The sequence below is a fragment of the Dyadobacter psychrotolerans genome, assembly GCF_004349265.1.
GTDB classification, from domain to species: domain Bacteria; phylum Bacteroidota; class Bacteroidia; order Cytophagales; family Spirosomataceae; genus Dyadobacter; species Dyadobacter psychrotolerans.
The window spans coordinates 230,687-274,699 of record NZ_SMFL01000011.1 but is presented as its reverse complement, the minus strand read 5'-3'; the positions used below and the strand labels follow the sequence as shown (position 1 = coordinate 274,699).

Sequence of the window (44,013 nt, the reverse complement as noted above, 5' to 3'; positions counted from 1 at the left end):
TTGAAGGTAGGTTGCATACGCGTTACGCACCCGTACGACGGTGACATTGCTGCCCCCTCGCCTTGCATGTATTAAGCCTGCCGCTAGCGTTCATCCTGAGCCAGGATCAAACTCTCCATTGTAAATTTTGTTGTGACCTCTATTCCGAAAAATAGGATCGAATCTTCTTAAACAAATATCTTCTTGCTCTCTTCATCATGTCAAAGAACTCTGCTCTGGTCTTCCAGAACTCGTTGCGCTGATCGTTTTCAGCGCCGTACTACCCGATTGGGAGTGCAAAAGTGCAGCATTTATTTTTAGATTGCAAATGTTCAAGGAAAGTATTTTGAAAGTTTTTTTGAAATATTTTCTAACAAGCTCAAAGTGAGTAAAATATACCCCAAAATTCTTTTGAAGTTTTTTTGAAAGTAATAGAAGGTCTTTCTGAAACTAGAGAAAAAAGTAATTAATCGGCTTTATAAGCCCCTGAATACTTCTTCCGGTCGCTACATCAAACTAAACACCAGCCAGCAGATCAGAATCAAGTGTACAACCGCAAAGCCTTTGGCAAGCAGCCCCCACGTACCCGACAATATTTGTCGGTTCCTGAAAAAACAAAGACCTGCAGCAGCGCTCATCACAATGTCTAGTAAGGTAAGCAAAAGTGCATCTGCCACAAATCCGGGATATCTGTACAGATAAGCTTGCTTCGCCTGATCCAAACTTAATGAAGTATCACTGCAAATAACCCACCATAAGACCAGATTATAGAAAACCATGATCGTTAGAACCAAACCGAAGAGAAATAAGGGAAGTATCCTTTTCATATATATATATGTTAGGTGGGAAGTAAGTAAGCGTTTTCTACTACCTGTTTATATATATCCATGATATAAACGAGCCTTGGGTGTAGCAGTGATTCGCCGAGATTAAAATACGGTTAAAAATATTTCACGTATAGCGATCCAAATCTCTCTCATTGTCGTAAGTCACCATGTCATTCTATACTCATCTAATTATTCTGACTTATGAGAATTTTCAACCTTCGCACGATCCGAACGAAATCTGTTTGGGCCCTTGTTCTAGTTTCGCTTGGCTTTCAGGCTTGCCAGGATCACCGTATGCCTCCTCCGCAGATTGAGCTTCCGGATCAGATTTTCTACGCATTGACGGATAACAATGTAATTTATGAACTAAATGTCAGGAACTCAGCATCACCCGTTCGAACTATTACAGTTAGCGAGGGTTTGGATACAGGAGATAAACTGATAGGGATTGATTTCAGACCAGCAACCGGACAGCTTTATGCAGTTGGTAAAAACAGCCGCCTTTATAACATCAATTTAAACAATGCAAACAAACCAGGTCTTGCAACGCTTATCGGCGGAGCGGCATTTGGTCCTGCTATTATGGCAACAGCTGTTGGCTTTGATTTTAATCCAACCGTCGACCGTATCCGTTTTGTTACAAATACAGGCCAGAACCTACGTCTTCATCCGGAAACAGGCGCACTCGCTGCAACAGATGGCAGTTTAAATGGCGTGCCTAGTCCAAGTGTAGGTGCAGTAGCTTACACAAACAGCTTTTCGGGCACAACAACAACAGCCCTTTTTGACATTGATCCTATTGCTGATAAACTTTACTTCCAAAAAGATCCAAACGGAGGTGTTCTTGAGGCCGTTGGCCCACTTGGTCTTGACATTACAGAAGTAGGTGGTTTTGACATTGCTCCTTTTAAAACTGCTGCCGGAAAAGATTATGCAATAGCATCAGTTCTTTTCAATGGAGCGTGGGAACTTGATTACGTAGATATTATGACGGGTAAGCTACAAAAATTAGGGACCCTGCCTGCCGGTAACATTATTGGCATTGCAATACCTTCGCCAGTTGCTTATGCTTTAAGCGCAACAGATAAATTATTAATTTTCAATCCGTTAAGTACGAATATATCCGTTATTGAAAGGACAATCTCCGGCCTACCTATGGGCGTAACTTTAGAAGGCATAGATTTCCGTCCTGCTGATGCCACTATTTACGGGCTTGGCAGTGATAGTAAATTGTACACTATAAACACACTTACAGGAGCTGTTACTTTTAAATCTACACTATCAGTACCTCTGAGCGGCGGGGTGGATGCAAGTTACGGAGTTGATTTTAACCCGTTTGCTAATCTTCTTCGCGTTGTAAGTAACACAGGACAAAATCTAAGGATTAATGTGGATACCGGAGTAACCATGGTTGATACACCCCTAACTTTCTCCGGAACTTCAAAAGGTGTAAACGGTGCTGCTTATACAAACAGCAATGTTGGCTTAACTGTTGCAGGACAGACGATGCTGTTTGATATAGACAGTCAATCAAACAAACTATACAAGCAGGATCCAATGCCAAATACAGGTGTACTGGCAGAAGTTGGTAACCTTGGTGTAACTATTGATAAAGCTAATGGTTTTGACATTGGTGGTATTTCAGGATTAGGTTATAGTTTGCTTACCGTTGGCGGCACAAGCGGACTTTACGGAATTAACCTGACGAACGGAGCTGCAACAAAAATCTCAAACTTTCCAGCAGGAGTTAAAGGATTTGCACTTGGCTTCAACCTATAAGAAAAACTAAACACACCTATATATAGAAGCAGCCCCAAACCCGGGGCTGCTTTTTGTTTTTTGTTCAAAATTCTGTGTGCCCGAATAATAAACGATATCGTGTAAGTTCGCCTTGATAATCAATTATAATGATGGGATTCCATTGGTTTTCACCTGAACAAATGGATCGTTCTTCGGTAAAAGCTTTATATAAGAGCTATCCAGTGTACAATCCAGGCTTCCAATACCTTCAATATCGTCAAATGTGATATTCGCATTTGCAAGCTTCTGAAGAATTGACTCATCAATATTTTTAAACTGATCGCTCCAGCCGCTGCCAGGATCACCACACAGGGTTAGCAGTTTACCCGATGGGTAATAGTTCAGTATAAACCGTCCATTTTTTTTTGAGACTACCTCATAATATTCTTTATTTGAAGCTACCTTTCCGTATGTATAATATTGATAAAGATCAAGCAACGCCTTTTCTCTCTGCTCTGTTCTGCTTCCATCATTTACGTACAATGTATTTACAACCGGGTCCACATCATCCGAACATGATTGAAGACCAAAACTTATAAAAAACAATAAGATGAGTGGTTTTTTCATAATGAATCAATTTGGGTGAATTAATTTTGACAAAAATGTGCTTATAGACTATGGTTCAATATGCACTAGATGCTCGTTTGGACTATACATATTATTATACAGGTTGTTCCATGTATTATCATTGTCACCGCCATGCCAATTTAAAATGTCAACCATTTCATGTCGTCCGCTGGAATTAGCTCTGCTCATCATGGTATTAATTATTTCCTGCTCATCCGGCATCTTTCTTAGGAAGCCGATCCCCCACTTGGTGTTTATTTCCATCCATTGCCTGGCTGACATGTTGTTGTGTAGGTCCATTGCAGCTTTTCTATTTTTAATTTGGTTTCCGTTATCGTCCATCTCATGCTTAGATGTACCATCCTGAACAAAGTCAATTGCCTGATTTTCATTCGTCGGTACTCCTTTTAGAATATAGCGAATTGCTAACGCATTCCATACTGAATGTTTAAATGCATTACCTTTTCGATCATCGTCCTCAGAATAATACGCATTGAGCGTTAAACTATCGGCGTAATTGGCAGCAGCACGATAACGTTCAGCGTAGGCAGGATTCGAGATCAAATGATTTCTCTCAGGAACGGTTAAACTGGATGGAGAAATTCCTGCTACTCTGCCATTTCCCTTATCGTTCTGTTCGAAATATATGACATCATCAACAACATCTTTTTTGCACAATGTATTGTAATATTCAAATATCAGCTCGACCTTAGACAAAGCTTGTTCTTTCGTAGTGATACCTGGAAAATCTTTAAATATTCGATTGAGATCGTTCTCTGAAATATCCTGATCATAATTTACTTTCGGATAATTTTTAAGATTCGCTTCCAATATATTTGATAACTCATTTCCATCTATAACTTTTTCGTCTCCGCTAATCCTTCCAGTCTTGCTCCCTGACATTTTTGCATAATATAAATCAAAGTCCTCAGCCGATTGACTAAATAAACCCTTAGGGAAATTTGTCGGTACAACGACTTTTTCTCCTTTAAACTCAAATATTTCGGCTTCCATCCGAACAGATTGTTCTGGTATCTCCGTGTCACAAGCGATAAAGTTCAACGCAAAAAGCAATAACAAATGCGATTTTCTTAAAGTAAAGTTCACAAATTTGTACTGTTTGAATTGTGAAGAATGATTTAAACAACTTATCGAACGTCTCGCTTACCAGGCTTCCAAACTTGTGGCGGAGCGTTCTTTTGCAAATGTAAAGCAACAGATTACATTAAAATCAGATTAAGATCAGAAAATAGTCCTACTCGGATCTAAAATATTTCTACGTCAATTACAATCTCCTCAGATTACTTTTTAGCGCGTAAACGGCTGAGAGTTGTAGGATCAATATTCAGAAAGGATGCCTGGATATTGACGGATAACCGGCCTTTTAATCCAGGATAGGTATTTTCAAACATTTCAAAGCGGGCTGCCGCATCACGAAGATTACACATTTGCACACGCAAGTCAGCCATAGCTAAGGGATCTTCAAAAAGTGCCTGCGCAACAGTGGGATGTGATGTCCTGATCGCCAGATAATGATCGTACGAAAGGCTGTATAACTTGCATGGTTCAAGAGCTTCAATGTAATACTGCGAAGGGACCTGATGCAGATGGCTGCGAATGTCTGTAAGAATCCCTCCTTCCGGAACGATCCAGTTTGTTATCTCACGTATCAGTTTTTCTTTAGTACCGGCAGTCCTTGTGCGTTTATTTTCTTCTACCTGATAAAAAGCACGGAGAGAACCACTGCCGATCAGCCAGGCGGGCGGGAACATCACTCCAGGAACCAACAGCATGATGCCCCTGGGTACAGTGGCAGGAATAAAATAATGAAGAATAGATTTTAATTGATCTCCAGGTAACCGGGTGAGCTGCGTTAGGGTGTGTAGTAAACCTTCCATTTAGTGTGAAATAAAATGTAAATACATTCATTTTTCACAAAGTTGAGTTGCGTATACCTTTTTGAACAGGCTGTGCAATAACATAAAAAATTTGATCAGATACAATTAATTGTATACGGGTAAAGTATTTTCAGATTGACATTGACTACATCTCGCCCGGAAGCAACACAAAAAGGCCCTCACTTTCCAGCTAGGGCCTCTCGTTATATAATATTAACATTCATTCTCAGCTTCCGCAGGCTTCGCAGCTTTCCGGATCATCCAGAGAACATTGCATATCTGACAGATTATCACGCGGTGCTGCCGGCTTGGTATGCTCCTCAGCATACTGAACATAGTTTAACTCTTTCTCAGCAACAACTGCAGTTGCTGGTTCAAGCTGTGGTTCTGCCTGTTTGCTAAGCGTAAACTGTACAGGATCAGAAGCCGCACGGGTACGCAGGTAATACATACCGGTTTTCAGTCCTTTTTTCCAGGCATAAAAATGCATCGATGTAAGCTTACCGAAATTTGCTTCTTCCATAAAGATATTCAGCGACTGAGACTGGCAAATAAATGCACCACGGTCGGCAGACATATCCAGCAGACTGCGTTGTTTAATTTCCCAGGCTGTTTTATACAAATCTTTAATATGCTGTGGAATACCCGGAATTGGCTGAATCGATCCGCTGGCACGTACCAGGTTATTTTTCATTTCTTCATTCCACAAACCAAGTTTCACAAGGTCTTTAAGAAGGAATTTATTTACAACCACAAATTCTCCTGAAAGAACGCGTCTTACATATATATTGGAAGTAAACGGTTCAAAACATTCGTTGTTTCCAAGAATCTGGCTTGTAGATGCGGTTGGCATCGGAGCAAGCAACAATGAATTGCGTACACCATTTTGAACAACCTCTTTTCTCAATTTCTCCCAGTCCCAGCGATTGCTTTCCGGCTTCACGTTCCACATATCAAACTGGAAAATTCCCTGTGAAATCGGGCTGCCTGCCCAGGTTTCGTAAGGGCCGTTTTTAATTGCCAGTTCCATCGACGATTCCATTGCACCGTAATAGATCGTTTCGAAAATATCTTTATTCAGCTGGCGTGCCTCATCGGAATCAAATGGCATCCGAAGCATACAGAATGCATCGGCCAATCCCTGCACACCAATTCCGATCGGACGGTGACGTTTATTGCTTTTTTCAGCTTCGGGAACCGGATAGTAATTCAGGTCGATAATCTTGTTGAGGTTACGCGTAATCACTTTCGTAATCTCATACAACTTCTGGTGGTCAAAACGCATGAAACCGTCTTTACCCATTTCAACAAATTTAGGCAATGCAATTGATGCAAGGTTACAAACTGCTACCTCATCAGGAGCCGTGTACTCAATAATTTCTGTACAAAGGTTTGAAGACTTTATTGTACCTAAATTTTTCTGGTTAGACTTACTGTTCGCGTGATCCTTGTACAACATATAAGGTGTACCGGTTTCAATCTGCGACTCCATAATTGCAAACCAAAGATCCTGCGCCTTGATTGTTTTACGCGCTTTTCCTTCCAGTTCATACCTTTCGTACAGCTTTTCAAAGTCTGCACTGTGTGTATCGGAAAGTCCGGGGCACTCGTGCGGATCAAAAAGTGACCAGGTATCATTGGCCTCAACGCGTTTCATGAAAAGATCCGGAATCCATAATGCATAGAACAAGTCACGAGCACGCTGCTCTTCTTTACCATGATTCTTTTTCAAATCAAGGAAATCAAAGATATCTGCATGCCAGGGTTCCATATATATGGCAAACGAACCTTTCCGTTTTCCGCCTCCCTGGTCCACGTATCTTGCTGTATCATTAAAAACACGAAGCATCGGTACAATTCCGTTTGACTGTCCGTTGGTTCCTTTAATATAAGATCCTGTTGCACGTACATCATGGATACTCAAACCAATTCCACCAGCAGATTGAGATATCATTGCGCAGCTTTTAAGCGTATCATAAATACCGCTGATGCTGTCTTCTTTCATTGTCAAAAGGAAGCATGACGACATCTGAGGTTTAGGTGTACCTGCGTTAAACAATGTCGGCGTTGCGTGGGTAAACCATTTCTCCGAAAGCAAATGGTAAGTTTCAACCGCTGCCTGCACATCGTCATGGTGAATTCCTACGGCAACACGCATGAGCATATGCTGCGGACGTTCAACGATTTTACCTTCAACCTTGAGAAGATAAGATTTCTCTAATGTTTTGTAACCGAAATAATCATAAGCGTAATCGCGGTCATATATAATAGTGGAGTCAAAAAGGGATGCATTCTGGCGGATTACGTCATAAACCTCTTTCGAAATTAAAGACGCATTTTCACCTGTTTTAGAATCTACGTAGGTATAAAGACGTTTCATCGTTGCCGAAAACGACTTCAATGTGTTTTTATGGAGATTTGAGATCGCCACACGCGCAGCCAAAATCGCATAGTCAGGATGCTTGGTGGTCATCGACGCTGCTGTTTCTGCTGCCAGGTTATCCAGTTCCGCAGTGGTTACACCGTCATAAATACCGGATACAACTTTCTTTGCTACTTCAACAGGCTGGACATAATTTGAATCAAGACCATAGCTCAGTTTCTCTATGCGGGCAGTCACCTTATCGAATTTCACGGATTCGCGGCGGCCGTCACGCTTTATGACGTACATAGACATATAATGTGATGTTTTTTTATGAAGTTAGTGATGTTAACAGGGGGAATCTTGATGAAGACTTATCCTTTAATTTTTGTTGAAGTAACGCTAAAAAAACCAAAAATACAACCAGCATTCTAGTCTGTTTTTTTAACTTATTCATATAATACAAATTAACAAATTGTTAAAATTCTAATTACAAGGATGTTACTGTAAGCCATTCCTAAACAGAGTCATCTGAAGAAAATTTAAAAAATTATTTAACGGCTAAATAATCAGGTAAATTTATTTTTTTGTAAACTTTTTTACTTATATAAAATCCTTCCGAACTGAATTACAGATTATTAACCAATTTTATTTGTAAACTTTTTAAAACCGACCATCGACGACAGTTTTTCAAAAATAATATTCAGCTTCAAAAGTATGTTATGCAACCGATGTGCTTTTGGGGCTTAATGCCGTATATTCAGGCTCCTATTCACTACCAGCAATCATGACTTTAACAAAGAACCTGACCACAAGGAGAACTTTCCTTAAAACGACCGCCGGAACAGTTGCCGGACTCACCGCCTTCTCATCTGCGATGGCAGGAAAACTGATCAGCCTGGAAAGCCCGCCGGTTTCCAAAATTTCCCTTGGTGTGTTTGCTTCTTACGACCACGCGCAATACCTGCGGGGATTGGGATGCTCCTACATCGAAGAGTCGGTTGGAGGCTTTCTTATTCCAAAAGAAGGCGACACACGTTTCGGGCAGAACCTTGATTCACTTCATAGTCTTAAGTTTCCGATCTGGTCATATGTCATTTTACTTCCGGGTGAACTGAAAACCCTGGGTCCTGATGCAAATCATGATGCCATTCTTAAGCGTACAGAGCTTGCATTAAAAAGAGCAAAAGAATGCGGATCACAATATATCGTTTTCGGAAGCGGTGGATCAAGAATCATTCCTGCCGGCTATGACCGGGAAAAGGCGAAACAGCAGCACATAGATGTAACCAGGAAAATGGCGCCACTCGCGGAAAAATATGATATAACTATCGCCGTTGAGCCACTTAACCGGGGAGAAACCAATTTTATAAATAGTTTGGCTGAAGGCGTTGAGATTGTTGAAGCGGTAAAAAGTACACATGTGAGATTGCTATGCGATATCTATCACATGCTTAAAGAAGACGAATCTCCGGATGAAATTGTCAAATATGGCAAACACATTGTTCATTGCCATATTGCAGAAAAACAGGACAGAACGCCTCCGGGAGTAAAAGGAGACGATTTCCGCCCTTATCTGCGTGCTTTAAAAAAGATCGGATACAACGGCGGCCTTTCTATTGAATGTTTTAAATATACCGACTTTGACAGCGAAATCAAAACCGGCATTGAAGTCCTTAAAAAGCAGATACTTGAAGCTTAAAAATATCCATAGATTAAAATATAAAAATATAACTACCTGATAGTTGCGTCACTAAATTAAAATAATTACTTTTGCAATCCTTTTTGAAGATTGTATCGAAACACATAATACCATATACCAATGAAAAAAGATACTCATCCCAACTATAGAGACGTTGTTTTCTGGGATCTATCAAGCGATTTTAAATTTATTACGCGCTCAACTATAGAAACTAGCGAAAACATTACCTGGGAAGATGGAAAGTCTTATCCTGTGTATAAAGTAGAGGTTTCTTCTATGTCACACCCTTTTTATACAGGTAAAAATGTACTTGTAGATACAGCAGGACGTGTTGACAAGTTCAGAAAACGTTACGGATCAAAAGAAGCATAATTGGATTTAAGGTTAATATCAGCAATTCGTTTTTGATAACCTTACCTACAACTTATAAATCTTGAAAAGAAGCAGTCTCTAAGCGAAAGCTTAAAAGAGACTGCTTCTTTTTTGTGCCCTACCAAAAAATGGCCGAACTTTGAACGCACATACTACAATCCACTTATGCCAAGTATTATTCTGTTCGACGACCCGATTCTTCGGACACAGCTTTTACCTTTTACCTATACCAGGCCGGTTGCATCCATCCGCTGCGGAATCGATACCATTGCTGAAAAGTGGAATACCCGGTTTAAAACAACATCGTCTTTTCTGACCCGGCCCTATTTACAGAAATCCTTTCCGCTGCTGACAACAGACAATAACATTTTTATCAACGGCGCTTTGTGTCCTGATAAATTGTTGCTGGAAACGATAACCAATCTTCCAGGCGAAACTATTCTGTATTCCCCGCAAGAAGAAATTCTGGCCGTTAAAACCTCATCTGGAGATTGGTCAGCGGAAAGAGAAACAAATTTTTATCGTGTTGATTACAGTGAAGCGTTTGTTATGATCCGCCATGTCTGGGATATCTTTACAAATAATGGCGCTCAGATCAAATCCGATTTTGATCTTTTGGCTGCTTCCCGTAAATCAGAACTACTTCAGGATCCGTACACACGCTGTTATAATCCGGAAAATATATTTATTGAACCCGGAGCAAATATTAAAGCAGCAATCCTGAATGCAGAAAACGGCCCGATTTATATCGGCAAAAACACAACCATTCAGGAAGGAGCAGCCATACAGGGGCCCTTTGCCATGGGAGAAGGTTCAGTGATTGCTCAAAATGCGAAGATTAGAATGAATACTTCCATTGGGCCATTTTGTAAAATCGGGGGTGAAGTGGGCGGTTCTGTTATATTTGGATATAGTAATAAAGGGCACGACGGTTATCTGGGCAATTCGGTTCTTGGCGAATGGTGTAATCTGGGTGCCAACACGAACAATTCCAACTTAAAAAATGATCACACCAATGTAAAACTGCATAGCTACGTCTCCGATAAACTTGAAGATACCGGTTTACAGTTTTGCGGCCTGTTCATGGGTGATTATTCTAAAGCAGGAATATCCACCATGTTTAATACAGGAACCGTCGTCGGGGTGAATGTGAATGTTTTTGGTGCCGGATTTCAAAACAAACATGTGCCGTCTTTTTCATGGGGCGGAAAAGCAGAGGGAATTACAGAATACAGATTTGAGAAAGGATTGGAAGTAGCAAAAGACACGGTCAGCCGGCGGGGAATTTTGTTTGATGACAATCGTGTTTCTGTTTTAAAGCAAGTATTTGAACAAACAAAACCGCAAAGGGAGGCTGATTCAAAAATTAAAAGCTAAAATATGATAGCTTAAGAGCAGAATTGTTAAACGATAACCGTTTCACGGGGCCATCACAAGTAAATTTTAAATAATAAAAGTGCTTTTCAAAGATATTCCGGGACTGGAAAATATAAAATCGACATTGAGGCGCTCGGTACAAACCAGTCACCTCGCTCATGCACAGCTGTTTGATGGTGCTCTGGGTGGAGCAGGACTGGCGCTGGCATTGGCTTTCGCTACTTATATAAACTGCGAAAACCGGACCGAAGAAGATGCATGCGGGGTTTGTGCTTCATGCACTAAAATGAACAAACTGATTCATCCGGACTTTCACTTCATCTTTCCGATAGCAACATCAAAAAAAATTGATGGCAAAACGAGCGAAGCTTTTTTGACATACTGGCGCTCTTTTTTGTTAGAGAATCCATACCGGGTTTTGCCTGAGTGGCTGGACTATATTAATGCAGAAAATAAACAAGGCAACATTTCGGTAGAAGAAGCGCGCGGAATCCTGCGTAAACTTTCTGTTAAATCTTATGAAGGTGAATATAAAATTCTCCTGATCTGGAAGCCTGATATCATGAATGCTTCCTCTTCCAATGCCTTACTTAAAATCCTGGAAGAGCCTCCTTATAAAACGCTGTTCCTGCTTGTCAGCGATCAGTCGGACCGCCTTCTTACTACTATCATTTCCCGGACGCAGCGCGTTGCCGTACCTGCTTTTTCTGATGCTGATGTTCGTGAATTTTTAAAAAAGCAGTCTGTAAGCGAAAATATAGCCAATCAGATCACCTATCTATGCGACGGTAATTTGTCCGAAGCACTGCATCTTGTAAAAGAAACAGAAGATAACCGCTCCGAATGGTTCATTGAATGGATGCGTGCCTGTTACAAATATGACGTAACTTTTCTGGTCAGGCTTGCGGATAGTTTTGATGTAATGAACAAAGAGAAACAAAAAGGCCTGCTGGATTATGCGCTCAGATTGTTTCGGGACATGCTCGTTTGGAGTCATGGTGCGGGAGAGCTATTGCGGGTTCCGCAGGAAGAACTTACTTTCGTACAGAACTTTTCCAAGGCAGTAAATATGGAATCGCTCGAAAATATGGTCCAGGAAGTGAATACGGCTTTTTACCATATTGAAAGAAATGTAAGGGCAAAGATGGTTTTTCTGGATCTTTCACTTACTGTAGCACATTTCTTTCAACGCAGATAAGCGATACATTCTGCTGACCGTTTGGAGTTTGATCATTCCTATAAAAACATCTGAACCACAGTAAGAATCCCGTTATGGAAATCATTGGCGCAACTGACATCGTGGATTTACCTGAACTGGGCTGGTACAAAGTTCCTGTTCGGGTCGATTCGGGCGCTACCACTTCTTCTATTCATTGTTCAAAAGTTCAGTTAATTGAAGAAAACGGAGAGTCAATCTTATGCTTCTATCTGGATGCAAAACGGGGAGCGCCTCAGCAATCTTTTTTGGTAAAAGAATTTAAGGAAACTGTAATCCGGAATTCTTCTGGTAAAGAGGAAAAACGTTATGTGATCAAAACCTCAATTAAACTTTTTGGCCGGAAAATCCGGACTGAATTCACACTGGCCAATCGCCGGAAGATGAGTTACCCCATACTTCTTGGCCGTAAATTGCTTAAAAACCGATTTGTCATCGACGTTTCTAAAAAAGATTTGTCCGCTGACCAAAACAAAAGCAATACGAGCCATGAAACAATCAGGCGAAAATCGAAACATGATTTCGACGCTCCGCCACTCTCTTAAATTATCCGGAATATATGAAAATCGCCGTATTATCTACCAATCCTGAACTTTACTCAACAAGACGACTGGTAGAGGCAATAAAGCAAAAGGGCCATCAGGCCGTAGTGATCGACCATGTCAAATGTTTTGTCATGATTGAGGGAGGAAAACCTTCAATCGTTTATAAAGGCAAAACCATTACCGGCATTGACGCTGTCATTCCCAGGATCGGTACCTCAGTAAATGCTTTTGGCTGTGCAGTTGTGCGGCAATTTGAATTGATGAAAGTATTTACAACCGTCAAATCCCAGGCAATATTACGTTCACGGGATAAACTCAGAAGTATGCAGGTCCTGGCAAAATCAGGTGTTGGCATTCCGAAAACGGTTTTTGCCAAAAATCCTGCACAGGTTACCGAGCTGATCCATCATGTAGGAGGCCCGCCAGTTATTATCAAACTTCTTGAAGGAACACAGGGCGTGGGCGTTGTATTGGCCGAAACTATTAAAGCCGCCAAATCCACCATCGAGGCATTTTATGGCCTTCGGGCTAATTTTTTAATACAGGAATATATTGCAGAATCAAAAGGTGCGGACATTCGTGCTTTTGTCATCGGCAATAAAGTAGTTGCCGCTATGAAACGCCAGGGAGCCGACGGAGACTTCCGGTCCAATCTGCACCGGGGAGGTGAAGGATTCCGGATCGAGCTTTCACCGGAAGAAGAGCACACAGCCATCGCGGCCGCAAAAGCATTAGGTGTTAAAATTGCCGGTGTGGATTTGCTCCAATCGGCAAGAGGTCCTTTGGTTATGGAAGTAAATTCGTCGCCTGGTTTAAGAGGGATTGAGGAAATCAGCGGAATTGACGTAGCATCTCTGATTGTCGCTTACATTGAGGATAAAATTGTGACGGATGAGGGTGATACGGTTGGCGTTTAAAGTTGCTTAGGATATTAAACATTCGTAACCAACTTGGTAACAATTTTTATCTTTGTGCTGTTATGAGAATAATTGCAACCCGGAATTTGAGAGCCTACGGAGAAATTTACCCTCTGGCAAAACAATCTCTGCTGGCATGGAATCAGGAAGTTGAAAGAGCGAACTGGAATTCTCCCAATGAATTGAAAATTCACTATCGTAATGCCTCAATTCTGAATAACAAAAGAGTAGTTTTTAATATACATGGTAATTCATACAGGCTTATTGTAGATATTGAATTTCGGCTAAAAATTGTTTTTATTATCTGGTTTGGTACACACAAAGAGTACGACCAGATTGACGCTAAAAAGATTGAATATGGTAGCTCCAATAAAAAATGATGGTCAATATGAATATGCATTACAGCGGATTTATTTGTTAATGCAGGAAGAGGTTATTCCCGACTCAGCCTTATCTGATGAGCTTGAACTCTTATCAATTGTGGCTAAGGATTATGAAAGCGTCCACTATCCTACTCCAAAGCCAACTCCGTTAGAAGCTATCAGATTCAGGCTGGATCAATTGGGAATGACGGAAAAAGAGCTCTCAGAAATCCTTGGGAACCGCTCACGTAAGTCCGAAATTTTATCCGGAAAAAGAAAACTAAGTCTGGGAATGATAAGAAAACTGAATGAAAAATTACAAATTCCGGCAGAGGTGCTGATACAAGCCTATTGAATTTAACCTCTTAGTGAAAAACTATTAAACTCTTTCTCAGGAGTAACAAAAATCATGCAAATAAAAATAGGAACACGCGGCAGTAAACTTGCTCTCTGGCAGGCATATTATATTGAAGATCTTTTGCAGCAGGGCGGAATTGAAACTGAAATTGTCATTATTGAAACAAAGGGCGACAAAATACTGGACCGCTCCCTGTCAAAAATTGGAAGCAAAGGTGTTTTCACCCAGGAACTTGAAGATCAGCTTAGAAACGGATCCATTGATATTGCAGTTCATAGTGCAAAAGATCTGCAGTCGGATCTGGATGCAGATTTCGAAATTTCAGCTTTTACGGAAAGGGAACGCGCAAATGATGTGCTGGTAAGCCATAATTCAGGTTTGTCGCTAAAAAGCGGAGAATCGTTTGTTGTGGGTACTTCTTCAACGCGCCGGATTGCCATATTAAAACATTTTTATCCGCATATCAAAACGGTTGATATGCGCGGAAATTTGCAGACCCGGCTAAGGAAACTGGAAGAAGGTCATTGTGATGCTCTGCTTCTGGCTTATGCCGGAGTTCACCGTATGGAGTACGATGATAAAATAGCGGAGTATCTGCTTTTAGAGGAATTCACACCGGCTGTTGGTCAGGGAAGTGTTGCTGTGGAAAACGCTGTTTCCTTATCTGAAGGCAAAAAGGCGATTCTCAAAAACCTGCTAAGCCATATTCCGACAGAGACCTGTTTACGTGCGGAAAGGGCGTTTTTGAACCGGTTACACGGAGGATGCAGCATTCCTGTATTCGGCTTGGCCACTTTAAATGAGGATGAAATTACAATTACCGGCGGTATTATCAGTCTGGATGGAAAAGAAATGATCCGCAGGAATATAAGCGGCATAGCCACATCAGCCGAAGAACTTGGTTACGCGCTGGCAGATGAACTCATTGAAGCAGGAGCTGACAGAATTCTAAGCGAGATCAGAAGCGCACAGGTTCAGTTCTGAATTTTATCTTAATAAAAGCCCATAAAAAAACCTCTCCGATGTGAAGAGGTTTTTTTATGGGCTTAGGAAAATCAGTTATTCGGAATGTTCGGTTTCACCGGAGCTGTTGTCGAATCTGGTTTCACCGGTGTTACAGGAAGAACAGGTCTTGCTGTTGAATCAACCGGCACTGACGTCGAATCCGGTTTGACTGGCGAAACAGGAAGTACTGGTCTGGCAGTAGAGTCAACAGGCGTTGCAGTTGAGTCTGTTTTTACCGGCACAGAGGGTATCAATGTTTTAGAAGTTGAGTCAACAGTAGTCGGTGTAACAGGCATTGCAGTACGTGCTGGTCTGGCTGCGCTATCCGGTCTCATCATTCCTGCACCTTGTCCGGCAGGTCTTCCGGTTGCTCCGGCAGGTCTTGCAGATGGAACTGATACTGCAGGCGTTGCCTGTTGTGCTCCGCCGCCACCGTTACCTGCATCCATTCCGCCGCCGCCATCGCTTTTCATATCGTCATTGTTCACCGATTTTTTTCTTCTTGTTTTCGTTTCAACGAAGGTCATTTTACCTAAACGGTAAGAGAAGTTAATTCTGAATCCTCGGTTATACAGGAAGTTGGTATTGTTCTGAGTGAATTGAGGCGTTTCCAGGCTTGTTTTCATTTTGAAAGAAGGAGCCAGGAAGTTTTCCATTCCAAATCCTATACTTCCTCTTTTGTTTGTAAAATCCTTTTTCACACCAAGGTCGTACATTCTGAAACCAGCCTGCGTTCCCTGAAGCTGAACTTCACGCCCTCTTAGGAAACCACCTGCCTGCAATCCCCATCCTTTTTTCAGGGTAAGGCCCGTTCTGAAACGACCGCTGACAACGATACCGTCGTTACTTGAATTGGTACCTTTGTTAACAAGATTTGCATAATAGGCATCAAAACCTCCACCAACCTGCCATCTTTTAAACAGAGTCAGGTTACCGAAAATGTTTGCACCATAGTTTTGTTTCTCTCCGATATTACCATAAGTTGTACTGATAACCCCGTCCGCGCTTGTGCTACGGATACTTTCAATCGAATTGTTAGTAAAACGGGCAAAAGTAGAAACATTAACGTAAAGCGAGTTCTTGAAGAAACTGGTCCCCAATTCAACCTGGTCGGTTAACTCAGGATCCAGTTCAGGATTACCAAAGCTAATGTTTGTAGGGTTAGAAGAGTTTACGTTCGGATTCAGGAACTGAATACCGGGACGCTGCAAACGACGATTGTAACCAAGTTTAATCGTTTGGCCTTTTCCAAAAGTTTGTGAAAGGTTAAGACTCGGAACCAAATTGCCATAGGCAGGAAGATTCAGGTTTGACCTCTGCTCACCCTGCACAGCATCTATACTGGTATACTCGTATCTTGATCCAACCTTAACAGTAAACTTGCTTTTTGTTGTGAATGTGTAGGAGAAATAACCCGCAGCAACATTCTGATCGTAATCCAAAGCGCTGTTTGGACGTGAAGCAATCAAACCACCGTACTGAATATTACTTACCACCTGACGGAAAATTCCTTTACCACCCACCTCAAGCATTTGATTATCGCTGATCGGCGTTTGGTAATCCATCTGGATCGTGCTTTCCTGGTTATGGCTGCTATTGTCGTTCGACTCTGTTCCTACCAGTTCTTTGATTTGTGCAGTTGTCAAATTAAACACATCTGCATCATAATCATTGGTTCTGTTATTACGGCTATACTGTGCCGATACACTCAGTTCCTGTTGTGGTTTAGCCAACGTTCTGATATAGTCAACATTTAAATCCCAGGTTCCTGAAAGGTCCTTTGAATTAACATCCCTGAAGCTGTTTCTGACCGTACCGTTACTCTGTGTATTGAAAGTACTAAGCTGCTGGGAATTTCTTGCGTTTCTCATTCCGTAACGGGCATTGGCAGAAAGAGAAGTTTTTGAATCGATTTCGTAATCCCATCCGAAGTTATAAGAACCAAAAGAGCTTTTGTTATCCGACTCGCTCATCTGGCGAATAGAGAATTTGTCGATTTTACCAACCTGAAGGTTTTCAGATTTACCAGGCATGTTGTAGTTGAAACGGCCAAAACCACCCAAGCTGAATCCCATTTTACCTTGTCTGTAATTTCCTCTCAATCCAAGATTGGAACCACGGTTACCAATACCTGTGTCTACATTCAATGTTCCACCCTGTATTGTGCTCTTTTTAGTAATGATGTTAATGATACCTGCCGATCCCTCTGCATCATATTTTGCCGAAGGCGAAGTAATAACCTCAACAGATTTAATCATATCTGCCGGAATTTGCCTTAATGCATCAGCAACGCTGGTAGCAATAATTGTCGAAGGCTTGTTATTGATAAGCACCCGCACGTTAGAGCTACCTCTAAGTGACACATTACCATCCAGATCCACAGTAAGCATTGGTACTTTTTTCATTACATCCGAAGCATCACCACCTTTACTGGTAATGTCTTTCTCTGCATTGTAAACCAGCCTGTCCACTTTCTCTTCGATCATCTGGGCCATGCCTACAACTTCAACTTCGTTAAGTTGCACAACATCTCCGGAAAGCATAACGGAGCCTAAATCCAGTTCCGTTTTTTTGTCGATCTTGATATTATTGATCGTTTTGGTTTTATAACCAATAAAGGAAATAAGAATTTTAAAGTTACCTGATGCTACTTTGGTAAGTGTAAACTCACCTTTTTCATCAGTTGTAGTTCCGTCTATCGGGTTATTGGTTTTTATATCAACCAGAGAAAGTGCTGCGAATTCAACAGGCTTTTTTGATACGGAATCAATCAAAATACCTTTTATTCTGCCGTTTCCTTTTGGTGCATCTTCTGCTGTTCCTGGTATAACCGTCTGACGCTGTCTGTCACGTCCGAAATCGCCGCCGCCACCTCCGCGGTTTCCGCCACCACCTCCGCCGCCGCCAAACTGTGCGTATGAAGTAGAAACCAGTGCTAACATAAATAGCAGGGTTGTAAATAGTTTCATCATTTTCATGGAATTCATCAAAAAATAGTAAAATACAATTTCAAAATAAATACCTATTCAGCACTTCTCTAAACCGATTAGATGGAAAGGTAGGATGCACCGATCAAAAGGGCATTTCATCCGATGAACGGTTGGAAGTGATTCCCTGCTCTGGTCACTTTATATAAAGATTGTGAAACCGACGTTTTGATGGATTACTCATTGTGTCCGTCATTTTACTTCATAGATCATAAATGCTATACTGTCGACGTTTAAAGGATATTGATCGATTTGACCAAACACTTTGAATTTTAACCCGTAAGATTGTAATTGCAAATCATGTTATTTTTGCTGTAAACACTATTTGGATGGATTCCCGTAAGGTTAGAAAGTACCCGCCATTATTTCTTCATTTATTAGGCTGGAGTTTTTTGGGCCTGTTTTTGATGTGGCAGCCACTAAGCTGGCAGATCCAGCTGCCAGCCACCTTCTGGATTAAGCAGGCGGTTCTTTACTTTATGCTGGTCTGCATATTTTATGTGAATGTATATTTTTGGTTTCCAAGGTATCTTGCCAGAAACAAGTATCTCAAATTTATACTGTTCAACATTGCTTCGGTTATTATGCTGGCTGTTATTATTGAGCAGGTCCAAACGGCCATAAACCACAGGGACTATATGGACAAGGCATGGAAAGCTGCACATGATGACATGACCCGTCCAAAAAAGAAAAAAGATAAACTCGACTATTTTGCCTTATTGACTGCTCTGATTGTGATTGGTATCAGCACCAGTGTGGCTGCCGTTCAAAATGTACAGCGAGATAAACAATACCGTCAGGATCTGGAACAGGAAAAAATCAATTCAGAACTATCATTTCTTAAAGCCCAGATCAATCCGCATTTCTTTTTTAATACACTCAATAATATTTATGCGCTGACGGTCATCGATGTCGAAGCAGCGCAGCAGGCATTGCATAAACTTTCCCGTTTAATGCGTTACGTATTGTATGAAACTCAGCACGGAACAGTACTCCTGAGCCAGGAAATTGCGTTTGCACAGGATTACATTCAGCTCATGCAGCTTCGCCTTACCGACAAAGTTACAGTTCACCTCTCACCGCCGGATCCTCTTCATGATGTGCCGATTGCACCCATGTTATTTTTGCCTTTTATTGAAAATGCGTTCAAGCATGGGGTAAGCGCCGTTGAAAAAAGCAGAATTGATATACAGATCCGCCAGGAGCAGCACAAGATTTTTGTGGAAGTAAAAAACACGTTATTCACAGATAAGAGAACGGTACTGGATGAAAGTAACGGCATTGGTATCAGCAACACGCAGCGCCGCCTGGATTTGCTTTACCCGGGAAAATATTCTCTTGAGATGAATGAGAATAAAGAGGAAAAAGAATTTGAAGTACACCTGGAATTAGAGACTGCATGAGTCAATTAACCTGCATTGCCGTAGACGACGAACCGTTAGCATTAGGACTTGTTGCCTCGTTTATTGATAAAACCCCGTTTTTGAAATTAGTTGGTCGTTTTTCCAGCGCAGTGGAAGCCCTGGAAGTTGTTCATCAGCAGGAAATTGACGTTATTTTTCTGGACATACAAATGCCGGACCTAACCGGTATTGAGCTTGCAAGAGTTATTGAAGCATCCGGCACTCGCGGCCCACGTATCATTTTCACTACTGCCTTTAATCAATATGCGTTGGATGGCTTTCGGGTGGATGCGCTGGATTATCTTCTGAAACCTTTTAATTATGAAGAATTTCTCCGGGCTGCTTCTAAAGCAAAAGCATATGTCGAGCTTGTTCAGAAAGCTGCTGCAGGAGCCGTTGCCGAAGTTAAAGACGAATATCTATTTTTAAAGGTAGAGTACCAGCTTGTACGTATAGCTTACGAAGACATTCTGTATATGGAGGGACTGAAAGATTATGTCAAAGTACACTTAAAGTCAGATTCCAAACCAATACTTTCTCTTACCAGTTTAAAAGCGCTGGAAGAGAAACTGCCACCTTCCCGCTTTATGCGCATACATCGTTCCTTTATTGTCAACCTCGACAAAATTGCTGCTGTAACCCGGAATTCTATTCAAATCGGTGCCACGACAATTCCTGTCAGTGATCAATACAAAGAAATCTTCAATCAGTTTTTAAGTAAGTGGATGTAACAATTTGAGCTAGGTTTGCAAAAGGGATTTGCTATTTTAGCAAAAAGTGTTTGAATTTATGAGGACCAAAACTGCCCTTTTTCTCTCCTTACTCGTTAATCTTATTTTTGCAGCCATCTTTATTGTTGTCGGATTCATTTACCGTGACAAACTTTTCCAGGGATTTGTAACTGCGAAAGGAGATCCAAAGATCGTCATGTTTGGAAACTCCATAACCGCACAGGGTAAATGGGTGGAGCTGCTTGGCCGAACGGATGTATTAACAAGAACCCTTCCAGGTCAGTACATATCATTTTCTTCAGGCTATTAAGCCAATGGTTATTGACTTACATCCTGAGATCTGTTTCGTTATGGGTGGCATCAATGACATCACAGTCGGGGTTTCGCCCGAAAAAATAGAAGCCAATTATAAAGCAATTCTCGAAACGCTGGATAAAAATAAAATTACACCCGTCGTAACATCAACTTTATATGAACAAAACGATACGGTCAGTCAAAAACAGGTGACCCGGCTCAACGGCTTTCTTGCATATTACTGCCAGGTTAATAAAATCGAGTTCATTGACCTGAACAAATTTTTAGCCGATTCAACCGGTTTAAAAGCCGAATATGCGGTTGATAAGACGCATCTGAATGAAAAAGCCTATAAGATATGGGCAAAGGAGATCGCGGAAGTGCTGGAGAGGAAAAAACTTTAACTCAATACTTAAGCAAAAAGGCTGCCTTCTTTATGGAAAGCAGCCCTTTTCAGTTTACTATAAATCCTAAACGTTTACCTGGTTCATCACCTCAGTTTGTTTACGGATTGATTCCATATGAACAAGTTTAAACAACTCGTCAACCAGGTTTGGATACAGATTAAGGCTTTTGCCCCATCCTGCGCGCGTTTCCAAAACTTCACGGAAACGGTCAACCTGATAAGCTGCAACGTTGTTATCACGTTTGTATTCAGCAAGTCTTTCAACCAACGACATACGTGCTGCAAGATTTTCAAGCAATTCACGATCCAGATGATCTATTTTACCACGCACAACTTCCAGCTGAGACTGGTAATCGCTGCCGTAAGATTCTTTACGAACGTGAAGGTCATGCAGCATCTGTCCCAAAGCCGCAGGAGTTAGCTGCTGAGAAGCATCCGACCATGCTTTGTCCGGCTCACGGTGTGACTCGATGATCAAACCATCATAGTTCAAATCAAGCGCACGCTGAGCTAATTCGTACAAATAAGCACGTTTTCCAGCCATGTGGCTTGGGTCACCGATGATCGGAAGTTCAGGCAATAATGTTTTCAATTCAATCGCAATGTTCCACATCGGAGAATTGCGGAATTTTGTTTCCTGTGCATTAGAAAACCCACGGTGAATTGCACCCAGTTTTTTAACACCAGCCTGGTTCAAACGCTCAAGCGCGCCGATCCATAGCTGTAAATCAGGATTCACCGGATTTTTAACCAAAACAGGTACATCGACACCTTTCAGCGCATCTGCAAGTTCCTGAACGTTAAAAGGATTAACGGTTGTACGTGCACCAATCCAAAGAATGTCTACATCGTATTTCAACGCCAGTTCGATATGTTGCGGATTTGCAACTTCCACGGCAACCGGCATTCCTGTTTCTTTTCTCACTGCCTGCAGCCATGGCAAAGCAGCTTCACCCATACCTTCAAAACTACCGGGACGTGTTCTTGGTTTCCAAATTCCCGCACGGATTACGTGCGCAAATCCTTCCTCTTTGATCTGGGTTGCGGTTTCTAACATTTGTTCCTCGGTCTCTGCGCTGCAAGGCCCGGCGATAATCAAAGGTTTCCCTTCGGTATTGATCCAACTGCTTAGCGGAAGGATATCTAAAGAAGCATTCATATTCAAAAACTGTCCTTGGTAAAAAATAGATAATGGTAATATTTCGAATTTGTGTTATGCGTATTTCAGGGATTGACGTACATTTGATGTTAAAAAGTCAATTTACTTCTCAATACATATTACTTTTATTTCAATGATTGTATTCGGATTGTCGGATTTGCATTCATGAAAAACTCTCACAAAAATGGCATACCCTTTACCAAAAGACAAAATACCTGTATTTTTTGAAGATACCTTAGTCGCATTCGCATCGAAATCAGATGCTCAGCTTCGCAAAACTTACTGGTTATTCAGCCTCATGAATCAGGCTCGAGTGGTAAATTTAGGCACTTTTTTTATAAAGCTTGCACTAAAGCTTCACTTACCTATAAAAAATCTTATTCGTATTACGATTTTTGAACAATTCTGTGGGGGTGAGACGATTAGGGATTGTGACTCAACCATTACTTCCCTGGGTAATTCAGGCATTGGTACCATCCTTGACTATTCGGTAGAAGGCGAAGATAACGAAAGCAGTTTTGATACAACTACTAATGAAATCCTGAATACGATCAACAAGGCAGCTCAGTCGGGCAATATTCCCTTTTCTGTATTTAAAGTTACCGGCATAGCCTCTTCTGAACTTCTCGAGAAGGTGCAGCGCAAAGATGAACTGTCAGAAAATGAGAAAGAGGCCTATGCGAAAGTGAAAGAAAGGGTAGAACGTTTGTGCAGCCATGCTTTCAAAATGAACGTCAGGATTTTTGTTGATGCAGAAGAAAGCTGGGTACAGGGCGTCATTGACGACCTGGCTTATGAAATGATGGAAAAATTTAATAAAGAAAAGGCCATTGTTTATAACACCTATCAGCTTTACAGACACGAAACACTTGATGCGCTGAAGGGGGCTTATCTGAAAGCCCGTCAAAGAGGTTATATACTGGGTGGAAAGCTCGTACGTGGTGCTTATATGGAAAAGGAAAGGCTTCGTGCACGTGAAAATGAATATTTCAACCCTATTCATGTAAGCAAGGATGCAACCGACAATGACTATAATTCAGCCATTGACTTTTGTATCGAAAATCTGAATCACATTTCAGTTTGCCTGGGTACCCACAATGAATACAGCTGCCAGTACTGCGCTTTAAAAATGAACAAACTCGGTATCGACAAAAAGGATAGCCGTATCTGGTTTGCGCAGCTCTTAGGTATGAGTGATAACATTTCCTTCAATCTTGCAAAGAGCGGGTATAATGTTGCCAAATATGTCCCTTACGGGCCAATTAGCGCTGTGATGCCATATCTGATCAGAAGAGCTGAAGAAAATACCTCTATTGCCGGACAAAGCAGCCGTGAATTTCTTCTTGTACGAAGTGAATTGAAGCGGCGGGGAATCAGTTCTTTATAACTATCTTATTAATTTAGCGTTCTAATTGCTAAATATTTATCCATTCGGAATGAATCAATCAAAAAACCCAGTACCATATCTGCTTTTTAGTTTTCTGCTGATCGCTGTCGATCAGGTATCTAAGCTTTTGGTACACAAATATATGGAACCCGGCTTTTCCGGCCAGATTGCACTCATCGGAAACTGGTTTAAATTACACTATGTACTCAATCCGGGAATGGCTTTCGGCATGCAGCTGGGCCATGAATACGGAAAATTGTTCCTGACGCTTTTCAGACTTGTGGCCATGTTTGCTATTGGCTGGTATCTTGTTCACCTGGCAAGAGCCGGTGCTGCCAAGGGCCTTCTTTGGGCGCTTTCTATGATCCTGGCTGGTGCAGTTGGAAATGTGATCGACAGTACATTCTACGGAGTGTTTCTGGATAATGCTCCCTATGGATCTCCAACGCCATGGTTTCACGGCCAGGTTATCGATATGATCTTTGTGGATTTCTGGGAAGGTTTTATACCCGATTGGGTTCCCGTTTGGGGCGGACAATACTATTCCACTCCGATTTTCAACATTGCAGACTCTTGCATCTTCCTTGGCGTTTGCAGCATTTTAATCTTTCAGGGTAGCTTCCATCCACATGACCGCGAAGAAGAACCTATCCCTGAACAACATCAGTATGATTCAGAAGACGAGCCGACTCAGGAACTTTATACCGCACCTGCTGATACAACAGAAGTAACCGATACTCCATCCCCGACGGTTGAGCCGGAAGAGGATGAAAACAAAAAAGAGAACATCTAGTTCTCTTTTTTGTTTTTTATATTTTTCAATTCCTAGTTCTCATCTTTGGAAAAAGGCATAAAGTCTTTGAAGGCTTTTTTGATAGAAGCGTCAGTTGCTTCCCGTTTATTTTCCCAGTTGGCATCCAGTTCAAGAGCTACCAGCCCGCTCAGGTTCATCAATGATTTGAACTCGTCAAGTTTCCGTATGAATTCCGGCATTCTTCTGGCCGATTTCTGCGCATACTCTCTAGCAAATACATCCCCTTTATTTTGAAGCTCGTTTTTCTTTTGCAGTACATAATTAAAACGTTCAAGCAGACCATTTGTAGATTTGCCAATCACCTCAGTTGCTTCAAGAGTCCCAACTGTTGCGACGGTTGTACCACCAATCGTCGTAATATAACCTCTTGTTTTGGGATCACTTTGCGTAAATTGTGGTGCTAACCCTGTTGTTGCTCCCAAAGAAGCATTTAAAAGAGAACGACCGCGTTTACCTTTTTTTGCTTTGGCATAAGCTCGTTTAAGGTATGATTCCTTTTCCTGCATCTGTTCCAGTAAACCCCAGGCATTAACAAGAGCCCCTTTATATAGACCGTAAACATAAGCATCCCGCTGGGATTCATCCACGGTATTTTTAATTACGAACCTGATCGTCTTCTCCCTTTTGTTCTGTGCTTTATCCATTACATAAAAGGTAATATTAAAAGCCAGGGTATCAAAGGGATCTTTCACAAAGTCATAACCTGGTTCCCAGATAAACTCATAACTCGTCGGGGCATTTTTTACCAAAGCTTCTTTCGGAACATTTTTGTTCTCCGAGATGAAGTTAAAGGTTGAAATGTCATCCTCACCATTTGGATCCGATAGGGCAAACCGAAGATTGATACGATTATTTTCAGGGCTTTTGACAACTGTCTTTTGAGGAACAATTGTAAAATCAGGAGCCAGGTCCATCTGCGTAATTTCGAGTCTAAGCTTTCCCTTTGTGCGTGCTTTGGATGGCTGGTCTTCCACATAGAATTCCATATATCGCGGTTCCTTTTTCAGAATAGTGAACTGCTGGATCGACGGCTCCCATATAACTTCCCCTCCCGCAGTCAGTTTCATAGCCTCAGGCATACCTCCATCCAAAATAGGAATAAACACCACCGGGTCTCCATCCGGATCCCGAACAGAATTCATGTCTATCTGATAAGTGTTTTGCGTTTTGTACTGTACGTAAAATGGTTTCAGATCATCCACAACCGGCGGACGGTTGATGTGCATTACCTTAAAAACAACTTCTCTTGAAGCATTCTCTCCCGACGCGGTCTGCGCTTCGAAGACAACAGGGAAATATTTGGTGGTATTAATACGGTCTGCTACGTCATATCCGGGAGTCCACACAAAGTGACCAAGGGAATCAAACTTCATATCTTTGGCAAGACCGCTGACTATATTATATCTGACAGAATCCCCTTTACCGCCTTTCGTCTGAAGATGAAAGTTGATTTCTTTCCCTTCATCCAGCACATTCCAGTCCGCTTCTTTAGGAAATAAAATCTGTAACGGAGCAGGGCCGGAGGATCTGGTATTATCCTGTCCATAAACTTTTGAAATTGATAAAACGACTGTCAGGACCAACAATATTTTGTAAATATTTTTTAAAATCATAACGCCGGAAATATAATTAATTCTAAGGGGTAAATAACACATTGATCTTAACGCAAAATTAATAAAAACCGTATAGTTCCGGCCCTGAATACCTGCGATTTGAGAAACAGAACAGTTTTTTAATCATCAGAAAAGGAGGTTCTGTATTTTAAAATAACCGTCAGAATGCAAAATTCATTCTGTAAATATATCCTATTAAATCAGCACAGCCTCAAATTTAACATAAAAAACCGGAGAGAAGTCTGATAAGGACTTCCCTCCGGCCGTAAACCTATTGACTTAAAATTACTTTTTCTTAGGCGTAGCAGCTGGAGTTGTTGCAGCTGGTTTAGCAGGCGTAGTTGCTGGCGTCGTTGCTGGTTTAGCAGCAGGAGCTGCTTCAATTTTGTCAGGATCAACACCTAGTTTACGAAGAATAAGGTTTGTTACAGCCATATCTTCCGAACCTGCATAAAGGATAATCGGTGTTGTATTTGCACCCGCATCCATGTTCAGGATATAAAGAAATCCGTTTTCTTTACCAACTTCCTGGATAGCCGTATTTACTTTCGCAAGAATAGGCTCAAGCAGTTGCTGCTGTTTGTTTTGCAAAGAAGTTTGAGCACTGGTTTGCATTTCCTGAATACGAGTCTGCAATCCCTGCAATTCTTTTTCTTTATCTGCACGGATGACCTCGGTCATGTTCGCGCCGTTTTTCTGGTAAGCTTCGTATTTTTCCTGTGCATCTTTGTAAAGTTCACCCAAAGACTTGTCTAACTGGGCTTTTTGAACTTCAAGCTCATTCTGCATTTTTTTGCTTTCAGGCAGTTTTCCAATGACATAGTCAACATTGGTATAACCGATTTTTGTCAGGCTTGCTGCAGGAGTTGTTTGAGCGAACAGAGGGGCACTGATAATGGTCATTAAGACCATAAACACTATCAATTTTTGTTTCATTGCTTTTTTACTTATTTAAGTTTACTGGTTGTACTTTTTTGTTTTGGTGAGGTCACTGGCGGTGTTGTAGGATTTGTATCCACAACACCTATCTTTTCTTTTGGTAAAGCATTTTTGGCAGGTTTTAAGTCTATGCCTAATTCTTCAATTACATAATCAGAGTAATCATGTTTTGGATTGGTATAGATCAAACCCGATTCACTTGATTTATCAAACAGCATGTCAAGCCTTCGCTGGGCGCAAACTTTGGTTACTGCTCTCTGAACCTTTTCCATCACTGGTTTCATCAATTCCTTTTTCTTTTGAAAAAGCAACCCTTCCATGCCAAATATCTTGCTGTTGTACTCCCTCGCCTCAAGCTCTTTCTCTTTTATTTCGTTTTGTCTTTTTCTCTTAAGCTCTTCCGTAAGCAACACTTCTTCGGCCATATAGGTCCTTTGCATGCGGTCAATCTCTCCGTATTTATCCTGAATTTCTTTGGCCCATTTTTCGGAAAACTTCTTCATTTCCGTTTGTGCTAACTGATAATCAGGCATTTTACTGGTTATATATTCCATATCGGTGTAGCCAAACTTTTGAGCCCAGCCGGACGATATTGAAGCAGAAGACAAAACTAGTAAAATTAAAAACTTCTTCATGGGATAGGGGTAATAATTTGCAACCCTTTTAACGATAATCACCCAATTATATTATCTGATCTGTTGTCCGATCGTAAAGTGAAACTGCGCTCCACTGGTTTTACCCTGAATTTTATCAAATCCATATCCCCAGTCGATACCCAGCAAACCAAAGGCAGGCATGAAAATACGTGCACCTACCCCGGCCGACCTTTTCAAATCAAACGGATTAAACTCTTTGTAAGTCCCCCAGTTATTACCTCCTTCGGCAAACCCAAGCACAAAAATCGTTGCTTGCGGATTCAATGAAACAGGATAGCGAAGTTCCATCACATATTTATTGTAAACAATACCACCGCCGGAAGCAGGAAATCCGTTTTGTGCCAATGGACCAACTTTTTGATCTTCATAACCACGAAGACCGATAATATCCTGATCTGCGAGTGAGAACGATCCCTGACCCGCAAGTCCGGATCCACCCACGATAAACCGGCCAAACGGACTATAGCCTAAACTTTTGTTATACGAACCAAGATAACCCATGTGCGTCCTTGCGCTTAAAACAAGTTTTCCGGTAATGGTCGCATAATAACTCATGTCAAACATCCATTTGTGATATTCAACCCAACGATACGTATCCGTTTTGTCAGTAAACTCCTTTTTTCTCAAAGAAGAATATGGCGGGGTGAAAGTAGCACTTAAAGAGATGTTGCTACCGAACCTTGGAAACTGGTTATCACTAAGCGTATTTCTCGAAATGGTTGTATTGAAAGAAAGGTTATTTGAATTTCCGGTACTGTAACCAATCCGGAAAATATCAAGGCTATCCAATCTGTAACGCTGGTACGACAAAGCGTGCGTCATAACAAGATATCTGTCCGGTTCCTTCAAACGACGTCCAAGCGATACGGTAATCCCGTTGTTGAAGTAACCTCCGCGGTAATTGATTCCCGATGCACCTGAACCTGAGCCAATTCCATAAATAGAGCTGTAATCAGTCATCCGGTAAACGGTACGCTGCAAAGAAACCCCGAAATTGATTGGCTTTTTACCCCCAAGCCAAGGTTCGCTGAACGACATGGAATAGGTTTGATACTGCTTTCCGTTTGCCTGAAATCTTAAAGACAATTTCTGTCCGTCACCGGAAGGAAGCGGTCTCCATGTTTCGCGGTTTGGTATATTTTTGAGCGAGAAGTTATTAAACACAAGACCGAGTGTTCCAACGAAACCAATGTATCCGCCCCATCCACCGGATAGCTCGATCTGATCAGATGGTTTTTCCTCAACGGTATATTCGATATCAACGGTACCGTCCGATGCATTTGGAATTGGATTGATCTGAATTTTTTCAGGGTCAAAGTATCCCATTTGCGATAACTGGCGCTGGGTATTGATAATCTCTGTTTTACTAAATTTCTGTCCCGGCAGCGTGAAAAGCTCGCGAAGTACCACGCGGTCACTTGTTTTGCTGTTACCATTCAGAAGTATCCGGTTGATGGTTGCCTGCTTTCCTTCAAACATACGCAGTTCAATATCGATAGAATCGCCTTCAACAGCCTTTTCGGTTGGATCGATACGGAAATACAGATAACCGTCATCCATATATTTTGAACTTACATCCTGACCTGGTATTCCGTTAATCTTCTTTTCAAGCTCGTCCGGATTGTACACGTCTCCTTTTTTAACACCTAGGATGTTGCCCAACACCGCCGACGAATGCAGGTAATTTCCCGACCAGGTAATGTCCCGGTAATAATACTTTACACCTTCATCCACCTTCATGTGAATACTGATCGTTTCCCCATTGTTTTGAATGGAGTCATATTCAATAGTCGCGTCACGGTAACCGTTTTTACGATAATATGCAATCAGCTTTTCCTTATCCTCATCGTACTTTTTAGGAATATACTTCGACGGGTTGAAAAGTCGTCCCAGCATTTTTTGCTTCGTACCTTTCATTTTCTTTTTAAGTGTACGATCACTAACCGCCGTGTTGCCTTCTATATCAATGTTGTCGATCTTTACCTTTTTACCTTTTGTAATAGTAAAGTTAAGCGTAGCCTGCCCACGGGTAGAATCCGGAATTTGCAATACCTTAACCTTAGTATTGTAAAAACCTTTATCCATGTAATATTTTTTGATCACCAACTGGGTGTTCTTAATCACCGTAGGCGTAATTACCCGGCCTTTGATTAGTTTTACTTTGTCATTAAGTGTTTCCCTTTCACCTTTACGAATACCGGAAAATGACACTTTGTAAAGTCTTGGACGCTCCTTGATATTAATGTTCAGCCAAACTTTATCTCCCTCAACTTTGGTCGCTATAATTTCAACGTCATCCAGCGTTCCAAAGTCCATCATTCTTCTCACCGCAGACGGACCGGCCGTTCCGGGAATCGTTATGGCATCTCCGGCTTTTAAGCCAGAAATAGAAATCATGGAATTAGGATCGAGAAATTGTGTTCCCGACACTGTTACTTCTGCAATTGTATATTTTTTAGGATCTGCGGGATCGAAAACTATTCCGGTAGAAGCAGGCTTGGGTGTTGCACCGCCCAGACCAACACGCTGTGCGCCTGCCTGGAAAACCCAGCAAAGAAGCATAACTGTTAAAATACCATTACGATGTGCTAATGATCTAATCAAATTTTTCACGAGGTTCATATTGTTCTACTTAGCACTATTCGCTTTTACTTGTTCACCTGTTTTACCAAAACGACGTTCTGTATTTTGGTAAGCCATTATTGCCTGATAGAGATGTTCTTTTCTGAAGTCAGGCCAAAATAGATTTTCATAAAAATATAATTCAGCATAGGCCATCTGCCATAACAGGAAATTACTGATTCGATGATCGCCTCCTGTTCTTAACATCAGGTCAACTTCCGGTCTGCTGCCCGTTGCCAGATTGGCTGCAAGTGCGTCCTCACTGATTTCCTGTGGATTCAGAACCCCGTTTTGAACATCTTCTGCAAGCTTTTTCACGGCCTGTACGATGTCCCACTTTCCGCTGTAACCCAAAGCCAAAATTAAATTGAGCCCCGTATTATCCTTGGTTGCTTCAATTGCTTCAGTTAATGTTCTCTGGCAACTACCTGGCAAGCTTTTTGTGTTACCAATTGTATCCAGCCGGACATTGTTTTTCATCATAGTCGGCAATTCGTTACTGATAGACTGAACCAACAGCTCCATCAATGCACGCACTTCATATTCCGGGCGGGCCCAGTTTTCTGTGGAGAATGCATAGAGGGTGAGGTAAGATATGCCTAATTCAGCACAACCTTCCGTAACTTCCCTTACAGCTTTAATCGCATTTCGATGTCCGAAAATACGCGCCGCTCCCTGGTTTTGAGCCCATCTCCCGTTACCGTCCATGATAACGGCTATGTGCTTCGGCAGATTGCCTGCATCAATGAGTTCCTTCATTGTTTTTGAACTCTTTAACCTTTTTTAACAAAACAAATGAACCCTGCATGCATATAAAACAAAATTTCGCCGAAATATTTTCTTTTCGGGCCTCCAGGGCATCCGCTTTGTCATAAACAGATACGCAGATATGGATGCTTTTGTGTCGGTAATTGATTTCTTCCAGCTACAAAAATACCAATATCTGCGTCAAACATTCTGATAAACAGCGCATTAACTCCCGAAATTTATATGCATATTTTTAATAGGGGCGCAATTTAGGAATAAGTATGGCGTCTTCAAAATCTATATTTACAACGCAGCAGAATATCGCAATCTGTTTAATTATCAAGAAGATGGCGTATAACTTCACCGTAAGTACTTCCGCTGGAAAGCTGGGAAGCTTTTCTGTCGCGCATCAGGATTGTGAACTTGCCGTTGAAATGCTTCTGTATCTCCTTTATGTGGTGTGAGTTGACAATTCCGGCACGGCTGATCCGAAGATAGTGATTGGGCAATTTTTCTTCGAGAGAAGTCAGCGTGTAGTTCAAAAGATATTTTTGTCCGTCGAGTGTATTCAGGAAAACGTATTTTTCATCGGCCTCAAAATGGGTGATATCTGTCAGCGGAATTAGTAAAATACGGTCCCCTGATTTTACGGACAGGGAGAAAATCTCTTTCTTCGGTTTCATCTCCTCCAGCAGTTTAAGTAAATTATCTGAGTATGGATTACTTCCGTTAGAACTAGACACGGTTGTAATATTCCGAAGTTTCTCTATCGTCTTGAGCAGACGTTCATTTTCAACGGGTTTTAATAAATAATCAACAGAATTTTCTTCAAAGGCACGAATTGCATACTGGTCATAAGCGGTGGAAAATACCACCAGTGGCATCCTTGTCAGCTTAGACAACATTTCAAATCCATTCAGAAGCGGCATTTCAATATCCAGAAAAATCAGATCGGGCCGGTGCCTGTCGATTTCAATCAGTCCTTCGCCACCATTCTGCGCTTCCGCCACGATCAAAAAGGTTTCGGGGTATTTTAAAAGTAACCGTCGCAGCCGGCTCAGGGCAAGCGGTTCGTCGTCAATCAATATCGTTTTAAGAGGGAAGTTCATGGTCCTATTTCTTATGTTGGTCAATAGCAGTTTTTTTGATGGCGATATTTACCGATTTCTGTGGTTCGTTGTGCAGTTCGACCTTGGCATCCTCTCCGTAAAGCAATTTCAATTTGTCCTGAATACTGCGGATCCCATACCCAGCACCCATAGATTCCGGAAAAAGCGGTCCGTTGTCATGAACACATAAATGTAGCCAGACGTCTTTTTCATAAATTCTGACAACAATTTCACCCTGATCCGCCATTTTAGAAATTCCGTGTTTGATGGCGTTTTCGACAATCGGCTGGAGTATAAACTTGGGAACAAACAAATCGTTAAGTGATGCGTCCGTTACTTCCACAGTAAACCTTAACCTTTCCGCAAAACGCACTTTTTCGACCATCAGATAGGTCTGCACCATTTCCAGTTCATTTCGGATCGTATCAAAGTAATCCTCCGTGTTGCGTCCTGTTGTATACCTGAAAAGTTTGGAAAGCAGCAAGGTCATTTCCTCGGCTTTATCCGGATTTTCGTGAACAAGACTTGCAATGCTGTTAAGTGCATTATATAAAAAATGCGGATTGATCCTGGCCTGCAATGCATCCAGCTCTGCTCTTGTTTTTAGTTTTTCAAGATTCAGCAGTTGATATTCCTGATCGGATATTTTTCGTGAAATCTGTTTTCCCTGTCTGCTTAAAAAGTAAAATACGTTAGCGACAAGAATAGGTCCCCACATATACCAATACCAGGGTGCATCTTGTGCCGATTCGGTGGGATAACGTTCACGATAGTCTTTCAAAACATTCGTTGCGAATAACAGGAAGATTCCGATACTGAGAAAATTATTCACAACAAATACAATCACAGTTAATGCCAGATGCCGGAGTGCAATTCTTTTAATCAGCGTATCAAGCCAGCCGGAAAAAGACTGTGTAATCAGAATAGTAACAACACCCGCTGCTACATTCTGAAGAATCAGGAATTGATATAATTTAATCCGGACAGGTTCCGATGTAAAGTAAATTTCAGCAGTAAAATAGACGATTGCGTTAATTCCGTAAAGAATAATAGCTCCAAGTGTTACCGCAATTGTAGTTCCAAGCCACCCCTGGTTTTGGATCAAACCGATCAGGCTGAAATCTTTCCACTCGAAGGTTCTGTCTTGAGACGTAAAACTAAAATTCGCTCCTTCTACATTGGCACCGGTTAAATCCACATCTGTAAGGCTGCTGAAACTCAGATCGGCATTACGCAAATCGGTGTTCTTAAAAGTAGTTTGGTCCAGTGAAGAAAAACGAATCTTTGCATTTTTAAGATTGGCGCCGTCAAAATTGGTCCCTCTCAGACTGGAAAAACTAAAATCTGCATTTTCGAGATTCATATTACTAAAATCCCGTCCATCAAATGATGAAGCCGTCATCTTTAAAGGGTTTACCGTTTTCTCATTCATATTGAATTTCCGTTCTTCTTATTGATTACCCTGAGAAAGCATCCATTCGGTTTCCATTTTCCCCCAGTTCGGATGAATTGCCGACTCAGGTTTGAAGGTAGAGAATTTTTCCAATGCTTTTTCAAGAACCGGTTTTGCTATCTTTTTACCTCCGCCAAACTGCTCAGGTGTAAAAAACAGGCCCGACCCTTCCAGATAATAGATTCTGGGATTTTCAGGATTTAGCTTTTTTGCTTCTTCAATAAATTGTGCAAATTTCGGCCCTTCCGATTGCCAGCGGTTCATTCCATCTGCTGCCAGGCGCATTTGAGATAAGTTGGCCCGCAGAACCGCCGTTTCGTCGCTCGTTTTCCCTAAAATTGTTTCAGCCTGTTTCAAAAAAGCTTCCGCTTTGTCAAGATACTGGTCCTTCTCCAGAACGGTCCCTCCCATCAAACTCATTTGTACATAACAATAAGCAGCATGATACCTTGGCAGCCATTCCTTCTGTTCTGCTGTAGCAATGCGTTCAAAACGGTTGGCGATTTCCTGCAATGCGGCCGTGCCTGGTTTCGATCTGTCAATAGCGTTCATGTCTTTTAATGTGGCCGTCATAGCCTGAACATACTTTTCATTTTGGGCAAAAACTTTGCAGCAAAGCAGGAAAACAAACAGAGTAAAAAATGATGTCTTCTTCATGGTAAAAAATGTTAAAGGTGAATTGATTAATTAAAGATCGTCTTTGGTAACTTTTGCTTTTTTTGACAACATGATCTGCATGCCCACAAAAAAGCTGCGGTAACTCTGCGGCCCTACGGCATACCTTGTTTTCCCATCCGGGGTGTAGCGGTAGGTAAAGACATTTTTGGTATTCAAAATATTATCAACTGAGGCATAGAAAATCACAAGGTTTCCGCCGATGGTTTGCAGCTTGCTTGCCTGAATACTCAAATTATGCACCGCTGGCGTCTGGTCAGCCAGAAAACTTTTATTGTTGGGGTTGTAATAGGGCCTTCTGCTGGTGAAAGCGTAAGTCATATTAAAACTGGTCTGTATTTTTTCAAACCACTTTTTTGTAATCAGACTGGCATTGTGATTGGAAATGAAGGTTGGGCTCGCCGACTGATCAAATTGTTGAAATAACCTTTTGGAATCGACATAACTGTAAGTCACCCAGTAATCAAAGTTTTTTATGGATTTCTGATCACGCCAGAAAAAGTCAAACCCCTTTGCGTAACCATTTCCACCATTATTTGTTTTACCCCAGGGAAAGCGATAAGGGTCTGCGTCGAAAGGCTGCCCGGTAAATTCACGTACCAGCTGTGCATAATTTTTGTAAAAAGTCTCAATTCTGAATGTCCGCTGATTTTTGATAATCTGATAATTAAAGATGACGTGATCAGCCCGTTCGTAATTGAGATTTTTATTTTGATACAAGTAACGGTAATCCGGATTTTGATAAAACTGACCTGCCGCAAGAGAAACCTGGCTATACTTGCCGGTTTTGTACGCAAAAGACAATCTTGGAGCCGCATTAAATCGGTTTAATAAAGAAGAATATTCCCCCCGTAAGCCGATCCTTCCTGCGAGCTGTCTTGTAATATAGATTTCAGTTTCTGCAAAGGCAGCGGAATATTGGTCATTCAAATCATATAGCTTTCCATTTGTTGTATTTTGAAGATGAATAACATGCGCCTCCGCGCCAAAAAGAACTGAATTATTGCCGGAGAGCAGGCGGGTAATAACAGCCCTGACCTGTGTTCTTTCGTCAAACCGGTCAAAATCAGCTCCGTCAAACGACATGTTATCCTGGTTGCGGCTGTAAGACAAACCTGAATTCAAAGCCCAGCGGCCTTCTTTCCAGCTGTCGGTATAAGTGCTGGTGGTAAAAGCATTCCGGTTATGTAAATCTAGCCTCATCTTTCCCGACTCGCTTGCCGGATTTCGGGAGTTCATACTTAAATCGCTATCCGAATACATTCCGTAAACTTTCAGCAAACCCTTTTTGCCCGTTTTTAAACGATATGTCAGGCTGGACCCCTTGAATTCCGGTGCGTGCTGCCAGTCCACATTTTGTTTTACCAAAGCAAAAAGCGGTCTCAGGTTGCCATAATAAGCAACTGCTGATACAGACTGATTTTTACCGGCATAGTCATAATTCACTCCTGCATTGGCAAGATTTAAACTTATACCCAATCCGTTGTTGGCAGCCTTGTCCGTAGTATTTAGCAAAAGAACAGAAGAAAGCGCCTGTCCGTACTGTGCGGAGTATCCACCTGTACTAAATGAAGTTCCTTTAAACATAAAAGGATTGAAACGTCCCCGCTGCTGTACATCCGGAAGAGAACTGAAAAACGGGTTTTGAACGATCATCCCGTCTATAACCACTTTTGTTTCCTGACCCGAACCTCCTCTTACAAAAAGTCCTTCCTGCTCTCCCACCCTTTGCGCACCGGGTAAAAACTGGATGGCTCCGGTAATGTCAGCTGCTGCGCCTGCCGTGGTTACAATATCAAGTGGTTTCAGAAGAGCCATTCTTTTTTCATCCGATGCTTCAAAAGCTCCGGCCGTAATGATAACCGTATTCAGCTCACTTGCAGATTCTTCCAGTTTTATAGTTAAACTGATCTCGTTTTCAAGAAGGCTGATTTTTTTCTCAAAGGTTTCGTAACCAACAAAACTTACTGAAATACGGGCTGTATCTTTTGCATCTGTTCTAAAACTAAAGGAGCCGGTTGCGTCCGTTGTGGTTCCGTCGTAAGTTCCTTTGAGAAATACGTTAGCGCCCGGGAGTGCACCGCCTTTTTTATCTGTAACCTTGCCGGTAATTAAAATCTGGGAGTAAGCCGGGGCAGCGATTAAAAATAGAATAAAATAAAAAAGCTTCATGGCTAACAGTATTTGTGATTGTTGACACAAACCTATTACCCAAGAAGCTTTTCTGTAATCTATTTCCGACGAACCGCAAAGTTCAGCCGAATGAACTTATGTAAAACCGGTGTGAAATTTCACATCCCCGATCAGCTTTTTACAGTTGCTGAACGACGATATCTTTCCAGCGGACTTTAATTCCGCCTCCGTCGTGAATTTGCAACGCAATGGAGCCGTCAGCCGCACCGATTTTAGCATCTGTGAAATCGACCATCGGATTTCCATTCAGCCAGGTTTGTACTTTGTCATCAACCACACGAATCCGAAGTGTATTCCATTCCCCCATTTTAAGAAAGCCTTCCTTTGCATCTTCGATCTGAACAAGCCATCCCCGGCCATAAGACTCGTAAACGCCACCTGTATCGTGATTTGGCGGAGCAACTTCTACCTGCCAGCCCGAAACCTTGGTACCATCAACCGTTGACCGGAAAAATACACCGCTGTTTCCGTTTGCTTCCTGTTTGAATTTCAGGGACAGGTCAAAATTTTTGTAAAACTTATCCGTTGTCAGATAGCCATACTGTTTATCGGGCCCGCTTTCACAGATCAGCTCGCCTTTGTCAACGTACCATTTTTCAGTACCGTTGATTTTCCAGCCAGTCAGATCTTTGCCATTAAACAATTTTACCGGTTTGGCTTTCTGATCGGAAACGGGGCTCTCAATAACCAGAAAGGCCGAATTAATGAATAACACGGCTGCACAAAGCGCCAGTAGTTGTTTCACTTTTAACATGATGATATTGGGATTAGGATTAAAAATTTTCGGATAAAAATCCTTCAAACTACAATTTACATTAGTTTTACAGAAATTAACCGATGCGAAAGCTATGAAAAAAAACCATTTTGTAGGCCGTTACTGGGCATTTTTTTTAGTTACAGTACTGTTTTCAGGAATAGCATTTTCCTGCCAGGAGGATGACAAAGACTTAGTAAAACCTAAAACGGTCACTGACGTTATTTTGGAAAACAGTCAGTTTAGTATCCTGAGAGAAATAATTGCCGGCACTGAAATGGGAGATGCGCTTAGAGCAACTGAACTTACATTGTTTGCACCAAACGACGCTGCCTTTAAAAAGTCAGGGATCACAGCCAGTTCCATTACTTCCCTGCCAAGACAATCCGGGATTTCTTTTGTTAACAATCATATTCTGAATAAGCCTTATAGAACAGAGGAATTAAAGTCGGGCAATTTTGCTGCTTTAAATGGTATCAACCTGCTAATTGTTAAATCGACCGGCAGTGACAGCACAATAAAGATTAACAAGGCTGTAATTGTTCAGAAAAATATAAACGCGGATAATGGTGTAATCCACATCGTGGACCGTGTTTTGACTGACAAATAATCTGCTTATAACAAATAAAAAATGGCAGTATGGGAAATTCCATGCTGCCATTTTTTATTGAAAGAAGGATTTTCTAAAACTGCTCCAATCCTCCAAAAAAGAAATTACCTTCAATTTCTGCGTTTTCGTCCGAATCTGATCCGTGGATCGCGTTGGCTTCAATCGATTTTGCAAACAATTTACGAATTGTACCTTCATCCGCATTCGCAGGATTGGTGGCACCAATCAATGTGCGGAAATCAGCAACTGCGTTTTCCTTTTCCAATATCATAGGAACAATTTGTCCTGATGACATGTATTTGCACAAATCATTATAAAAAGGGCGCTCAGCATGCACCGCATAAAACTGTCCGGCACGCTCGGGAGTCAGCTGAGTTTTTTTCAAGGCAACAATCCGGAAACCGGCTTCCTCAATCATTTTAATAATAGAGCCTGAGTTTCCGTCTTGTACGGCATCAGGCTTAATCATTGTGAACGTTCTATTCGTTGGCATACGATCTGCTAAATTTATTTGGTGCAAACTTACTATTTTTCAATTATATCCTTTACAATTCTTAGAGGAACCTTGTTAAGGCAAATAAAACATGGCTGAGATTAAGCCTTTAGTAATCAAGATTGAACAAATCCCAACAGTTTTATTAATTTTGTGGCTTCATTTAACTTTGGCAGATCCTTCTTTTGAATCAAACAACTGTAAATCAAACCGTTGAAGAGCTTTTAGCTTTTTTCTCCACCCCTCAAAATGTCATTATCACAATGCACAGGGATCCAGATGCTGACGCTTTAGGATCTTCTCTGGGATGGGCCAGCTATTTGCTTAAAAAAGGACATAAAGTTACCGTAATCAGTCCGACAGAATATGCTGCCAATCTTAACTGGCTGCCGGGTATCGGAAATGTGCTGGTTTACGAGAAAAGTGGTGATAACAGGATTTGTAAAACAAAAATTGAAGAGGCTACCATCATTTGCTGTCTCGACTTCTCTGTGCTTTCCCGATTAAAGGATCTGGGAAAAGTAGTTCAGGATGCCAAAGCAATTAAAATGATGATTGACCATCATCTTGAGCCGGAATATTTTGCCAAATGGATGGTTTGGGATACCAACGCAGCGGCAACAGCACAGCTTGTATATTGGCTTATCAGAAAAATGGAGCCAGAGCTTTCTGTAACAGCGCTTTTTGACAGACAAATGGCTGAATGCCTGTATGCAGGTATTATGACAGACACCGGTTCTTTCAGACATTCAAACGTAACATCTGAAGTTCATCTGACCGTCGCGGATCTGATGCTTACAGGTTTTGACGCCAGTCGGGTTCACAGGCTGATCTATGATAACGCGCCGCTTTCAAGATTGCAGTTTCTTGGTTATGTACTTTCCCAGAAATTAATCGTGCTGCCGGAATATCGTACCGCATATATGGTGCTTACCGAAGCTGAACTGATCAGGTTTAATTCAAGCACTGGTGAAACGGAGGGAATTGTCAATTACGGCCTGCAGGTAGAGAACGTGGTTATGTCTGCACTTTTTATCGAGAGAAAGGGAGAAGTAAAAATATCCTTCCGCTCCGTAGGCAGCTTTTCTGTTCGGGATCTTGCCAGCACTCATTTTAGCGGAGGCGGTCATAAAAATGCATCAGGAGGAAGATCCGATCAGTCGATAGATGAAACGGTTGACAGATTTTTATCTGCCTTACCTTCGTACCAGGAAACGCTGTTACGCGTTGATTAATACCAGAATTATTAACATTAAACTTTATATTTTTTCTAATTTACTATCCAATGAATCTTAAAACAATCGGTTATGCGGTAGGCATAACTATTCTCGCAGCCGCTTGCAACAAATATCGTACGCAGGTAAATGAAAATGGTCTTAAATACCAGCTGTTTGATCACGACGATGATGCAAGAAAAGCGAAACTGGGAGACATCATGTCATTCCATCTAGTTCTGAAAAACGGTGCGGATTCTACATTACGCGATACTTATAAAGAAGGAACCCCTGTGAAAATGGTGCTTCAGGCTCCTCCGTTCAAAGGAAGTTTTGAAGAAGGTTTGGCTATGCTGGCAACCGGTGATAGTGCTAAATTCATGATCAATGCGGATACTTTGTTTGCTAAAATGATGCAGCCATTGCCTCCAATGATCAAAAAAGGTTCAGAGTTGACTTTCACTGTTAAAGTTTTGAGCGTTCTTACTTCGGAAGAATTCCAGAAACAGCAGTCAGAATCAGGCGTGAAACAAAAAACTGTTGATGCAAAAATCATCGAAGATTACCTTGCAAAAAACAATCTGAAAGGCAAAGCACAAAAAACTGCATCTGGTCTTTACTACATTCCGGAAGTTGAAGGTGCAGGACCAAATCCTACACAGGGTGATAACGTAAAAGCGTTTTACTCAGGTCAGTTTTTGGATGGAAAAGAGTTTGACAGCAACAAAGGCAAAGAACCTCTTCAGCTGACAATCGGTGCAGGAATGGTAATTCCAGGATGGGAAGAAGGATTGATGCTTATGAAAAAAGGCGGAAAAGGAACACTTATCATCCCTTCGGGTCTTGCTTACGGTCCTGAGACTTACGGTCCGATACCAGGTAACTCTGTATTGAAATTTGAAATGGAACTGATCGACTTCAGCAAAGGCCAGGCTCCTCAGCCGGGCGCACCTGCTGGTCCTCCAACACGATAATTCATTTCCGGTGTAAAAATATAGAACGGCTGCTTCGCAAGAGTAGCCGTTTTTTTGTTAAAATGCATGATTATTAAAAACGACAAGAACCGTATGAAGCTTTGTTTTGCAACCAATAATATTCATAAACTGGAAGAGGTCCAGGAATTACTTGGTGACCAGTTTGATCTCGCTACATTAAATGAAATCGGATGTTTTGATGATATTCCTGAAACCCGCGAGACCATCGCAGAAAACTCATCACAAAAGGCGGAATATGTTTGGGATAATTATAAGGTGAATTGTTTTGCGGATGATACCGGTTTGGAAGTTGCGGCTTTAAACGGTGAGCCGGGTGTTTTCTCTGCCAGATATGCAGGCCCGCAGCGTAATTCAGATGATAACATCAATCTTCTTTTGGAAAAGTTAGAAGTCTTTACCGACCATAACGCTAGGTTTAAAACTGTCATTACGCTGGTAGTTGATGGGATTTATCATCAGTTTGAAGGACTCGTTGAAGGCACGATAATTTTTGACAAACGGGGTGCGCAGGGTTTTGGCTATGACCCTGTGTTTATCCCAAATGGGCATGACCTTACTTTTGCCGAAATGAGCCTGGCCGAAAAAAGCAAACTAAGCCATCGTGCGAAAGCTTTTACAAAACTTACGGACTTTCTGAAAGATCTATAAATTCATTACACTTATAATTCGAACCAAAACCAATAAGCACATGTCAAGTTTCAATTCTGATCAGTACCGCGTAGATGGAACGCAAAAGTTTGAAATCAAAAAGGCGAAAACACGCTCAAAAGACATTTACGAAAACAAGGAGGAATACGAAACGATGCTTGAAGATTCTGCAAAGGAGCTGGATGAATTGCAAAGTATGATGTATGCTCACAACCGGTATGGCTTATTGGTGATTTTTCAGGCTATGGATGCCGCGGGAAAGGATGGAACGATCAAACATGTACTTTCCGGTGTAAATCCCGTAGGCGTGAAAATACATTCATTCAAAAGACCAACGGATACAGAACTGGGACACGATTTCCTTTGGAGAACCAATCAGGTACTGCCTCATAGGGGGACGATCACAATTTTTAACCGTAGTTACTACGAAGAAGTATTGGTCGTCAAGGTGGATCCGTCAATCATAAAAAATTCCCAGCGATTACCGGTCGAGCTAACTGCTGACATGGATAAGCTTTGGAAAAACAGATATTCGGATATTAAAAATCTTGAAAAATATCTTTACCGTAATGGTATAAGGGTAATCAAATTCTTCCTTAATGTTTCGAAAGAAGAACAGGCAGAGCGGTTAATTGAACGAATTGAAGATCCGTCAAAAAACTGGAAATTTGAAGAGCAGGATGTGAAGGTGAGGGAACAATGGGACGAGTATATGAAAGCCTACGAAGATTGCATCAATGCCACCTCATCCAAAAAGGCGCCCTGGTATGTTGTTCCTGCTGATGATAAGAAAAATCTCCGGCTTACGGTCGGAAAGATTATTGTGGAAGAATTAAAGAAAATGGATATGAACTATCCGGATTCAGGGCCCGAGCGTACCGCGGAGCTCCATCATTTTATAGATGTAATCAACAATCAAAATACCAAATAATCTCAAATTCGGTTTAGACAAAACAAAGGCGACCGGCAATAGATGCCGGCCGCCTTTTAGTTTATGTATGGTGTGGTATTCAATGTTATTTGATGGTGAAATTAGTACCACCAATTTTGTATCCTTCTGCGTAAAGCTCAACGTTGTATTTCCCAGGACGGAATTGAGCCGCGTTATCATAAAGCATTTCAACTTTTTGGTTATTGTTCTGGTAAGCCACTGATTCACGTGCTGTGAATTTCGATGGAGATCCGTTGATTTCAAATTCACCTGATCCGGTAGCATCATCAGCTACAACTGCTCCCTGAGGATCAAGAACCCGAACATAAATGTCTTTTGATTCCTGTGCAGTCAATGCGTTTTCCGGTAAGGTGAAAGTAAGTTTAAGCTTGTCAACTTTTTTCGCTTTGTACTCCTCTTTATCTTTTACTTTTCCACGGGAATTGACAGTAAGCACTTTCAGGTTCGCTGCCTTTAATGAAGCGGCTAAGCTTACTTTGTCTGAAAGTTCTTTGTTTGCAGCTGTGAATGTTACAACAGAGTCAGATAATTCAGCCTGACGTTGTACCAATCTTTCTCTTTCACTTGTAAGAGAACCTACGTGTGTACTTAATGAGTCGTTTGAAGCAACCAGATGTTCATTTTCCAGACGAAGCTGGGCAATAACCTCATCCTTCTCTACAAGGAATTTTTCGTATTCCTTGATCTTAGCAAGGTACTTTCCGGTTTCTACTTTTTTGCTTCTGCTGAAAGCAAGTTTGTCTGCTTCAAGCTGCTCCTTTACTTTCGTCAATTCCGAAACGTCTCCACCTAATCTTTCAATTTCTGCGATCTTAGAATCTAAAACCGTCGAAATAGAATCTAATGTTGTTTTGGTTGTGGCCAGCTCTCGTGCCTTTTGAACTACTAAGCTTTCCTGTTGTGTTAATTCACTTTTCTGAGTAGTGAACAGATAGCCAAACATGGCTGTTGCTAGACCCAGGACAACCACCATTGCCCATGCTATGCTTTGCTTGTTTTTTTGTTGTTCTTGTTGCATTGATAAACGCGTTTATAGTTTGATTTAGCTTTACATACCGGCGGTCAAAACTTCGTCCGCCTTGTAAACGTTTTGGTTAGACTTCATAACCATAAGAACCATTTCTGTGCCGATTACAAAAATATCTGTTAAAAAGGGGTTGAGAGTTTATTCAAATAATACCAAAAAAGCCCTCAGCATTACGCCGTGGGCTTTTTAATATTTAATACGAAAAAGTAAAACCTATACGAAACCAATACTGATTGTCCAGTAATTTTGCGGAATCTTTACCCAACTTATGGAGAAAGGATACAGCTTCAAATAATGCAAAACAGACTAATAATGAACCTCAGCTTTAACAGCAAATGGGTTCTTATCCATCGTTGCAAGCTTTTGATAGCCGGTTATTTTGTAGGATACAATTCTGGAACCTGTGTTGTTTACTACACAATTCAGTTCAATATTTTTCTCTGACTGGTAAAGCTTATTTTCGGATTTAAGAACTGCGCTGATACATGTCGGTGCTTGATTAATACTATCTACAATAACCTTTAAATAATGAACGGGAAGTTGCTGCTCACCTGGTTTGACAGCATAAATGGTTGTAAAAGAATCCGGTTTTTGGGTTGTGTAACTCAGACGGTAAGCCGGCTTATTGATATCCGCCTGCAGAAACAGTTCCAGTTCTTTTTTCCAATCCACATCTTTGGCAGAGACCTGATTTTTTTCATCTCCCATACTTACGGTTTTGGATACCTCTGGTCGCTCGTTATTCATCAGGATAATCTGGCCTTCAACAAAACCTCTGACGTCATAAAAGCTTTTAACCTGATCGTCTTTTTTGTGCTCCGCGTCGTCACAGGAAAGCAACGTGA

The 44,013-nt window shown here is 41.4% G+C and carries 41 protein-coding genes and 1 rRNA gene (1 of these 42 running past the window's edge); 21 read left to right on the top strand and 21 right to left on the bottom strand.

Translation table 11 applies throughout. From position 1 onward, the window contains the following. Both E0F88_RS25360 and E0F88_RS25355 read right to left on the bottom strand, forming a co-directional pair. Positions 1-122 (bottom strand): 16S ribosomal RNA (locus E0F88_RS25360); the annotation flags it as partial. 363 nt (positions 123-485) lie between these two features. Continuing rightward, entirely contained in the window at positions 486-806 is a 321-nt protein-coding gene (locus E0F88_RS25355) for a hypothetical protein (RefSeq protein WP_131961076.1), read from the bottom strand. A 201-nt stretch (positions 807-1,007) separates the two neighbouring features. On the opposite strand from E0F88_RS25355, the gene E0F88_RS25350 reads away from it, so the two are divergent. Beyond that, complete coding sequence (locus E0F88_RS25350; RefSeq protein ID WP_131961075.1) at positions 1,008-2,585, top strand: DUF4394 domain-containing protein; 1,578 nt, start codon at positions 1,008-1,010, stop codon at positions 2,583-2,585. A 123-nt stretch (positions 2,586-2,708) separates the two neighbouring features. Here E0F88_RS25350 and E0F88_RS25345 read toward each other — a convergent pair whose 3' ends face one another. From E0F88_RS25345 to E0F88_RS25330, 4 genes are all read right to left on the bottom strand, one after another. Next, the gene (locus E0F88_RS25345) at positions 2,709-3,173 is read right to left on the bottom strand and encodes a hypothetical protein (RefSeq protein ID WP_131961074.1); all 465 of its coding nucleotides are present in this window, start codon (positions 3,171-3,173) and stop codon (positions 2,709-2,711) included. Positions 3,174-3,221: 48 nt separating this feature from the next. Then, positions 3,222-4,280 (bottom strand): DUF6973 domain-containing protein, encoded by a 1,059-nt coding sequence (locus tag E0F88_RS25340; protein WP_131961073.1) that lies wholly within the window; start codon positions 4,278-4,280, stop codon positions 3,222-3,224. 194 nt (positions 4,281-4,474) lie between these two features. Beyond that, positions 4,475-5,071 (bottom strand): Crp/Fnr family transcriptional regulator, encoded by a 597-nt coding sequence (locus tag E0F88_RS25335; RefSeq protein WP_131961072.1) that lies wholly within the window; start codon positions 5,069-5,071, stop codon positions 4,475-4,477. Between the two features lie 226 nt (positions 5,072-5,297). Continuing rightward, on the bottom strand, positions 5,298-7,742 hold the full coding sequence (locus E0F88_RS25330) for a ribonucleoside-diphosphate reductase subunit alpha (RefSeq protein WP_131961094.1): 2,445 nt from the start codon (positions 7,740-7,742) through the stop codon (positions 5,298-5,300). A gap of 478 nt (positions 7,743-8,220) precedes the next feature. On the opposite strand from E0F88_RS25330, the gene E0F88_RS25325 reads away from it, so the two are divergent. The 9 genes from E0F88_RS25325 (at position 8,221) to hemC (ending at position 15,266) form a co-directional block, all read left to right on the top strand. Continuing rightward, on the top strand, positions 8,221-9,135 hold the full coding sequence (locus E0F88_RS25325) for a sugar phosphate isomerase/epimerase family protein (protein WP_131961071.1): 915 nt from the start codon (positions 8,221-8,223) through the stop codon (positions 9,133-9,135). A gap of 120 nt (positions 9,136-9,255) precedes the next feature. Continuing rightward, positions 9,256-9,507 (top strand): type B 50S ribosomal protein L31, encoded by a 252-nt coding sequence (locus E0F88_RS25320; protein ID WP_131961070.1) that lies wholly within the window; start codon positions 9,256-9,258, stop codon positions 9,505-9,507. Between the two features lie 165 nt (positions 9,508-9,672). Beyond that, on the top strand, positions 9,673-10,884 hold the full coding sequence (locus E0F88_RS25315; RefSeq protein ID WP_131961069.1) for a putative sugar nucleotidyl transferase: 1,212 nt from the start codon (positions 9,673-9,675) through the stop codon (positions 10,882-10,884). A 79-nt stretch (positions 10,885-10,963) separates the two neighbouring features. Next, positions 10,964-12,082, top strand: a complete 1,119-nt coding sequence (locus E0F88_RS25310) for a DNA polymerase III subunit (RefSeq protein ID WP_131961068.1) — start codon at positions 10,964-10,966, stop codon at positions 12,080-12,082. A gap of 74 nt (positions 12,083-12,156) precedes the next feature. Further along, entirely contained in the window at positions 12,157-12,645 is a 489-nt protein-coding gene (locus E0F88_RS25305) for an ATP-dependent zinc protease family protein (RefSeq protein ID WP_131961067.1), read from the top strand. 14 nt (positions 12,646-12,659) lie between these two features. Continuing rightward, positions 12,660-13,562 carry a 30S ribosomal protein S6--L-glutamate ligase gene (gene rimK / locus E0F88_RS25300; RefSeq protein ID WP_131961066.1) on the top strand — a complete coding sequence of 301 codons (903 nt, stop codon included), beginning with the start codon at positions 12,660-12,662 and terminating at the stop codon, positions 13,560-13,562. Positions 13,563-13,624: 62 nt separating this feature from the next. Further along, positions 13,625-13,942, top strand: coding sequence for a type II toxin-antitoxin system HigB family toxin (locus tag E0F88_RS25295; RefSeq protein ID WP_131961065.1), 318 nt, complete (start codon positions 13,625-13,627; stop codon positions 13,940-13,942). After that, on the top strand, positions 13,920-14,279 hold the full coding sequence (locus E0F88_RS25290; RefSeq protein WP_131961064.1) for a helix-turn-helix domain-containing protein: 360 nt from the start codon (positions 13,920-13,922) through the stop codon (positions 14,277-14,279). The genes E0F88_RS25295 and E0F88_RS25290 overlap by 23 nt, the downstream gene beginning before the upstream one ends. A gap of 54 nt (positions 14,280-14,333) precedes the next feature. Beyond that, positions 14,334-15,266, top strand: coding sequence for a hydroxymethylbilane synthase (gene hemC, locus E0F88_RS25285; RefSeq protein ID WP_131961063.1), 933 nt, complete (start codon positions 14,334-14,336; stop codon positions 15,264-15,266). A 71-nt stretch (positions 15,267-15,337) separates the two neighbouring features. Here the strand turns inward: hemC and E0F88_RS25280 are convergent, their stop codons facing one another. After that, on the bottom strand, positions 15,338-18,259 hold the full coding sequence (locus E0F88_RS25280; RefSeq protein WP_310589734.1) for a TonB-dependent receptor: 2,922 nt from the start codon (positions 18,257-18,259) through the stop codon (positions 15,338-15,340). Between the two features lie 344 nt (positions 18,260-18,603). Here E0F88_RS25280 and E0F88_RS25275 point away from each other — a divergent pair, with 344 nt between their 5' ends. The 4 genes from E0F88_RS25275 to E0F88_RS34370 are packed head-to-tail and all read left to right on the top strand — an operon-like array spanning position 18,604 to position 21,106. Next, positions 18,604-19,677 (top strand): sensor histidine kinase, encoded by a 1,074-nt coding sequence (locus tag E0F88_RS25275; RefSeq protein ID WP_131961062.1) that lies wholly within the window; start codon positions 18,604-18,606, stop codon positions 19,675-19,677. After that, complete coding sequence (locus E0F88_RS25270; RefSeq protein ID WP_131961061.1) at positions 19,674-20,408, top strand: LytR/AlgR family response regulator transcription factor; 735 nt, start codon at positions 19,674-19,676, stop codon at positions 20,406-20,408. The genes E0F88_RS25275 and E0F88_RS25270 overlap by 4 nt, the downstream gene beginning before the upstream one ends. Before the next feature lie 58 nt (positions 20,409-20,466). Continuing rightward, the gene (locus E0F88_RS34375) at positions 20,467-20,718 is read left to right on the top strand and encodes a hypothetical protein (protein WP_229213913.1); all 252 of its coding nucleotides are present in this window, start codon (positions 20,467-20,469) and stop codon (positions 20,716-20,718) included. Between the two features lie 4 nt (positions 20,719-20,722). Further along, positions 20,723-21,106: a GDSL-type esterase/lipase family protein gene (locus E0F88_RS34370; protein ID WP_229213912.1), complete on the top strand. Its 384-nt coding sequence runs from the start codon at positions 20,723-20,725 to the stop codon at positions 21,104-21,106. Positions 21,107-21,172: 66 nt separating this feature from the next. Here the strand turns inward: E0F88_RS34370 and E0F88_RS25260 are convergent, their stop codons facing one another. After that, on the bottom strand, positions 21,173-22,267 hold the full coding sequence (locus E0F88_RS25260) for a chorismate mutase (protein WP_131961060.1): 1,095 nt from the start codon (positions 22,265-22,267) through the stop codon (positions 21,173-21,175). Positions 22,268-22,451: 184 nt separating this feature from the next. On the opposite strand from E0F88_RS25260, the gene E0F88_RS25255 reads away from it, so the two are divergent. Beyond that, complete coding sequence (locus tag E0F88_RS25255; RefSeq protein ID WP_131961059.1) at positions 22,452-23,654, top strand: proline dehydrogenase family protein; 1,203 nt, start codon at positions 22,452-22,454, stop codon at positions 23,652-23,654. A 49-nt stretch (positions 23,655-23,703) separates the two neighbouring features. Then, the gene (locus E0F88_RS25250; protein ID WP_131961058.1) at positions 23,704-24,447 is read left to right on the top strand and encodes a lipoprotein signal peptidase; all 744 of its coding nucleotides are present in this window, start codon (positions 23,704-23,706) and stop codon (positions 24,445-24,447) included. Positions 24,448-24,479: 32 nt separating this feature from the next. Here the strand turns inward: E0F88_RS25250 and E0F88_RS25245 are convergent, their stop codons facing one another. The 10 genes from E0F88_RS25245 to E0F88_RS25200 form a co-directional block, all read right to left on the bottom strand. After that, positions 24,480-26,081 carry a S8/S53 family peptidase gene (locus E0F88_RS25245; protein WP_131961057.1) on the bottom strand — a complete coding sequence of 534 codons (1,602 nt, stop codon included), beginning with the start codon at positions 26,079-26,081 and terminating at the stop codon, positions 24,480-24,482. 285 nt (positions 26,082-26,366) lie between these two features. Next, on the bottom strand, positions 26,367-27,017 hold the full coding sequence (locus E0F88_RS25240; RefSeq protein WP_131961056.1) for an OmpH/Skp family outer membrane protein: 651 nt from the start codon (positions 27,015-27,017) through the stop codon (positions 26,367-26,369). 11 nt (positions 27,018-27,028) lie between these two features. Next, on the bottom strand, positions 27,029-27,655 hold the full coding sequence (locus E0F88_RS25235) for an OmpH/Skp family outer membrane protein (protein ID WP_131961055.1): 627 nt from the start codon (positions 27,653-27,655) through the stop codon (positions 27,029-27,031). A 51-nt stretch (positions 27,656-27,706) separates the two neighbouring features. After that, entirely contained in the window at positions 27,707-30,298 is a 2,592-nt protein-coding gene (gene bamA, locus E0F88_RS25230) for an outer membrane protein assembly factor BamA (protein ID WP_131961054.1), read from the bottom strand. A gap of 6 nt (positions 30,299-30,304) precedes the next feature. Beyond that, entirely contained in the window at positions 30,305-31,057 is a 753-nt protein-coding gene (uppS, locus tag E0F88_RS25225) for an undecaprenyl pyrophosphate synthase (protein WP_131961053.1), read from the bottom strand. Positions 31,058-31,377: 320 nt separating this feature from the next. Next, the gene (locus E0F88_RS25220) at positions 31,378-32,154 is read right to left on the bottom strand and encodes a LytR/AlgR family response regulator transcription factor (protein ID WP_131961052.1); all 777 of its coding nucleotides are present in this window, start codon (positions 32,152-32,154) and stop codon (positions 31,378-31,380) included. 4 nt (positions 32,155-32,158) lie between these two features. Continuing rightward, the gene (locus E0F88_RS25215) at positions 32,159-33,586 is read right to left on the bottom strand and encodes a histidine kinase (RefSeq protein ID WP_131961051.1); all 1,428 of its coding nucleotides are present in this window, start codon (positions 33,584-33,586) and stop codon (positions 32,159-32,161) included. Between the two features lie 18 nt (positions 33,587-33,604). Beyond that, positions 33,605-34,264, bottom strand: a complete 660-nt coding sequence (locus E0F88_RS25210; protein ID WP_131961050.1) for a hypothetical protein — start codon at positions 34,262-34,264, stop codon at positions 33,605-33,607. A 30-nt stretch (positions 34,265-34,294) separates the two neighbouring features. Beyond that, entirely contained in the window at positions 34,295-36,454 is a 2,160-nt protein-coding gene (locus E0F88_RS25205; RefSeq protein WP_131961049.1) for a TonB-dependent receptor, read from the bottom strand. Positions 36,455-36,593: 139 nt separating this feature from the next. Then, on the bottom strand, positions 36,594-37,229 hold the full coding sequence (locus E0F88_RS25200; protein ID WP_131961048.1) for a 3-keto-disaccharide hydrolase: 636 nt from the start codon (positions 37,227-37,229) through the stop codon (positions 36,594-36,596). Positions 37,230-37,323: 94 nt separating this feature from the next. Here E0F88_RS25200 and E0F88_RS25195 point away from each other — a divergent pair, with 94 nt between their 5' ends. Then, positions 37,324-37,839 (top strand): fasciclin domain-containing protein, encoded by a 516-nt coding sequence (locus E0F88_RS25195; protein ID WP_131961047.1) that lies wholly within the window; start codon positions 37,324-37,326, stop codon positions 37,837-37,839. Positions 37,840-37,912: 73 nt separating this feature from the next. On the opposite strand, the gene E0F88_RS25190 is transcribed toward E0F88_RS25195, so the two are convergent. Further along, complete coding sequence (locus E0F88_RS25190; RefSeq protein ID WP_131961046.1) at positions 37,913-38,332, bottom strand: nucleoside-diphosphate kinase; 420 nt, start codon at positions 38,330-38,332, stop codon at positions 37,913-37,915. 185 nt (positions 38,333-38,517) lie between these two features. Here E0F88_RS25190 and E0F88_RS25185 point away from each other — a divergent pair, with 185 nt between their 5' ends. The 4 genes from E0F88_RS25185 to E0F88_RS25170 all read left to right on the top strand — a co-directional run bounded on the left by E0F88_RS25185 (position 38,518) and on the right by E0F88_RS25170 (position 42,120). After that, positions 38,518-39,567: a DHH family phosphoesterase gene (locus E0F88_RS25185; protein ID WP_131961045.1), complete on the top strand. Its 1,050-nt coding sequence runs from the start codon at positions 38,518-38,520 to the stop codon at positions 39,565-39,567. Between the two features lie 50 nt (positions 39,568-39,617). After that, positions 39,618-40,520, top strand: coding sequence for an FKBP-type peptidyl-prolyl cis-trans isomerase (locus tag E0F88_RS25180; RefSeq protein WP_131961044.1), 903 nt, complete (start codon positions 39,618-39,620; stop codon positions 40,518-40,520). A gap of 93 nt (positions 40,521-40,613) precedes the next feature. Beyond that, positions 40,614-41,189 carry a non-canonical purine NTP diphosphatase gene (locus E0F88_RS25175; protein ID WP_131961092.1) on the top strand — a complete coding sequence of 192 codons (576 nt, stop codon included), beginning with the start codon at positions 40,614-40,616 and terminating at the stop codon, positions 41,187-41,189. Between the two features lie 40 nt (positions 41,190-41,229). Then, complete coding sequence (locus E0F88_RS25170; RefSeq protein WP_131961043.1) at positions 41,230-42,120, top strand: polyphosphate kinase 2 family protein; 891 nt, start codon at positions 41,230-41,232, stop codon at positions 42,118-42,120. 85 nt (positions 42,121-42,205) lie between these two features. Here E0F88_RS25170 and E0F88_RS25165 read toward each other — a convergent pair whose 3' ends face one another. Together E0F88_RS25165 and E0F88_RS25160 are read right to left on the bottom strand one after the other, a co-directional pair. Continuing rightward, complete coding sequence (locus E0F88_RS25165; protein WP_229213910.1) at positions 42,206-43,159, bottom strand: DUF8428 domain-containing protein; 954 nt, start codon at positions 43,157-43,159, stop codon at positions 42,206-42,208. Between the two features lie 315 nt (positions 43,160-43,474). After that, positions 43,475-44,013, bottom strand: the 3' portion of a protein-coding gene (locus E0F88_RS25160; RefSeq protein ID WP_131961042.1) for a hypothetical protein. It continues 76 nt past the right edge of the window; the window shows 539 of its 615 coding nt (coding positions 77-615); its start codon lies off the right edge, out of view; it ends in the stop codon at positions 43,475-43,477.

Coding starts and splice junctions, on each gene's coding strand:
- rimK (WP_131961066.1), top strand. CDS start 12,660: ATGAAAATCGCCGTATTATCTACCAATCCTGAACTTTACTCAACAAGA.
- E0F88_RS25290 (WP_131961064.1), top strand. CDS start 13,920: ATGGTAGCTCCAATAAAAAATGATGGTCAATATGAATATGCATTACAG.
- E0F88_RS25315 (WP_131961069.1), top strand. CDS start 9,673: ATGCCAAGTATTATTCTGTTCGACGACCCGATTCTTCGGACACAGCTT.
- E0F88_RS25210 (WP_131961050.1), bottom strand. CDS start 34,264: ATGAAGAAGACATCATTTTTTACTCTGTTTGTTTTCCTGCTTTGCTGC.
- E0F88_RS25245 (WP_131961057.1), bottom strand. CDS start 26,081: ATGATTTTAAAAAATATTTACAAAATATTGTTGGTCCTGACAGTCGTT.
- E0F88_RS25170 (WP_131961043.1), top strand. CDS start 41,230: ATGTCAAGTTTCAATTCTGATCAGTACCGCGTAGATGGAACGCAAAAG.
- E0F88_RS25260 (WP_131961060.1), bottom strand. CDS start 22,267: ATGAATGCTTCTTTAGATATCCTTCCGCTAAGCAGTTGGATCAATACC.
- E0F88_RS25165 (WP_229213910.1), bottom strand. CDS start 43,159: ATGCAACAAGAACAACAAAAAAACAAGCAAAGCATAGCATGGGCAATG.
- E0F88_RS25250 (WP_131961058.1), top strand. CDS start 23,704: ATGAATCAATCAAAAAACCCAGTACCATATCTGCTTTTTAGTTTTCTG.
- E0F88_RS25235 (WP_131961055.1), bottom strand. CDS start 27,655: ATGAAGAAGTTTTTAATTTTACTAGTTTTGTCTTCTGCTTCAATATCG.
- E0F88_RS25190 (WP_131961046.1), bottom strand. CDS start 38,332: ATGCCAACGAATAGAACGTTCACAATGATTAAGCCTGATGCCGTACAA.
- E0F88_RS25270 (WP_131961061.1), top strand. CDS start 19,674: ATGAGTCAATTAACCTGCATTGCCGTAGACGACGAACCGTTAGCATTA.
- E0F88_RS25275 (WP_131961062.1), top strand. CDS start 18,604: ATGGATTCCCGTAAGGTTAGAAAGTACCCGCCATTATTTCTTCATTTA.
- E0F88_RS25205 (WP_131961049.1), bottom strand. CDS start 36,454: ATGAAGCTTTTTTATTTTATTCTATTTTTAATCGCTGCCCCGGCTTAC.
- E0F88_RS34375 (WP_229213913.1), top strand. CDS start 20,467: ATGAGGACCAAAACTGCCCTTTTTCTCTCCTTACTCGTTAATCTTATT.
- E0F88_RS25335 (WP_131961072.1), bottom strand. CDS start 5,071: ATGGAAGGTTTACTACACACCCTAACGCAGCTCACCCGGTTACCTGGA.
- E0F88_RS25295 (WP_131961065.1), top strand. CDS start 13,625: ATGAGAATAATTGCAACCCGGAATTTGAGAGCCTACGGAGAAATTTAC.
- E0F88_RS25195 (WP_131961047.1), top strand. CDS start 37,324: ATGAAAAAAAACCATTTTGTAGGCCGTTACTGGGCATTTTTTTTAGTT.
- E0F88_RS34370 (WP_229213912.1), top strand. CDS start 20,723: ATGGTTATTGACTTACATCCTGAGATCTGTTTCGTTATGGGTGGCATC.
- bamA (WP_131961054.1), bottom strand. CDS start 30,298: ATGAACCTCGTGAAAAATTTGATTAGATCATTAGCACATCGTAATGGT.
- E0F88_RS25345 (WP_131961074.1), bottom strand. CDS start 3,173: ATGAAAAAACCACTCATCTTATTGTTTTTTATAAGTTTTGGTCTTCAA.
- E0F88_RS25180 (WP_131961044.1), top strand. CDS start 39,618: ATGAATCTTAAAACAATCGGTTATGCGGTAGGCATAACTATTCTCGCA.
- E0F88_RS25325 (WP_131961071.1), top strand. CDS start 8,221: ATGACTTTAACAAAGAACCTGACCACAAGGAGAACTTTCCTTAAAACG.
- E0F88_RS25320 (WP_131961070.1), top strand. CDS start 9,256: ATGAAAAAAGATACTCATCCCAACTATAGAGACGTTGTTTTCTGGGAT.
- E0F88_RS25215 (WP_131961051.1), bottom strand. CDS start 33,586: ATGAATGAGAAAACGGTAAACCCTTTAAAGATGACGGCTTCATCATTT.
- E0F88_RS25280 (WP_310589734.1), bottom strand. CDS start 18,259: ATGATGAAACTATTTACAACCCTGCTATTTATGTTAGCACTGGTTTCT.
- hemC (WP_131961063.1), top strand. CDS start 14,334: ATGCAAATAAAAATAGGAACACGCGGCAGTAAACTTGCTCTCTGGCAG.
- uppS (WP_131961053.1), bottom strand. CDS start 31,057: ATGAAGGAACTCATTGATGCAGGCAATCTGCCGAAGCACATAGCCGTT.
- E0F88_RS25330 (WP_131961094.1), bottom strand. CDS start 7,742: ATGTACGTCATAAAGCGTGACGGCCGCCGCGAATCCGTGAAATTCGAT.
- E0F88_RS25305 (WP_131961067.1), top strand. CDS start 12,157: ATGGAAATCATTGGCGCAACTGACATCGTGGATTTACCTGAACTGGGC.
- E0F88_RS25240 (WP_131961056.1), bottom strand. CDS start 27,017: ATGAAACAAAAATTGATAGTGTTTATGGTCTTAATGACCATTATCAGT.
- E0F88_RS25220 (WP_131961052.1), bottom strand. CDS start 32,154: ATGAACTTCCCTCTTAAAACGATATTGATTGACGACGAACCGCTTGCC.
- E0F88_RS25255 (WP_131961059.1), top strand. CDS start 22,452: ATGGCATACCCTTTACCAAAAGACAAAATACCTGTATTTTTTGAAGAT.
- E0F88_RS25355 (WP_131961076.1), bottom strand. CDS start 806: ATGAAAAGGATACTTCCCTTATTTCTCTTCGGTTTGGTTCTAACGATC.
- E0F88_RS25175 (WP_131961092.1), top strand. CDS start 40,614: ATGAAGCTTTGTTTTGCAACCAATAATATTCATAAACTGGAAGAGGTC.
- E0F88_RS25350 (WP_131961075.1), top strand. CDS start 1,008: ATGAGAATTTTCAACCTTCGCACGATCCGAACGAAATCTGTTTGGGCC.
- E0F88_RS25200 (WP_131961048.1), bottom strand. CDS start 37,229: ATGTTAAAAGTGAAACAACTACTGGCGCTTTGTGCAGCCGTGTTATTC.